The sequence below is a fragment of the Streptomyces sp. NPDC048411 genome, from assembly GCF_040704695.1.
Taxonomy (GTDB): Bacteria; Actinomycetota; Actinomycetes; order Streptomycetales; family Streptomycetaceae; genus Streptomyces.
The window spans coordinates 1-51,160 of sequence record NZ_JBEZKL010000051.1 but is presented as its reverse complement, the minus strand read 5'-3'; the positions used below and the strand labels follow the sequence as shown (position 1 = coordinate 51,160).

The 51,160-nt window shown below is 70.3% G+C and carries 44 protein-coding genes and 2 pseudogenes; 26 read left to right on the top strand and 20 right to left on the bottom strand.

Going from position 1 to position 51,160, the window contains the following annotated elements; genetic code table 11:
- Window positions 1-204 precede the first annotated feature (204 nt).
- Both AB0915_RS19700 and AB0915_RS19695 read right to left on the bottom strand, forming a co-directional pair.
- Window positions 205-1,014 (bottom strand): DNA-formamidopyrimidine glycosylase family protein, encoded by an 810-nt coding sequence (locus AB0915_RS19700; protein WP_366692299.1) that lies wholly within the window; start codon window positions 1,012-1,014, stop codon window positions 205-207.
- Between the two features lie 77 nt (window positions 1,015-1,091).
- Complete coding sequence (locus AB0915_RS19695) at window positions 1,092-1,580, bottom strand: ribose-5-phosphate isomerase (protein ID WP_366692298.1); 489 nt, start codon at window positions 1,578-1,580, stop codon at window positions 1,092-1,094.
- A 250-nt stretch (window positions 1,581-1,830) separates the two neighbouring features.
- Here AB0915_RS19695 and AB0915_RS19690 point away from each other — a divergent pair, with 250 nt between their 5' ends.
- Both AB0915_RS19690 and AB0915_RS19685 read left to right on the top strand, forming a co-directional pair.
- On the top strand, window positions 1,831-3,294 hold the full coding sequence (locus tag AB0915_RS19690; protein WP_366692297.1) for an amino acid permease: 1,464 nt from the start codon (window positions 1,831-1,833) through the stop codon (window positions 3,292-3,294).
- A 142-nt stretch (window positions 3,295-3,436) separates the two neighbouring features.
- Window positions 3,437-3,815: pseudogene (locus tag AB0915_RS19685) on the top strand (FAD-binding protein); the annotation flags it as partial.
- A 122-nt stretch (window positions 3,816-3,937) separates the two neighbouring features.
- Here AB0915_RS19685 and AB0915_RS19680 read toward each other — a convergent pair.
- Window positions 3,938-4,534 carry a biotin transporter BioY gene (locus AB0915_RS19680; RefSeq protein ID WP_366132476.1) on the bottom strand — a complete coding sequence of 199 codons (597 nt, stop codon included), beginning with the start codon at window positions 4,532-4,534 and terminating at the stop codon, window positions 3,938-3,940.
- Window positions 4,535-4,826: 292 nt separating this feature from the next.
- Between AB0915_RS19680 and AB0915_RS19675 the strand changes: the two genes are divergently transcribed.
- Window positions 4,827-6,230, top strand: a complete 1,404-nt coding sequence (locus AB0915_RS19675) for an amino acid permease (protein WP_366692301.1) — start codon at window positions 4,827-4,829, stop codon at window positions 6,228-6,230.
- Between the two features lie 148 nt (window positions 6,231-6,378).
- A complete protein-coding gene (locus AB0915_RS19670) occupies window positions 6,379-7,794 on the top strand; it encodes an amino acid permease (RefSeq protein ID WP_366692296.1) in 1,416 nt (471 codons plus the stop codon).
- Here the strand turns inward: AB0915_RS19670 and AB0915_RS19665 are convergent.
- Together AB0915_RS19665 and AB0915_RS19660 are read right to left on the bottom strand one after the other, a co-directional pair.
- Window positions 7,784-8,416, bottom strand: a complete 633-nt coding sequence (locus AB0915_RS19665; protein ID WP_366692295.1) for a histidine phosphatase family protein — start codon at window positions 8,414-8,416, stop codon at window positions 7,784-7,786. The genes AB0915_RS19670 and AB0915_RS19665 overlap by 11 nt on opposite strands.
- Complete coding sequence (locus AB0915_RS19660) at window positions 8,413-8,583, bottom strand: hypothetical protein (RefSeq protein WP_366692294.1); 171 nt, start codon at window positions 8,581-8,583, stop codon at window positions 8,413-8,415. The genes AB0915_RS19665 and AB0915_RS19660 overlap by 4 nt, the downstream gene beginning before the upstream one ends.
- Window positions 8,584-8,672: 89 nt before the next feature.
- Here AB0915_RS19660 and AB0915_RS19655 point away from each other — a divergent pair, with 89 nt between their 5' ends.
- The gene (locus tag AB0915_RS19655) at window positions 8,673-9,314 is read left to right on the top strand and encodes a superoxide dismutase (protein WP_366692293.1); all 642 of its coding nucleotides are present in this window, start codon (window positions 8,673-8,675) and stop codon (window positions 9,312-9,314) included.
- A gap of 136 nt (window positions 9,315-9,450) precedes the next feature.
- On the opposite strand, the gene AB0915_RS19650 is transcribed toward AB0915_RS19655, so the two are convergent.
- Window positions 9,451-10,122, bottom strand: coding sequence for a hypothetical protein (locus AB0915_RS19650; protein WP_366692292.1), 672 nt, complete (start codon window positions 10,120-10,122; stop codon window positions 9,451-9,453).
- Between the two features lie 235 nt (window positions 10,123-10,357).
- A complete protein-coding gene (locus tag AB0915_RS19645) occupies window positions 10,358-11,026 on the bottom strand; it encodes an O-methyltransferase (RefSeq protein WP_366692291.1) in 669 nt (222 codons plus the stop codon).
- 117 nt (window positions 11,027-11,143) lie between these two features.
- Between AB0915_RS19645 and AB0915_RS19640 the strand changes: the two are divergent.
- Window positions 11,144-11,401, top strand: a pseudogene (locus AB0915_RS19640) (antibiotic acetyltransferase); the annotation flags it as partial.
- Window positions 11,398-12,237 carry an MOSC N-terminal beta barrel domain-containing protein gene (locus AB0915_RS19635; RefSeq protein ID WP_366692290.1) on the top strand — a complete coding sequence of 280 codons (840 nt, stop codon included), beginning with the start codon at window positions 11,398-11,400 and terminating at the stop codon, window positions 12,235-12,237. The pseudogene AB0915_RS19640 and the gene AB0915_RS19635, both read left to right, overlap by 4 nt.
- Here AB0915_RS19635 and AB0915_RS19630 read toward each other — a convergent pair.
- Both AB0915_RS19630 and AB0915_RS19625 read right to left on the bottom strand, forming a co-directional pair.
- Complete coding sequence (locus tag AB0915_RS19630) at window positions 12,227-12,433, bottom strand: DUF397 domain-containing protein (RefSeq protein ID WP_366692289.1); 207 nt, start codon at window positions 12,431-12,433, stop codon at window positions 12,227-12,229. The two genes, AB0915_RS19635 and AB0915_RS19630, sit on opposite strands and share 11 nt — an antisense overlap.
- Window positions 12,433-13,284 carry a helix-turn-helix transcriptional regulator gene (locus AB0915_RS19625; RefSeq protein WP_366692288.1) on the bottom strand — a complete coding sequence of 284 codons (852 nt, stop codon included), beginning with the start codon at window positions 13,282-13,284 and terminating at the stop codon, window positions 12,433-12,435. The genes AB0915_RS19630 and AB0915_RS19625 overlap by 1 nt, the downstream gene beginning before the upstream one ends.
- A gap of 234 nt (window positions 13,285-13,518) precedes the next feature.
- On the opposite strand from AB0915_RS19625, the gene AB0915_RS19620 reads away from it, so the two are divergent.
- Window positions 13,519-13,923 carry an ATP-binding protein gene (locus AB0915_RS19620; RefSeq protein WP_366692287.1) on the top strand — a complete coding sequence of 135 codons (405 nt, stop codon included), beginning with the start codon at window positions 13,519-13,521 and terminating at the stop codon, window positions 13,921-13,923.
- Between the two features lie 72 nt (window positions 13,924-13,995).
- On the opposite strand, the gene AB0915_RS19615 is transcribed toward AB0915_RS19620, so the two are convergent.
- Window positions 13,996-15,012, bottom strand: a complete 1,017-nt coding sequence (locus AB0915_RS19615; RefSeq protein WP_366692286.1) for a winged helix-turn-helix domain-containing protein — start codon at window positions 15,010-15,012, stop codon at window positions 13,996-13,998.
- A gap of 62 nt (window positions 15,013-15,074) precedes the next feature.
- On the opposite strand from AB0915_RS19615, the gene AB0915_RS19610 reads away from it, so the two are divergent.
- A complete protein-coding gene (locus tag AB0915_RS19610) occupies window positions 15,075-16,283 on the top strand; it encodes an MFS transporter (protein WP_366692285.1) in 1,209 nt (402 codons plus the stop codon).
- On the opposite strand, the gene AB0915_RS19605 is transcribed toward AB0915_RS19610, so the two are convergent.
- On the bottom strand, window positions 16,270-16,728 hold the full coding sequence (locus AB0915_RS19605) for a GNAT family N-acetyltransferase (RefSeq protein ID WP_366692284.1): 459 nt from the start codon (window positions 16,726-16,728) through the stop codon (window positions 16,270-16,272). The two genes, AB0915_RS19610 and AB0915_RS19605, sit on opposite strands and share 14 nt — an antisense overlap.
- The gene (locus tag AB0915_RS19600; protein ID WP_366692283.1) at window positions 16,725-17,324 is read right to left on the bottom strand and encodes a hypothetical protein; all 600 of its coding nucleotides are present in this window, start codon (window positions 17,322-17,324) and stop codon (window positions 16,725-16,727) included. The genes AB0915_RS19605 and AB0915_RS19600 overlap by 4 nt, the downstream gene beginning before the upstream one ends.
- A gap of 142 nt (window positions 17,325-17,466) precedes the next feature.
- Between AB0915_RS19600 and AB0915_RS19595 the strand changes: the two genes are divergently transcribed.
- Complete coding sequence (locus AB0915_RS19595; RefSeq protein WP_366692282.1) at window positions 17,467-18,000, top strand: DUF4240 domain-containing protein; 534 nt, start codon at window positions 17,467-17,469, stop codon at window positions 17,998-18,000.
- Between the two features lie 39 nt (window positions 18,001-18,039).
- On the opposite strand, the gene AB0915_RS19590 is transcribed toward AB0915_RS19595, so the two are convergent.
- Window positions 18,040-18,687 (bottom strand): DsbA family protein, encoded by a 648-nt coding sequence (locus AB0915_RS19590; RefSeq protein WP_366692281.1) that lies wholly within the window; start codon window positions 18,685-18,687, stop codon window positions 18,040-18,042.
- A 132-nt stretch (window positions 18,688-18,819) separates the two neighbouring features.
- Here AB0915_RS19590 and pepN (AB0915_RS19585) point away from each other — a divergent pair, with 132 nt between their 5' ends.
- The 4 genes from pepN (AB0915_RS19585) (at window position 18,820) to AB0915_RS19570 (ending at window position 27,340) form a co-directional block, all read left to right on the top strand.
- On the top strand, window positions 18,820-21,429 hold the full coding sequence (gene pepN, locus AB0915_RS19585; protein ID WP_366692280.1) for an aminopeptidase N: 2,610 nt from the start codon (window positions 18,820-18,822) through the stop codon (window positions 21,427-21,429).
- Between the two features lie 162 nt (window positions 21,430-21,591).
- A complete protein-coding gene (locus tag AB0915_RS19580; protein ID WP_366692279.1) occupies window positions 21,592-22,626 on the top strand; it encodes a hypothetical protein in 1,035 nt (344 codons plus the stop codon).
- 168 nt (window positions 22,627-22,794) lie between these two features.
- Window positions 22,795-26,094: a S8 family serine peptidase gene (locus AB0915_RS19575; protein ID WP_366692278.1), complete on the top strand. Its 3,300-nt coding sequence runs from the start codon at window positions 22,795-22,797 to the stop codon at window positions 26,092-26,094.
- A 217-nt stretch (window positions 26,095-26,311) separates the two neighbouring features.
- Entirely contained in the window at window positions 26,312-27,340 is a 1,029-nt protein-coding gene (locus AB0915_RS19570; protein WP_366692277.1) for an aspartate-semialdehyde dehydrogenase, read from the top strand.
- Window positions 27,341-27,423: 83 nt separating this feature from the next.
- On the opposite strand, the gene AB0915_RS19565 is transcribed toward AB0915_RS19570, so the two are convergent.
- Window positions 27,424-27,930, bottom strand: a complete 507-nt coding sequence (locus AB0915_RS19565) for a DUF1203 domain-containing protein (RefSeq protein WP_366692276.1) — start codon at window positions 27,928-27,930, stop codon at window positions 27,424-27,426.
- A 114-nt stretch (window positions 27,931-28,044) separates the two neighbouring features.
- On the opposite strand from AB0915_RS19565, the gene pepN (AB0915_RS19560) reads away from it, so the two are divergent.
- Complete coding sequence (pepN, locus tag AB0915_RS19560; RefSeq protein ID WP_366692275.1) at window positions 28,045-30,621, top strand: aminopeptidase N; 2,577 nt, start codon at window positions 28,045-28,047, stop codon at window positions 30,619-30,621.
- A gap of 140 nt (window positions 30,622-30,761) precedes the next feature.
- Here pepN (AB0915_RS19560) and alc read toward each other — a convergent pair whose 3' ends face one another.
- The 5 genes from alc to AB0915_RS19535 all read right to left on the bottom strand — a co-directional run bounded on the left by alc (window position 30,762) and on the right by AB0915_RS19535 (window position 35,745).
- Window positions 30,762-31,907: an allantoicase gene (gene alc, locus AB0915_RS19555; protein WP_366692274.1), complete on the bottom strand. Its 1,146-nt coding sequence runs from the start codon at window positions 31,905-31,907 to the stop codon at window positions 30,762-30,764.
- Between the two features lie 65 nt (window positions 31,908-31,972).
- Window positions 31,973-32,893 (bottom strand): LysR substrate-binding domain-containing protein, encoded by a 921-nt coding sequence (locus AB0915_RS19550; RefSeq protein WP_366692273.1) that lies wholly within the window; start codon window positions 32,891-32,893, stop codon window positions 31,973-31,975.
- Between the two features lie 177 nt (window positions 32,894-33,070).
- Window positions 33,071-33,301 carry a hypothetical protein gene (locus AB0915_RS19545; protein WP_366692272.1) on the bottom strand — a complete coding sequence of 77 codons (231 nt, stop codon included), beginning with the start codon at window positions 33,299-33,301 and terminating at the stop codon, window positions 33,071-33,073.
- Window positions 33,302-33,321: 20 nt separating this feature from the next.
- Window positions 33,322-35,478, bottom strand: coding sequence for a 4-alpha-glucanotransferase (gene malQ / locus AB0915_RS19540; RefSeq protein WP_366692271.1), 2,157 nt, complete (start codon window positions 35,476-35,478; stop codon window positions 33,322-33,324).
- On the bottom strand, window positions 35,479-35,745 hold the full coding sequence (locus tag AB0915_RS19535; protein WP_366692270.1) for a hypothetical protein: 267 nt from the start codon (window positions 35,743-35,745) through the stop codon (window positions 35,479-35,481).
- A gap of 309 nt (window positions 35,746-36,054) precedes the next feature.
- On the opposite strand from AB0915_RS19535, the gene AB0915_RS19530 reads away from it, so the two are divergent.
- The 4 genes from AB0915_RS19530 to AB0915_RS19515 all read left to right on the top strand — a co-directional run bounded on the left by AB0915_RS19530 (window position 36,055) and on the right by AB0915_RS19515 (window position 41,816).
- Window positions 36,055-39,042: a beta-N-acetylglucosaminidase domain-containing protein gene (locus AB0915_RS19530; RefSeq protein WP_366692269.1), complete on the top strand. Its 2,988-nt coding sequence runs from the start codon at window positions 36,055-36,057 to the stop codon at window positions 39,040-39,042.
- A gap of 152 nt (window positions 39,043-39,194) precedes the next feature.
- Window positions 39,195-39,752 carry a PadR family transcriptional regulator gene (locus AB0915_RS19525; RefSeq protein ID WP_366692268.1) on the top strand — a complete coding sequence of 186 codons (558 nt, stop codon included), beginning with the start codon at window positions 39,195-39,197 and terminating at the stop codon, window positions 39,750-39,752.
- Window positions 39,749-40,483 (top strand): ABC transporter ATP-binding protein, encoded by a 735-nt coding sequence (locus tag AB0915_RS19520; RefSeq protein WP_366692267.1) that lies wholly within the window; start codon window positions 39,749-39,751, stop codon window positions 40,481-40,483. The genes AB0915_RS19525 and AB0915_RS19520 overlap by 4 nt, the downstream gene beginning before the upstream one ends.
- Window positions 40,473-41,816 carry an FtsX-like permease family protein gene (locus AB0915_RS19515; RefSeq protein ID WP_366692266.1) on the top strand — a complete coding sequence of 448 codons (1,344 nt, stop codon included), beginning with the start codon at window positions 40,473-40,475 and terminating at the stop codon, window positions 41,814-41,816. The genes AB0915_RS19520 and AB0915_RS19515 overlap by 11 nt, the downstream gene beginning before the upstream one ends.
- Window positions 41,817-41,869: 53 nt before the next feature.
- Here the strand turns inward: AB0915_RS19515 and AB0915_RS19510 are convergent, their stop codons facing one another.
- Window positions 41,870-42,406, bottom strand: a complete 537-nt coding sequence (locus AB0915_RS19510; protein WP_037698282.1) for an HNH endonuclease — start codon at window positions 42,404-42,406, stop codon at window positions 41,870-41,872.
- A gap of 362 nt (window positions 42,407-42,768) precedes the next feature.
- On the opposite strand from AB0915_RS19510, the gene AB0915_RS19505 reads away from it, so the two are divergent.
- The 7 genes from AB0915_RS19505 to AB0915_RS19475 all read left to right on the top strand — a co-directional run bounded on the left by AB0915_RS19505 (window position 42,769) and on the right by AB0915_RS19475 (window position 51,051).
- Window positions 42,769-43,833, top strand: coding sequence for a mechanosensitive ion channel family protein (locus AB0915_RS19505; RefSeq protein ID WP_366692265.1), 1,065 nt, complete (start codon window positions 42,769-42,771; stop codon window positions 43,831-43,833).
- A gap of 466 nt (window positions 43,834-44,299) precedes the next feature.
- Window positions 44,300-45,523: an ROK family transcriptional regulator gene (locus AB0915_RS19500; RefSeq protein ID WP_366692264.1), complete on the top strand. Its 1,224-nt coding sequence runs from the start codon at window positions 44,300-44,302 to the stop codon at window positions 45,521-45,523.
- A gap of 58 nt (window positions 45,524-45,581) precedes the next feature.
- Window positions 45,582-46,919 carry an ABC transporter substrate-binding protein gene (locus tag AB0915_RS19495; protein WP_366692263.1) on the top strand — a complete coding sequence of 446 codons (1,338 nt, stop codon included), beginning with the start codon at window positions 45,582-45,584 and terminating at the stop codon, window positions 46,917-46,919.
- 79 nt (window positions 46,920-46,998) lie between these two features.
- Window positions 46,999-47,880 carry a sugar ABC transporter permease gene (locus AB0915_RS19490; RefSeq protein ID WP_366692300.1) on the top strand — a complete coding sequence of 294 codons (882 nt, stop codon included), beginning with the start codon at window positions 46,999-47,001 and terminating at the stop codon, window positions 47,878-47,880.
- A gap of 1 nt (window position 47,881) precedes the next feature.
- Window positions 47,882-48,784 carry a carbohydrate ABC transporter permease gene (locus tag AB0915_RS19485; protein WP_366692262.1) on the top strand — a complete coding sequence of 301 codons (903 nt, stop codon included), beginning with the start codon at window positions 47,882-47,884 and terminating at the stop codon, window positions 48,782-48,784.
- Between the two features lie 3 nt (window positions 48,785-48,787).
- Window positions 48,788-50,077 (top strand): 6-phospho-beta-glucosidase, encoded by a 1,290-nt coding sequence (locus AB0915_RS19480; RefSeq protein WP_366692261.1) that lies wholly within the window; start codon window positions 48,788-48,790, stop codon window positions 50,075-50,077.
- Entirely contained in the window at window positions 50,068-51,051 is a 984-nt protein-coding gene (locus tag AB0915_RS19475; protein WP_366692260.1) for a BadF/BadG/BcrA/BcrD ATPase family protein, read from the top strand. Before AB0915_RS19480 ends, AB0915_RS19475 begins: the two co-directional genes overlap by 10 nt.
- The last annotated feature ends 109 nt before the right edge of the window (window positions 51,052-51,160 follow it).

Genomic DNA, 51,160 nt, shown 5'->3' with positions numbered 1-51,160 from the left:
CCCCGATACTGGGTGTATCGGGGCGAGCCCGACAACGCAGCGAGCGTGCGTGCCAGGCGTCGTCTGGCAGGCGGGACTTTCGAAACACGCCCTAGCAGGGTGTGCTGCCGGGCGGGGTCGACCAATGCCGTGACCGGCAACGCTTGCCCCATGAGGAGCGTCGTCCAGTGCGGGCGCGCTGGGCGGCGCGACGGGACAGAACAACTAGTGCGGCTGGCAGGCGGGGCACCAGAAGAGGTTGCGGGCTGCCAGGTCCGCCGTGCGGACCTCCGTGCCGCAGATGTGGCACGGCTGGTGCGTCCGGCGGTACACGTACACCTCGCCCCCGTGGTCGTCCACCCGCGGCGCGCGGCCCATCGCCTCAGGAAGGTGCTCGGGGCGGACCGTGTCGATGCGGTTGTTCCGCACACCCTCGCGCATCAGCATCACCAGGTCGTCCCACATCGCGTCCCACTCCGCACGGGTGAGGTCCTTGCCCAGTCGGTACGGGTCGATGCCGTGGCGGAAGAGGACCTCGGCGCGGTAGACGTTGCCGACGCCGGCGATGACCTTCTGGTCCATCAGCAGGGCGGCGACGGTGATGCGGCTGCGCGAGATCCGCTGCCAGGCGCGTTCGCCGTCCTCGTCGGTCCGTAGCGGGTCCGGGCCCAGCCGGTCGTGTATCGCGCGCTTCTCGGGTTCCGTGATCAGGGCGCAGGTGGTCGGACCGCGCAGATCCGCGTGGTGTTCGTCGTTGGCCAGGCGCAGGCGGACCGTGTCGGTGGGCGGCGGTACCGGTGCCGTACCGAAGTGGAGCTTGCCGAACAGTCCCAGGTGGATGTGGACCCAGCCGAAGTCCTCGAAACCGAGGAACAGGTGCTTGCCGTGCGCGTCGACGCCGGTGAACGCACGGCCGTCGAGGAGCGCCGCGCTGTCCGCGAACCTGCCCTGCGGGCTGCTCACCCGCACCGGCCCGCCCACGAACCGGTCGCGATGGTCCGCGGCCAGGCGGTGGATCGTGTGTCCCTCGGGCACGGCGGTGGCTCTCCTCGGTCGGGTCGGGACATGGCTGTGCCGCCGGGCGGGCCGGCGGCACAGGGGATGTGGGGCGGTCAGCCCTGCTGCGGGTGGTGGGCGGGGATCGGGGGAAGCTCGCCCGTCGTCTCGTACGCCGTCAGCATCTCAATACGACGGGTGTGACGCTCCTCACCGGAGTACGGCGTGGCGAGGAAGATCTCGACGAACTTCGTCGACTCCTCCACCGTGTGCATCCGGCCACCGATGGCCACCACGTTGGCGTTGTTGTGCTCGCGGCCGAGCGCGGCGGTCTGCTCGCTCCAGGCGAGTGCGGCGCGTACGCCCTTCACCTTGTTGGCGGCGATCTGCTCACCGTTGCCGGAGCCGCCGATCACGATGCCGAGGCTGCCCGCGTCCGCGGCCGTCCTCTCGGCGGCGCGGAGGCAGAACGGCGGGTAGTCGTCCTGGGCGTCGTAGATGTGGGGGCCACAGTCGACGGCTTCGTGGCCCTGGGCCGTGAGCCACTCGACGAGGTGGTTCTTGAGTTCGAAGCCGGCATGGTCGGAGCCGAGGTACACGCGCATGTTCCGAGTGTGGCATGGGCGGCGCCGGGTAGCCGTCATCGGGGTCGGGACCCTCCGGGCCGGCCGGAGCCGCGGAGCCCTTGTGCGGGGTACGTGGGCAATCTCACTCAACAATCCGACAACCAATCCGGAAGAGGGGGTTCCGCTTCCGGGGTTCCACAGGCTTCAATGCTGAGACTCCCCATCCAGACCACCGTGCAGCGGCACAGCCACGGAACTGAGTGATATCCAAAACGTAAGGATTCGATCCATGACCCAGACGACTCTGGCAGGGCCGGGCCACCAGCCCGGCGAGCCGGACCGGGCGGACAAGCCGGGCTCCTCCGACGGGCTCCAGGCCGGTCTCAAGAATCGGCACCTCTCGATGATCGCCATCGGCGGGGTGATCGGCGCCGGCCTCTTCGTGGGCTCCGGCGCAGGTATCGCCGCCGCGGGACCCGCCATTCTGCTGTCGTACGCGCTGGTCGGCCTCATGGTCGTCTTCGTGATGCGGATGCTGGGCGAAATGGCCGCGGCCCGTCCGAGCTCGGGCTCCTTCTCTGCATACGCCGACCAGGCCCTCGGCCGCTGGGCCGGCTTCTCGATCGGCTGGCTGTACTGGTTCTTCTGGGTCGTGGTGCTCGCCGTCGAAGCCACGGCGGGTGCCAAGATCCTGGAGGGCTGGGTGCCGGGCGTCCCGCAGTGGGCGTGGGCACTGATCGTGATGGTGGTGCTCACCGCGACGAACCTGGTCTCGGTCTCTTCGTACGGAGAGTTCGAGTTCTGGTTCGCCGGGATCAAGGTCGTGGCGATCGGCGCGTTCGTCGTCGTCGGACTGCTCGCCGTCTTCGGGGTGCTGCCCGGTTCGGACAACCCCGGCGCGGGGCTCGCGCATCTCACGGACACCGGCGGGTTCTTCCCCAAGGGGCCGGGCGCCATCCTCACCGGTGTGCTGATGGTCGTCTTCTCGTTCATGGGCAGCGAGATCGTGACGCTGGCGGCCGGCGAGTCGGAGAACCCGCAGCGCGCCGTCCAGAAGGCCACCAACAGCGTGATCTGGCGGATCGCCGTCTTCTACCTGGGCTCGATCTTCGTCGTGCTGACGCTGCTTCCGTGGAACGACGCGTCGATCCTCAAGGACGGCAGCTATGTCGCCGCACTGAACTCGATCGGTATCCCGCACGCCGGCCAGGTGATGGACGTCATCGTGCTGACGGCCGTGCTGTCCTGCCTCAACTCCGGCCTCTACACGGCCTCGCGGATGGCGTTCTCGCTCGGCGGCCGCGGTGACGCGCCGAAGGCGTTCGCCCGGACGAACAAGCGGGGCGTGCCGCAGGCGGCCATCCTGTCCTCCGTCGTCTTCGGCTTCGTCGCCGTGTTCTTCAACTACCAGTGGCCGGACACCGTCTTCCAGTTCCTGCTGAACTCGTCCGGTGCGGTCGCCCTGTTCGTCTGGCTGGTCATCTGCTTCACCCAGCTGCGCATGCGGGGCATCATCCTGCGCGAGTCGCCGGAGAAGCTGGTCGTACGGATGTGGCTCTTCCCATATCTGACCTGGGCGACCATCGCGATGATCTCGTTCGTGCTGGTCTACATGCTGACCGACGACAGCGGCCGTCAGCAGGTGCTGCTCTCGCTGCTTGTCGCGGCGATCGTGGTGGGGATCGCGCTGGTACGTGAGGTCCGGCAGCGCAGGAGCGGAGCCATCACGGCGGACGCGACCGCCGACGCCTGACCGAGCCCGTCCCTGCCTGACGGCCGATGTCAGGTAATACCGGGGAGGCTCTCCCGCCGGATGTCACTGGGCGAACGGAGAGCCTCCCCAGAACGACCAGGTGCCCGCCCAGTTCAACTTCCGCCCCGGCAACCCCGGATACATGGAGGAACTGGCCGGCTTCCCGACCGGTTTCACGCCCCGGCCCGGACCTCGTCGGCACCACCGGTGCCGACGAGGTCCGGGCCGCCGTCGTGTACGCCGCCGCCCGCGGACTGCCTGTCGCCGGCCAGGCCACCGGGCACGGTCTGGCCGGCGCCGCCGACGGCGGGGTGCTGATCAGTACGCACCGGATGGACGACGTACGCGTCGACGCCGCCGGGACCGCCCGGATCGGGGCGGGGGTGCGCTGGGGCCGGGTCGTCGAGGCCGCCGCCGCGCACGGCCTCGCCCCGCCGAACGGCTCCGTGCCCAGCGTCGGCGCCGCCTCGTACCCGCTGGGCGGCGGACTCGGAGTGCTGGGCCGCACGTTCGGGTACGCCGGCGGCGGGGACCGTACCGGGGGATTCCACGACGAGCGGACGCGGAAGAGGCCCGCCGGTGTGGTGTCGCAGTACGACCCGGCGAGCCTCTTCGGAGGGGTTTACGAGGGCTGGTGCCCCGGTCAGCCGCGGCGGCCGACGAGCTTCCAGGCGGCGGGCAGCGCGCCCATCGCCAGGGCCGCCTTCAGCGCGTCACCGAGCAGGAACGGCACCAGGCCCGCCGCGATCGCGGCGCTCGCCGACATCCCCGTGGAAAGCGCCAGGTACGGGACACCGACCGCGTAGATGATCGCGGAGCCGAGCACCATCGTGCCCGCCGTGCGCAGCACCGAGCGGTCGCCGCCGCGACGGGCGAGGCCGCCGACCACGGTGGCGGCGAGCAGCATGCCGAGGACGTAACCGAACGAGGCACCGCCCGCGCCGGAGCTGCCGCCCGCGAACCACGGCATGCCCGCCATGCCGACGAGCGCGTACACGGCCAGGGAGAGGAAGCCGCGGCGGGCACCGAGGGCGGTGCCGACGAGGAGCGCGGCGAAGGTCTGGCCGGTGACGGGGACCGGGGAGCCGGGGACCGGGACGGCTATCTGGGCCGCGATGCCGGTGAGCGCGGCGCCGCCGACCACCAGGGCCGTGTCGACGGCGTAGCGGTGCCGGGCTGCGGGCAGCAGGTCGGCGAGGACCGCTCCGGTACGGACGGGGGCGGCGGCAGCAGTGCTCATCGGGACTCCGCGGTGGTGAGGGCAGGTGGGGACAGACTGAGGGTGACGTTAGCCCACGGGTTAACGCTCGATCACCATCAGCCGCCCACAAAGCGTCGCTTGACGGCTTGGTGGGGTTCACACAAAGGCCGGTGAGCAATCACACGACGGCGTGATGCTTGTCACTGAGGTGAGGGCAGGCAGGGGGCTGTCCGCCGGGCGGGGTCCTGCAACGTGAGACTGTAGATTCCCCATAAGAGGGTCCCCCCAGCTACCGGACCCGTTGAATGATCCGAGAGTGATCCGCACCCCCATGCACGACGCCCCTCCCCCCACGGAGCCCAGGCAGCCGGAACCGCTGGCGCACGGGCTGAAACAGCGCCATCTGACGATGCTCGGACTGGGCGGGGTGATCGGCGCCGGGCTCTTCGTGGGTTCGGGCGCCGGGATCGCCGTCGCGGGCCCGGCCATCGTCGTGTCGTATCTGATCGCGGGCGGCCTCGCGATGCTGGTGATGCGGATGCTCGGCGAGATGTCCGCCGCGATGCCCGCCTCCGGTTCGTTCTCCGTCCATGCGGAGCGGGCGCTCGGCCGGTGGGCCGGGTTCAGTGTGGGCTGGCTCTACTGGTTCCTGCTGGTGATCGTCCTCGCCGTGGAGGCGACCGCTGCCGCGACGATCGCCCATGGCTGGGTGCCGGCCGTGGCCCAATGGGCCTGGGTGCTGGTGTTCATGGTGGTGTTCACCGTCGCCAATCTGACCGCGGTGAAGAACTTCGGCGAGTTCGAGTTCTGGTTCGCCGCGCTCAAGGTCGCCGCGATCGTGCTCTTCCTCGTGCTCGGGCTGCTGGCCATTTTCGGTCTGCTCCCGGACACGGAGCCGGTAGGACTGACCAACCTGACCGGCCAGGGCGGTTTCCTGCCGAACGGCTGGGCCGGGGTCGTGTCCGGTGTCCTGACTGTCGCCTTCGCGTTCGGCGGACTGGAGGTCGTGACGATCGCGGCGGCCGAGACCGACGATCCGGCGCGCGCGGTGGGACGCGCCGTGCGCAGCGCGGTCGTGCGCATCCTCTTCTTCTACGTCGGGTCGATGCTGGTGATCGTGACGGTCCTGCCGTGGACCGCGCAGCAGGCCGGTCTGAGCCCGTACGTCAAGGTCCTGGACGCGATCGGGGTGCCGTCGGCCGGGCAGATCATGAACATCGTGGTGTTCGTGGCGCTGCTCTCCGCACTGAACGCCAATCTCTACGGCGCGTCCCGGATGATCTTCTCGCTGGCCGAGCGCGGCGAGGGGCCGCGCGGGCTGCTCAAGGTGTCGGGCGGCCGAGGCGGCGAGGGCGGAGTGCCACGGCGCGCGGTGCTCGCCTCGGTCGCCTTCGGCTTCGTCTCCGTACTCCTCAATCTGAAGTGGCCCGACTCCGTCTTCCTCTATCTGCTCAACTCGGTGGGCGCGGTGCTGCTGTTCGTATGGGGGCTGATCGCCGCGTCCCAACTGCGGCTGCGCCGCCGTATCGAACGGGAAGCACCCGAGGCCCTGACACTGCGGATGTGGTTCTTCCCCTGGCTGACCTGGCTGACCCTGGTCGCCCTGGTGGCCGTGCTCGTGCTGATGCTGACGGATGACGTGGCGCGGCCGCAGGTGCTGTGGTCGGCGGGGGCGACCGGCCTGATGCTGCTCGTGGCGCTGGCGCGGGAGGTGCGGGACCGGCGTCGGGGCTGACGGGGCGGAGCCGTCGCGGGTGCGTACGCGCGTGTGCACCATGTGTGAGCCCGGTGCCCGTATAGCGGACAGCTGTTCCCTGCGAGCGGGGGGCGCGGACAGACTGTTGGCCTCGTCCACCGTCTCACCTACCGAACAGAGCACGTCCATGTCTCGGACCTCCGCGTCTCCCCCCACCACCGGCTCCGACGTCTCCGCAACCCCGGTCGACTCCGCCCTCACCCATGGACTCAAGCAGCGCCATCTGTCGATGATCGCCCTCGGCGGCGTCATCGGTGCCGGGCTGTTCGTCGGTTCCGGCGCCGGTATCGCCTCCGCCGGGCCCTCGATCGTCCTCGCCTACGCCATCTCCGGACTGCTGGTCATGTGCGTGATGCGCATGCTCGGCGAGATGTCCGCCGCCAATCCGGCATCCGGCTCGTTCTCCGTCCATGCGGAACGGGCGATCGGACCGTGGGCGGGATTCACCGCCGGGTGGGCGTTCTGGGTGCTGCTCTGTGTCGCCGTCGGTCTTGAGGGGATCGGCGCCGCGAAGATCGTCACCGGCTGGCTGCCCGGCACCCCGGAGTGGGCCTGGGTCGCACTGTTCATGGCGGTCTTCCTCGGCACGAACCTGGCCGCCGTGAAGAACTTCGGCGAGTTCGAGTTCTGGTTCGCCGCGCTCAAGGTCGCCGCGATCACGCTCTTCCTGGGGTTGGGTGTGCTGGCGATCCTCGGCGTGCTGCCCGGCACGGACGCCCCCGGCCTTGCCAATCTCACCGGCGACGGCGGGTTCCTGCCGAACGGCTCCAACGGCTTCATCATCGGGCTGCTGGCCTCGGTCTTCGCGTACGGCGGTCTGGAGACGGTCACCATCGCCGCGGCCGAGTCCGAGAACCCGGTACGGGGTGTCGCGAAGGCGGTGCGGACGGCGATGTGGCGGATCGCGCTGTTCTACGTCGGTTCGATGGCGGTCATCGTCACGCTCGTGCCGTGGGACGACCCGAAGGTCGCCACGGTCGGCCCGTTCTACGCGACCCTCGACCACCTCGGCATCAGCGGCGCCGCGGAGATCATGAATGTGGTCATTCTGGTCGCGCTGCTCTCCGCGATGAACGCGAACATCTACGGCGCCTCGCGCATGGCCTGCTCACTGGTCGCCCGCGGCCAGGGCCCGCAGCGGCTCGGCAGGGTCACCTCCGGGGTGCCCCGCAACGCGGTTCTCGTCTCGTCCGTCTTCGGTTTCCTCTGCGTGCTGCTCAGCTACTGGCGGCCGGACGATGTCTTCCCCTGGCTGCTCAACATGATCGGCGCGGTGATCCTGGTCGTCTGGATCTTCATCGCGGCCTCGCAGCTGGTGCTGCGTACCCGGCTGGAGCGCGAGGCGCCCGAGAAGCTGGTGGTACGGATGTGGCTGTTCCCGGTGGGGACGGTGCTGGCGCTGCTGGCCATGGCCGGCATCTTCCTGCTGATGCTGGGCCGGCCCGAAACGCGTGACCAGCTGCTGGCGACCGGTCTGCTGACCGCCGTCCTCATCGTGACCGGTGTCGTACGACAGCGGCGGGCCGCGGCCGTCACGGGCTGACGTCCGGTGCGCACGGCACATTGAGGGAGAGCAGCGCGCCGCCCTCTTCCCCCAGCCGCAGCTCGCTCACCGCCGCGTTCCGCAGCTGCGGAAAGACGCGGCGGTAGGCGCCGAGCGGGATCGACAGCAGTTCGCACAGCACCAGCCGCAGCAGCGTGTTGTGCGCGACGACGAGGACCCGCTGCCCCGGATGGCCGGCCGCGATCCGGCGCAGCGCCATCGTTCCCCGGGCCGCCGCCACGCGCGGGTCCTCGGCCCCGGGGAAGGCGTTGATCACCGGGTCGGCCCGGAACGCCTCCGCCCGTTCCGGGTCCTCGGCGGCGAACTCGGCGAGGGTGCGCCCCTCCACCGTCCCGAAGTCGCACTCCCGCAGATCGGGTTCGCGTCCGGCTACGAGGTCGAGTGCCCAGCAGGCGGGTTGGGCGGTCTCGATGGCGCGGGTGGCGGTCGACGTCCAGATCGCGTCGACCCGGTGGCGCAACGCCCACTGCGCCAACTGTTCGGCCTGGCGGCGCCCCTCGTCGGTGAGGGCTACGTCACTGACCCCGGCGTAGCGGTTCTCGGCCTGCCACACGGTCTGTCCATGCCGGGCGAGGAACAAGGTGGTCGGGCTGGTGGTCATCGACTCTCCGTTCGCGACCGGGCGTGGGTGGCGAGCGCTCCGGACAGCCGGCCCCGCCGTTCCGGTTCGTCCACCAGCTTGAGGTACGGCTCCGTGTGGCGGGCGGTGCGCGCCAGGTCGGGGCGCAGGATCTGCCGGATTCCGACCATGTGGCCCGCGGGTCGCATCCCCGCACCGCACCCCCCCTTCCTCCTGCTAGCCTTCATTTGCACATAGGTTGCAATAACAACAGGAAAGCAGCTGGAGGGTCCGCCCCATGGCCACGTACACGCTCCCGGAACTCCCGTACGACTACGCGGCGCTCGAACCGGTCATCAACCCGCAGATCATCGAGCTCCACCACGACAAGCACCACGCCGCCTACGTCAAGGGCGCCAACGACACCCTGGAGCAGCTGGAGGAGGCGCGCGCCAAGGAGGCCTGGGGAGCGGTCAACGGCCTGCAGAAGAACCTGGCGTTCCACCTCTCCGGCCACATCCTGCATTCGATCTACTGGCACAACATGAGCGGTGACGGCGGCGGCGAGCCCCTCACGGCGGACGGTGTCGGTGACCTCGCGGATGCGATCACGGAGTCGTTCGGGTCGTTCGCCGGCTTCAAGTCCCAGCTGACGAAGGCTTCGGCCACCACGCAGGGCTCCGGCTGGGGCGTCCTCGCGTACGAGCCGCTGAGCGGCAAGCTGATCGTCGAGCAGATCTACGACCACCAGGGCAATGTCGGCCAGGGTTCCGTCCCGATCCTGGTCTTCGACGCCTGGGAGCACGCCTTCTACCTCCAGTACAAGAACCAGAAGGTCGACTTCATCGAGGCCATGTGGCGCGTCGTCAACTGGCAGGACGTGGCGAAGCGTTACGCGGCCGCCAAGGAGCGCGCCGACGTGCTGCTGCTCGCCCCCTGACGGGGAGGCGCATGAACGTCCTGCTTCGTGATCGTCTTCTCAACCTTCACCGGGCAGGCGGATGAAGGGGGGACCCTCGCCTGGACGTGACAGGTGAGGGTCCTTCTGCCACGCTCCGCGCCAGGGGTGGGGCGGATCAGCCGGGCAGCGGGCCCCCGAGGGACGGCATGGGGACGACCTTGCCGGGATCCGGAGCAGTCACCCGCACCAACTTCCCGTGGTCCGTCAGATTCATCGTCGCCTTGACGCCCGCCGCCCCCATGGGCCAGTCGAGCCGGGTACGCACAACCCGGCCGCTGCGGTCGACCCAGGCATCCGCGTACACGGCAAGCGCACCAACCCGCTCCCGCACGGTGTCGACCTTGGCCCTCATGTCCTTCGCCATCCTCAGCGTGACCGTCTCTTGGGTGAGCAGGCCGCGGTAATGGACCGTGGGCATGCCGTTCACCGTCTCCTCACCGACCTTCGATGTCCGGCGCATCTGCGCCACCTGGCGCAAGACGTGTTCGGGGTCGTTCATCGGTGCCCGTAGCGCGTAATGGGCCTCAGCCTTCTCCCGGCGGATCGATCCCCAGGAACCTTCCATCTCGGCGAATCCGCCGAAGTAGACGGTGTCACCGTCGAAGATCTCCTCCATGCGGGGCGACGTCTTCTGAGGAGCCGCCGCATTGTGGAGCGCGACCCCGAGGCGCCCCTTGGCACCCGCCCAGTCGAAGTCGCCCTTGATCGAGATCATGAAGGAAGTGGTGCTGTCCCCGATCTCGATCTCCTCATCGATCCGGGCGCTGCTCTTCTTCGTCGCGGCCACCGCGGCTCGTACCGCCGCCCCATGATCCGCCTCCGAGCCGGCCCCTGAGGCCTTCGCGGCCTTCGCCGGCTCTTGCGCCGGTCCTGGGTCTCCGGAGCACCCGGCGCACAACAGCACCGCGGTAAGAGCAAGAGGGATGAGGGGACGATGCACGGTCTCTCCGCAAGGAGGTAGCAGATCTACCGACATGCCACCGACGCCGGACGGGTGATCACATTAACGCATCCCCCGGCGTCTACGCGGTGACGAGCGCCATCAGTAGCCCGTCGTACCCCTTCGCGCCGACGATCTGCAGCGCGGTGGCGCTCAACATCGGCTCGGCCGCGACGAGTTCGGTGAACCGGCGCATACCCTGAACCTTCGGGTCGGTGCTGTCCGCATCGACGACCTCGCCATCCCGCACGACGTTGTCGGCGACGATCAGACTGCCGGGCCGGGTCAGCTTGAGGGACCAGGCCAGGTAGTCGGGGTTGCTGGGCTTATCCGCGTCGATGAACACCACGTCGAACGGCCCGTACCCCTCTTCCGCGAGCTCCGGCAGCGTTTCGAGGGCGCGGCCGACCCGGATCTCGACGACATCCGCCAGGCCGGCGCGCTCGATGTTCCCACGCGCGACCTCGGCACACTCCGGGTCGAATTCGAGCGTCACGACCCTGCCGCCCTCGGGCAGCGCCCGCGCCAGCCAGATGGTGCTGTAACCGCCCAGGGTGCCGATCTCCAGCACGGCGCGCGCCCCTTGGAGCCGGGCCAGCAGGTTCAGCAACTTGCCCTGGTTGGCGGCGGCCTGGATTGCCGGAAGCCCCGCTTTGTTACTGACCTCGACAGCCGCGTCCAGGGCTTCGTCCGGACCCACCAGCAGGCCGTTGAAGTAGTCGTCGACCTCGGTCCACTGCGCCAACGTCACGGCAGGTTCCCCTCTCGACATCGCATGAGTTCCTAAAAGGAACTTAACTCATGTGAGGTGAATGCGATGATGGGCGCCATGAGTCTCGCCCCGGCCGACCCCACCGTCCTGCATCCGATGCCGGGCGTACAGATCGGGCACGGCGCGATCATCGGCGCCGGCGCGGTCGTCACCGGTGACGTACCCGACTACGGCATCGTCGGCGGCAATCCGGCCAACCTGATCCGTACCCGGTACGACGACGAGACCATCGCCCGGCTCCTGGCCGTCGCCTGGTGGGACTGGCCCACCGAGCACCTCACCCGACACATCCGCACCGTCATGTCCGGCAGCGTCGACGACCTCGAAACGGCTGCCCCGGAGGGGACTTCGTGACGATCACCGTTCGAGAACTCACCTACTACCCGGTCAAGGGCTGCGCCGGCACCACGGTCGACTCCGCGCAGGTCCTCGGAACCGGCCTCAAACACGACCGGACATTCATGGTGGTGGACGCGGCGGACGGCGCGTTCCGCAGCCAGCGTACGCACCCGCCGATGGCCGCTATCAGGGTCGAAGTCATCGACGACGGAGCGGCGTTGGTCCTGTTTGCCGAGGGCGTCGAGCCGCTGCGTCTGGACGTCGACCGGGACGGCCCGCGCCGCGAGGTCAGCATGTTCGACCGCCCGCTCGGCGCGGCCGCCGACCAGGGGGACGAGGTCGCGGAATGGTTCTCCGACGCGCTCGGAGCCAAGTCCCGCCTGGTACGGGTGGCCCCCGGCTTCGACCGGGACGGCTGGGGCGAGACCCCTGGCAAGGTCAACTTCGCGGACGCGCACGCGGTGCTGGTCGCCTCGACGGCCTCCCTGGACGGCCTCAACGCCCGCATCGCCACCCGGGGCGACGCCGCGCCCGTCCCGATGGACCGCTTCCGCGCCAACATCGTCCTGACCGGCAACGACGAACCGCACTTCGAGGACCGGGTACGCCGGATGATCCTCGGTTCCGTGGAACTCGCCTATTCGGTACGGGCGATGCGGTGCAACGTCCCGCTCGTCGACCAGCGCACCGGCCGCCGCGCGGGTCCGGAACCGGTCCGGACCCTTGCGACGTACCGGCGCGAGCCGGAGTACAAGAACAAGGTGAGCTTCGGCGCGAAGAACGCGGTGGTCTGCGAGGGCGTGGTGACCGTCGGGGACACGGTCGAGGTCGCGGAGTGGCTCAGCCCGTGAAGGCCCCGGCCTTCACCCCGTCGATGAACGCGGCCCACCCCGCGGGAGCGTAGAACTGGAGCCCGCCGCCCCGGTTCTTGCTGTCCCGGACGACCCGGCCGCCGTCGGCGGTGTGGGCGACCTCGATGCAGTCCTGCTGCCCTCCCTGCGAGGCGCTGGACTTCTTGAACTCGGTGACGATCTGCTGGTTCCTCATTACTGTTCTTTCTCGCTCTCAGGGATGCTTGCAATGTGCTCGCGCAAGAAAGTGAGCGACTGCGCGGGCGTCAGCGCCGCCGATCTGAGGGCTTCGAAGATCTGCGCGTGTGCGGCCATCTCTTCAAGGTCCTCGATGATGACGGTGCTCGTCGTGCTGTCGAAAGCGACCGCTTCCGGAGCGGGTTCGGGACCGAAGTTGAACATGACGAAGTGCGATGCCATGTGTGCGGCCTCCCACTCCGTGGCCGGGAGCACCTGAACACTGATGTTCTGACGCTGGGCCACGTTCAAGATGTGCAAGAGCTGGTCGCGATGCGCTTTCACGGAGGGCATCGGCGCCGTGAGCGCAGGCTCCCATATGACTGCCGCAAACCGGGCGCCATGCTCCTCGATGACCTTCCTGCGCACCTGTCGAATGGCCACCATTTCGTCGATCGCCTCAGGCGTATGAACCTTCAGGCCTGCACCGAGCAACGCCCTGAGGTAGTCGTCCGTCTGCAAAAGCCCGGGCAGGAACAACGGTTGCCAGGTACGGATGTACGTCGCGTCGGATTCGAGCGTAAGGAAGTCGGCATACTCCGGCTTGGCCGCCCATTCATAGTTGAGCCACCATCCACGCTTGTTGGAAGCCCGCGCCAACTCTTCCAGCTGCGCGTACACGGCGCGGTCTTCCACCCCGTACAGCTCCAGAAGCAGGCGAACATCACCGGGACGTGCCGAGACCTGGCCGGCCTCGACGCGGCTGATTTTGGCCTTCGACCCCACGATGTGATCGGCAGCGTGCTGCTGATCGAGCTTCGCCGCTTCCCGGTATCTCCGGAGCGCCGCGCCGAGCCGCCTGCTGCGCACAGTAGGGCGTCCACCTGCGGGCATATCCCCTCCTCTTACCGCGTGTGACCAGTTTGCATGGCAACGGACGCTACACGCCAGGCGCTTGAGACCGTGAGCGATATGCAAATTCTCGATGCCGTTCGATTGCATAAAGATAGATTCTCGCTCTAGCGTGGGATGTGTCACAAAAAGCGACCTGTCAGGCGCACTGAGTGACCGCGATTCCGCCTGCCCACCGACCTCGGGAGACCCATGTCCGGGCGCACACGCACCAAGAGATTCCGGGTCCGCAAGGACTCCGTCCCCGCCGCTCGACGCCACGTCGAAAGCATCCTGACCGAGTGGAGACTCGGCGGACTCATCGACGAAACCACCCTCGTCGCCAGCGAGTTGAGCACCAACGTCATCGACCACGCCAAGGGCACCGGCAACTACTTCGAGCTCGGCTTACGCCGTCGCAACGGCACGCTCGTCCTGGAGGTGTCCGACTCGTACCAGTGGCGGATGCCCGAGCTCCGTACCCCCACGCTCGACGACCTCTCCGGCCGGGGCCTGGTCATCGTGGACGCGATTGCCGAGAAGTGGGGCGTACGGCCGCGCGACCCCGGCAAGACGGTCTGGGTCCATCTCGCCATCAGCCGGGAGGAGTTGTCATGAGGCAGCCCTTCAAGACCACCTGACGGTGCGAGGTCACCCTCGCGGGAGGCGTCGTGCAGGCCGAGAACGCCGTCACCCCGACGCAGGCGCTGGCCTGGATGCGGGTCTCCGTACGGCCTCCCGCTGGGCCTCCACCAACACGTCTCCCACCTCCGTACGGAAGTACAGCACCGACCGACCGGACCGGCGGCGACCGGCCAGGCCACCGTCCAGCAGGACCTTGAGGTGGCGGCCCACCGACCCCAGCCCCTGGCCGGTCAGGGCCACCAGCTGGGTGGTGCTCTTCGGGCTGGAGAGGAGGACGAGGACCGCCGCCCGTGCCGGGCCGAGCAGGCGGCCCAGGCTGTCGGGCACCCGCGCCCGCCCCGTATCCGCCAGGGCGCCCGAGCACGGGTAGACGACCGCGTACCGCTGGGCGTCGTCGTCCCAGGAGACCCAGCCGGTGCGTTGGGTGACCGGAATGAAGAACAGGCGCACTCCGGACAGTTGCTTCGGCGGGTAGTCCTGCGCGTTGATCTGGAGCCGGCTCCCGCCGAGCCACCGCATTCCCGGGCGCAGCCCGCTCAGGGCGGCGGCCCAGCCGCCCTGGCTCAGCTGGCCGGTCCGCGCGACGATGTCCGCCTCGATGATCCGGCGACGACGCGGCCAGTCCGGCAGTACGGTCCGGTGCCAGACCCAGTGCAGTAGGTCGGCGGCGCGTTGCGCCAGGTCGTCGCGGTCCAGGAGGGCCGGCAGCGGAGCGCCGCCGAGGGACACCTCCAGATCCGCTCGGGCGCGCTCGGGCGAGGTCGCCCGGACGGGCGCCAGCTCCTCCTCGAAGGATGATGCGTCCTCGCCCGTCGGTGTGGGGGTGATGAAGTCCGCGTTCCAGTTGCTGCCGAGCGCCGCGGGTACGAGGCGGGCGGCGACCGGATCAGCGGCCTGCCGCGCCCGGTAGGCGGGCAGATGAGCGTCGAGCCAGGCCCGTTCGCCAGGATGCTCGGGCCGTCCCCTTTCCAGGGCGTTCAGGGCGGAGATGGCCTCCGCGAGCGGCGAGACGACGAACCGGCTCCCCGCGAGCGTGTCCGTGTTGATCTGCCACCAGCCCATGACGTTTCGCCTCCGCGCGAAACAGTAACGGTCGTCGTGGGCGGCCACTGAGACTCCCCCGCATGCGCACCTACCGGGAACTCTTCCGAGCGCCGCAGTTCGGACCGCTCTTCGCGACCAGTGCCGTGCAGGTCGCGGGGTCGACGATGAGCGGGCTGGCCCTCGGCACCCTCGTCTATGCCGCGACCGACTCGCCGCTGCTCGCCGCCCTGTCCATGTTCGGCTCCTCGCTCGCCCAGGTGATCGGGGCGACCGTGCTGATGTCGGCGGCGGACCGGCTGCCGCCACGGGCCGCGATGACCGGCATGGCGCTCGCTTTCGGGCTGGCCACCGCCGTACTCGCCGTCCCCGGGCTTCCGCTGCCGGCCGTCTTCGCGATCATCCTGATCGAGGGTGTGATCGCCGCGGTGGGCGGCGGTGTGCGGTACGGACTGCTCAATGAGGTCCTGCCCAAGGACGGGTACCTGCTGGGGCGTTCCGTACTCAACATGTGCGTCGGCCTGATGCAGATCGGCGGGTTCGCGCTCGGCGGCCTTCTGGTGACGGCTCTGTCCGCGCGTGGCACGCTGCTGGTGGCCGCCGCCCTGTATCTCATTGGTGCGGCCGTCGCCCGGTTCGGGCTGGCGCGCCGTCCGCCGCGCGCCGCCGGACGTCCCTCGGCCGCCGAGACCTGGCGGACCAACGCTGTCCTGTGGTCCTCCGGCCCGCGCCGCCTCGTCTATCTCGCGCTCTGGGTGCCGAACGGACTGATCGTCGGCTGCGAGTCGCTGTTCGTCCCGTACGCGCCCGAGCACGCGGGGCTCCTCTTCGCCTTCGCCGCGCTGGGGATGCTCGTGGGTGACACTGTGGCGGGCCGGTTCGTCGCGCAGCACTGGCGGGGACGGCTGGCCATGCCGATGTTGCTGCTCCTGGCCGCTCCGTATCTGCTCTTCGCCGCGCGTCCGACGCTCCCCCTGGCGTTCGCTCTGGCCGCGCTCGCGTCGGTCGGGTTCTCGGCGAGTCTGCTGTTGCAGGAGCGGCTGATGGCCCTGACTCCGAGCGAGATCACCGGTCAGGCCCTCGGTCTGCACTCCTCCGGCATGCTCACCATGCAGGGCGTCGCGGCCTCGCTCGCGGGCGCCGTCGCCCAGTGGACGTCACCGGCGACGGCCATGACCGTGATGGCGGCGGCCTCCCTCGCGGTCACCCTGGCCCTGACCGCGGCGGGACGCCGGGCCCCCGAGCCGGTCGAAGGAGGCCCCGTCCCCCGGCAAGGAGTCAGCTCGACGTGAGGACGTACTCCAGCAGCGGCAGCTCACGGCCGGGGATCGATCCGGACGGGGTGGCCCCGATCCGTACCGCGCCCATCGCGAGGTAGAAGAGTTCCGCGTTCGGATCGGCGTCGATGGTGAGGCGTACGAAGCCGAGGCGGCGCGCCTCCGTCACGGTGTGTTCGAACAGCAGCCGGCCGATGCCCCGGCCCAGCGCGTCCGGGGCGACGAACATCATGCCCAGGGCGCCCTCGGGCGGGGCGCCGTCCAGGGTGGTGAAGCCCAGGACTCGGCCGTTCTCCTCGGCGACCGTCGTGCGGCGGCGGCCGATGTCGGCCGGGTGCATGGTGAGTTCGTCCCGACAGGAGGCGAGGAACGCCTCGTCGTAGCCCCAGTGGGCCTTCGATGCCAGGGCCAACTCGGTCAGCCCCCCGGCCTCGGACCGCTGCGCCGGTCGTACCTTCATGTCCGCCGGACTCCCTTCCCTCGGTGTACGGTTCGCCGCTCGCGCAGCTCCCAGCCACTGAAGCACAGCGCGAGGACGAGCAGGGTGCCCCAACGGAGGCTGGCGGCGCCCCCGTTCGAAGCGCCCGGTGCGGGGAGCAGGGCGGACCGGTCCGGCAGAAGGAGCGCCGTCGCGAGCAGCAGGATCAGTACCGGGGCCGCCAGCACGCTGCCCGATCCGGCCGCCGAGTGCCGCAGCCCCAGCAGGGCCAGGGACAGGGCGAGCGAGGCAAGCGCAGCGCCCTCCATCGCCAGGGCGCCTACGGGGAAAGCCTCCCGCGCCCCGGCGGCCACCCCGAGCCGGGCAAGGACTGCCGAGGCACCCCAGAAGAGACCGAAGGCCAGCAGTCCCAGGGCCATCCGCAGTCCCCTGCGCAGCGCCTGCGTCACCGGGAGGGCCACGGTGGTACGGGCGGCGGGGTCGTCGAGCAGCGCTTCGTCGGCACAGCGATGGCGCAGCCTGGCGGTGAGCCAGGGGGCGTAGTGACGGTAGAGCAGCTCGAAGGCGGCGCGGTCCCCGTCGGCGACCGCCGCCACGAGGTCCGCTTCGGTGTCCACGTCCAGCGGCTCTTTGTTCACACCCCTTCGTCGTCGGGGGCGGGGCGACCGGTTCACCATCGAGACGTGACGCGCGCCACACGATTCAGGGGGCGCCTTCACGCCCGCCCGACTGTCAGACCCGTCCGGCATGCTGCACCGCATGGACACGACGGACTTCTGGAATCTGATCGATGACGCCCGCGCCCAGGTCGCCGACCCAGAGGATGCGGAGGCCGTCGTCGAGCGGGCCTCCGCGCTGCTGGCCGCCCGGCCCCCGGACGAGATCGTCGCCGCGCAGCAACGGCTTTGGGACCTGATGGCCGCCTCCTACCGGGCGCCGCTCTGGGCTGCGGCGTACACGATCAACGGCGGCTGTTCCGACGACGGTTTCGACTACTTCCGGGGATGGCTGATAGCGCAGGGGCGTGAGGTGTTCGAGCGGGTCGTCGCGGATCCGGACACGCTGGCCGAGCTGCCGGTGATCAGGGCCGCGGCGCCCGAGGGCCTGGAGATGGAGTGCGAGCGGACGCTCGGGATCGCCTGGGACGCGCATCGGGCGGCGACGGGTGCGGACCTGCCCGGCGGCTCGTTCACGATCGAGTACCCCGACCTGGACCCGGAGTGGAATTTCAGCTTCGACGACGCGGAGCGGGTGGCGATGCGGCTGCCGAAGCTGGACGCGCTGTACGCGTGAGGTGGAGCGGTGCGGGGTCCGGACCCCGCACCGCGTGGATCAGTCGAAGATCGGGCCCTGTGTCCGGGTCCGCTTGATCTCGTAGAAGCCGGGGATCGACGCCACCATCAGCGTGCCGTCCCACAGCTTCGCCGCCTCCTCGCCCTTCGGGGCAGGGGTGACGACCGGGCCGAAGAAGGCGATCTGCTCGCCGTCGGAGCCGGGCACGGCGATGACCGGGGTGCCGACGTCCTGGCCGACCTTGTCGATGCCCTCCTTGTGGGAGGCGCGCAGCTCGGCGTCGTACACGTCCGAGTCCGCGAAGTCCGCCAGCTCGACCGGCAGGCCGACGTCCTTGAGGGCTCCCACGATCGCCTCAGGGGTGGGGCCCTCGCCCTGGTTGTGGAAGCGGGTGCCGAGCGCGGTGTACAGCGGGCCGACGATGTCGTCACCGTGCTTCTGCTGGGCGGCGATGACGACGCGGACCGGGCCCCACGCCTTCTCCAGCAGGTCGCGGTACTCCTCCGGCAGCTCGTCGAGCTTGTCCTCGTTGAGAACGGCAAGGCTCATCACGTGCCAGCGGACCTCGACGTCGCGGACCTTCTCCACCTCCAGCATCCAGCGGGAGGTCATCCAGGCCCAGGGGCAGAGCGGGTCGAACCAGAAATCGGCGGGGGTCCTGCCGTTCACCGGGCTGTTCTCAGACATGTCTCTCCTCAAGAGGGCAATCGCACCTGTGCCCGAGAACACCGCAGAACGTCCCCGTCATTCCCGGCCACCAGGGCCGGAACGCGCGTGGGAGGATCAAAGCATTCGAACGTGACACAAAGGAGTGCACCTGTGCCCGGTCAGAACCTGTCCCGCGACGAGGCCCACGAGCGGGCCGAACTGCTGACCGTCGACGGATACGACGTCGTGCTCGACGTGCGTTCCGCGATCGACGAGCCCGGCGACAACGCCGGGGAGCAGCCGACCGATCCGCGGACCTTCCGCTCGGTGACCACGATCCGGTTCCGCACCGCGCGGGCGGGGGCGTCGACCTTCGCCGACCTGCTGGCGCCGAGCGTGACGTCGGTGACCCTGAACGGGCAGGCGCTCGACCCCGCCGTCGTCTTCGACGGCACGCGGGTGGCGCTGAACGATCTGCCGGAGGGCGAGAACGTCCTGGTGGTCGACGCGCAGTGCGCGTACAGCCGGACCGGCGAAGGCATGCACCGGTTCGTCGACCCGGAGGACGGCGAGGTCTACCTCTACACGCAGTACGAGCCGGCCGACGCGCGGCGCGTCTTCGCGAACTTCGAGCAGCCCGACCTGAAGGCACCGTTCCGCTTCGAGGTGACGGCGCCCGAGGCCTGGACGGTCTGGAGCAACGGGTCGGAGGAGTCCCGGGACGGCGGGGTCTGGCGGTTCGCCGAGACGAAGCCGATCTCCACGTACATCACGGCGGTCGTCGCCGGCCCGTACCACTATGTGACGGACTCCTACAGCCGTACGTTCGACGACGGCACGACGCTGGACATCCCGCTCGGCGCCCTCTGCCGCAAGGGGCTCGCCCGGCACTTCGACGCGGACGACATCTTCCTCGTCACCAAGCAGGGCCTGGACTTCTTCCACGACAACTTCGACTACCCGTACCCGTTCGGCAAGTACGACCAGGCGTTCGTGCCCGAGTACAACCTCGGCGCGATGGAGAACCCGGGCTGTGTCACGTTCCGCGAGGAGTACATCTTCCGCGGCAAGGTGACGCAGGCGTCGTACGAGAGCCGGGCCAACGTCATCCTGCACGAGATGGCGCACATGTGGTTCGGCGACCTCGTCACCATGCAGTGGTGGGACGACCTGTGGCTGAAGGAGTCGTTCGCCGACTTCATGGGCGTCTTCGCCATGGTCGAGTCGACCCGCTTCGAGGACGGCTGGATCACCTTCGCCAACAACCGCAAGTCCTGGGCGTACCGGGCCGACCAGCTGCCGTCCACGCACCCGATCACGGCGGACATCCGTGACCTGGAGGACGCCAAGCTGAACTTCGACGGCATCACGTACGCCAAGGGCGCCTCCGTGCTGAAGCAGTTGGTGGCGTACGCCGGGCGGGACGCGTTCCTGGAGGGCGCCCGGCGCTACTTCAAGAAGCACGCGTACGGGAACACGCAGCTGGGCGACCTGCTGTCGGTGCTGGCCGAGACGTCCGGGCGGGACATGGTCACCTGGTCGCGGTCGTGGCTACAGACGGCGGGCGTGAACTCGCTGACGCCGGTGGTGACGTACGACGCGGCGGACCGGATCACGGAGCTGGCCGTGCTCCAGGAGGCGGTCGAGTCGCACCCGGAGCTGCGGCCGCACCGGGTCGCGGTCGGCCTGTACCGGCGCAGGTCGAACGGCGACCTGGTGCGGTACGCGCGCGCCGAGGTGGACGTGGCGGGGGCGCGCACGGTGGTCGGGGCGCTGGCCGGGGCCGAGCGGCCCGAGCTGATCCTCGTCAACGACGACGACCTCACGTACTGCAAGGTCCGCTTCGACGAGGCGTCCCTCGACACGCTGCGCACGCACCTCGGTGCCATCACCGACCCGCTGGCGCGGGCGCTGTGCTGGTCCGCGCTGTGGAACCTGACGCGGGACGGGCTGATGCCGGCCCGCGACTTCATCTCGCTCGTGCTGGACTTCTCCGGCCAGGAGTCCGACATCGGCGTCCTGCAGATGCTGCACGCCTGGACCCAGACCGCGCTCGTCCACTATGCCGCCCCCGCGTGGCGCGAGGAGGGCAGCCGGGCGCTGGCCGAAGGCGCGCTGCGGGAGCTGCGGATCGCCGCGGCGGGGAGCGAGCACCAGCTGGCGTGGGCGCGGTTCTTCGCGGCGGTCGCGGACTCGGACGCGGACTTCCAGCTGCTGTCCTCGCTGCTGGGGGCGTCCGCGCGGATCGACGGGCTTGAGGTCGACCAGGAGCTGCGGTGGGCGTTCCTGTCCCCGCTGGCTGCGCACGGGGTCGCCGACGAGTCGGTGATCAATGCCGAACTGGCCCGGGACGACACGGCGTCCGGCAAGCGGCACCACGTGCGGTGCCTGGCCTCCCGACCGTCGGCGGCGGTCAAGGCACAGGCGTGGGCGGCGGTGGTGGAGTCCGACACGCTGTCCAACGCGCTGGTGGAGGCGACGATCACAGGGTTCGAGCAGTCGTCGCAGCGGGAGTTGCTGGCGCCCTACACGGCTCGGTACTTCGAGGCGATCGAGCGGGTGTGGGCCGAGCGGTCGATCCAGATCGGGATGGCTGTGGTGAAGGGGCTGTTCCCGGCACTGCAGGACGACGAGCCGACGCTGGCGGCCACGGATGCGTGGCTGGAGGCGCATGCGGACGCGGCGCCCGCGCTGCGGCGGCTGGTGCTGGAGGCCCGGGACGATCTGGCTCGGGCGTTGCGGGCGCAGGCGTGTGACGCGGGGGCCGGCGGCCGGTTCTGAGCGTGCGCGGGGGCGGACGGAGGCGGGGACGGGGACGTCAGGGGCGGGATCGTGCCTTTTCGGTTGTCGAACTCCCGTCCTTCGGGGCGGGCTTGTCCTGAATCGTCGACGGGCGTGTAACAGGGGGTATGCCGCACGACGGCGTGCGGCATACCCCGGAACATGACCCAGAACGCCCCGCTCTCCGCCCGCCCCATCCGCCTCTCCGCCCACGTGGAGCAACGCGTGCTTTCCGTGGAGGAGTTGAAGGCTCTCGGGGTATCCCCCGCCCGCGCCGCCGCGCAGTGCCGGGACGGTGGCCCGTGGCAGCAGCCGCTGCCCGGTGTGTATGTGCTGCACCCGGGGCCGCCCACCGGTGAGGAGCGGCTGCGGTCCGCCCTGCTGTACGCCGGACGGCGGCGCGGCGCGACGGAGACCGGGTACGGCGAAGGCGTGGTCACCGGGCTGGCCGCGCTCGCCCTGTACGGGTTCTCCGCCGCGCCGCCGCTGGGCTCGCTCGACCGGATCGACGTTCTGGTGCCCCGTACCCGGCGGCTGCGGTCCGCCCGGTACGCGCACGTGGTGCGGACGGCCGAGCTGCCCAGCCCGGTCCGGCTCGCCGGGCTGCCGGTGGCCCCCGTGGCGCGGGCGCTCGCGGACGCGGTCGCCGGGATCGGGGACGCCTCCGCCGCACACCGGCTGCTCACCGAGGCGGTCCGCGGCGGGCTGTGCGAGCCGGACGCGGTGGTACGGGAGTTGAGCCGCGCCAAGCTTCTGGGCCGGGCCTATGTCGTGCACGCCGTGGACTCGTTGACCGCCGAGGGGCGGGCGCTGGCGGAGTGCCGGTTGTACGAGATGGTGCGGACGTACGACTTGCCGGAGCCTCTGTGGAATGTGGACCTGCGGCTGCCGGGCGGGCCGCATCTGGGCGGCGTGGACGCCTACTGGCCGGACGAGGCGGTCGCCGTCGAACTCGACACCGGGGCGCCCCGGCACAGCGCGCCGGCCGGCGACCGGCGTCTGGCCGGGCACGACGCCGAGTGGTCCGCGTACGCCGCCGAGCGGGAACATCTGGAAGGGCTCGGCGTCACCGTCGTCCACCTCACGCCGAAGAGGCTCCAGGAAGCGCCGGAGCAGCTGGCGACGGTGGTGCGTACCGCGCTGATGGCGGCCGCCGACCGCGACCCCGCGGCGTATGTGGTCATCCTGCCTCGGTGACACGGGAGTTATCACCGGGTTCGTCCCTCGTGGCGCATCAGCCCCATTGGCGGAAGTACGCCACAGCAGCAATTCGGACACGCCAACCCTCCACAAACCCCTGCCATTTGCGAAAGGCTGAGCGGTCATCCGGTACCGAATTCCGGACTTTCTCTTTCACATACAGGGATGCTGATGACCTCCGAATCCCCCAGTTCCATATCCGGGGCGAGACGCGTGGCCCGAGTCGCGGCCGCTGCCGGTCTGGTGGCCGCGCTGGCCGCCTCCGGTGCCGCCCCGGTCTTCGCCGCCGACGACCCGGCCACCGCCCCCGTCAAGGCAGCCGCCGACACCGACAAGCTCGGTGCGACCGATGCCGATCTTCTGACCAAGGCGCAGGCCACGGGCGAGAAGAACATCACCATGATGGTCGCCACCGCGCCCGGTGCGACCGAGCAGGTCACCGAGCAGTTGGACGCCGTCAAGGGGTCCGTGGTGGAGCGTACGTACGACAAGCTCGGCTACGTCCGCGCGACCGTACCGACCGCGACCGCCGAGGCGACCATCAAGGCTGCCTCGAAGCTGACGTCCGTCCAGGGCATCGATCTCAAGCAGGAGATCATGCTCGACGACCCGACGCCCTCGGGCGACCGGGCCGCCGGGGCGAGGACGGCGTCCACGGGCACCTACCCGGCGCCCAGCAGCGAAACGCCGGCGAAGAACCCGTACAACCCGTCCTTCGAGACGGGTGCGGTCGACTTCGTGAAGCAGCACCCGAAGGCCGACGGCCGCGGCGTGACCATCGGCATCCTGGACTCGGGTGTCGACCTCGGTCACCCGGCGCTCCAGAAGACCAGCACCGGCGAGCGCAAGATCGTCGACTGGGTGACGGCCACCGACCCGGTCAGGGACAAAGACGGCACCTGGCTGCAGATGACGGACGCCGTGTCCGGCCCGACGTTCACCTACAAGGACCGTACGTACTCGGCGCCCGAGGGCTCGTACAAGATCAAGGTGTTCGCCGAGTCCGCCACCCTCGGTGGCGACATGAAGGGCGACCTCAACCGCGACGGTGACACCACCGACACCTGGGCCGTGCTCTACGACCCGGTCACCGGCAGCACCCGCGTCGACCTGAACGACGACGCCGACTTCACGAACGACGCCGTCCTCATGCCGTACAAGGAGAAGCACCAGGTCTCCTACTTCGGCACGGACGACCCGCGGACCGATGTCGTCGAGCGCATCCCGTTCGTCGTCGAGACCCGCAAGAACGTGGTCTACAACGCGGCCGGCGACACGTCCGACTACGTCAACATCGGTGTCATCGAGAGCGAGCACGGCACCCACGTCGCCGGCATCACCGCCGCCAACGGGCTGTTCGGCGGCAAGATGAACGGCGCCGCGCCCGGTGCGAAGATCGTCTCCTCGCGCGCCTGCACCTGGTCCGGCGGCTGCACCAACATCGCGCTCATGGAGGGCATGACCGACCTCGTCGTGAACCGTGGTGTCGATGTCGTCAACATGTCGATCGGCGGCCTGCCGCCGCTCAACGACGGCAACAACGCCCGCGCGGTGCTGTACAAGCGGCTCATCGACACCTACGGCGTCCAGCTGGTCATCTCGGCCGGCAACGACGGCCCGGGTGTGAACACCATCGGTGACCCCGGCCTCGCCGACCACGTCATCTCCGTCGGCGCGTCCATCTCCAAGGAGACCTGGGCCGCCAACTACGGCTCCAGTGTCACCAAGAAGTACGACATGCTGCCGTTCTCGTCCCGTGGTCCGCGTGAGGACGGCGGCTTCGCGCCGATCCTGACCGCGCCCGGCGCTTCCATCAACTCCACCCAGACCTGGCTGCCCGGTGGCCCGGTCAAGGAGTCGGGCTACTCGCTCCCGGCCGGATACTCCATGCTGCAGGGCACGTCGATGGCCTCGCCGCAGGCCGCCGGTGCGACCGCGCTACTGCTGTCCGCCGCGAAGCAGAAGCACATCGAGCTGCCCCCGGCCGACCTGCGCACCGCACTGACCAGCAGCGCCACGCACATCGAGGGAGTGCCCGCGCACGCCCAGGGTGCCGGTCTGATCAACATCGTCGACGCCTGGAAGCTGATCGAGAAGCAGGGTGCCCCGGCGCACGAGTACTCCGTGAAGGCCCCGGTCGACACGGCGATCGACTTCGCGCTGAAGACCCCCGGCTTCGGTACCGGCCTGTACGACCGCGAAGGCGGCCTGAAGGCCGGCCAGCAGAAGTCGTACGACGTCACGATCACCCGCACCACGGGCCCGGACAAGGACGTCGCGCACAAGCTGTCCTGGAAGAACAACGACGGCACGTTCACGCTCACCGGCAGCAGCACCGTCTCGCTGCCGCTGGGCAAGCCGGTGACCGTCAAGGTCCAGGCGAAGCCGGGCAGCGCGGGCGTGCACAGCGCGATCCTGCAGGTGGATGACGCGAAGACCTCCGGTGTGGACCAGCAGATCCTCGCCACGGTCATTGTCGCCAAGGACCTGGTGAAGCCCGCCTACGCGTTCACGGCGTCCGGCTCGGTGCAGCGCAACAGCACCACGTCGTACTTCGTGAACGTGCCGGAGGGTGCCAAGACCCTTGAGGTCGCGATGAGCGCCCTGCGCTCGGGCAGCCAGACCCGGTTCATCTCCATCCACCCTTACGGGGTGCAGATGGAGAACAGCGGAACGCCGTTCTGCTACCCGAACTACGACAACCCGAACAACACCTGCCGCCCCGACGTTCGCTCGTACGCCGACCCGCAGGCCGGTGTCTGGGAGATCGAGGTCGAGGCACGGCGTACGTCGCCGCTGCTGGACAACCCGTTCAAGCTCGACGTCTCCCTGCTCGGCGCGTCCTTCGACCCGGCCGTGCAGACGCTGCCCGAGGCGAAGATCGGCACGCCGACCGCGGTGAACTGGACCGTCACCAACGGTGCCGGCGACCTGGAGGGCAAGCTCAAGGGCGGCTCGCTGGGCTCGGCCAAGGTCGCCACCCCGTCGATCAAGACGCATGACCAGCAGGTCACCAAGGTCACCATCGGTGCGGGCGTCGAGAAGCTGGACGTCGCCATCGGCGGCACCTCGGACGCCAACGCCGACCTGGACCTGTACGTCGTCGACGCGTCCGGCAAGCAGGTCGGCGCCTCCACGACCGCGGGCTCGGAAGAGGCGGTCAGCCTGGCGAAGCCCGCCGCGGGTACGTACACGATCCTCGTCGACGGCTACTCGGTCCCGGCCGGGACCACCACGTACAACTACCGCGACGTGTACTACACGCCGTCGCTCGGCACGCTCAAGGTCGACGAGTCGAAGGCCGTCAACCTGGCCAACGGCGCTTCGGCGACGGTCGGCGCCGACGTCGTGGTCGCCGGTGCGGCTCCCGAGGGACGCCAGTTCTTCGGCGAGGTCCAGCTGGTGAACAGCCGCGGCACCGCGGCGGGCACCGGCAGCGTCGTGATCGAGAAGGTCACGCCGTAGCGGTTGCTGTGCAGTGACACCGAGAGGGGCGGGCGCCCGCAGGGGCGCCCGCCCTTTCCCGTTCCCGGCCCTGATTCCCCGCTGCCGCCGGGGCGCCGCGAAACGTTCGATCCGCGCCCGCTGTCCGTCTGCCGGACAATGGATTGGACAAGAAAGCCGTGGACACACGCATCATGGAACGGCAACCGCGCCAGCTCGTACGTTTGAAGGAGTCCCTGTGAAGGTCGGAATCGTCGGCGCCACCGGTCAGGTCGGCACAGTCATGCGCAGGATCCTGGCCGAGCGGAAGTTCCCGACCGACGAGCTGCGGCTCTTCGCCTCCGCGCGCTCCGCAGGTTCCACGATCGAGTGGGAAGGCCAGGAGATCACGGTCGAGGACGCCTCCACCGCGGACTACACGGGTCTGGACATCGTGCTGTTCTCCGCCGGTGGCACGACGTCCAAGGCGCTCGCCGAGAAGGTCGCCTCCCAGGGCGCCGTCGTGATCGACAACTCCTCCGCGTGGCGCAAGGACCCCGAGGTTCCGCTCGTCGTCTCCGAGGTCAACCCGCACGCGATCAAGAACCGCCCCAAGGGCATCATCGCGAACCCGAACTGCACCACGATGGCCGCGATGCCCGTGCTGCGCCCGCTGCACGACGAGGCCGGCCTCGACGCACTGGTCGTCACCAGCTACCAGGCGGTCTCCGGCTCCGGTCTGGCCGGCGTCGCCGAGCTGCACGGGCAGGCGTCCAAGGTGATCGCCGACGCCGACAAGCTCACCCACGACGGCGGAGCCGTCGAGTTCCCCGAGCCGGCCGTCTACAAGCGGCCCATCGCCTTCAACGTGCTGCCGCTGGCCGGCGCGATCGTCGACGACGGCTCGTTCGAGACCGACGAGGAGCAGAAGCTCCGCAACGAGTCCCGCAAGATCCTGGAGATCCCGGAGCTCAAGGTGTCCGGCACCTGCGTCCGGGTCCCGGTCTTCTCCGGCCACTCCCTCCAGATCAACGCCCGCTTCGCCCGCCCGATCGGCGTCGAGCGCGCCTACGAGCTGCTGAACGACGCCGAGGGCGTCGAGCTCTCGGAGATCCCGACCCCGCTCCAGGCGGCCGGCCAGGACGTGTCGTACGTGGGCCGTATCCGGGTCGACGAGACCGTGGAGAACGGGCTGGCGCTCTTCGTCTCCGGTGACAACCTGCGCAAGGGCGCGGCGCTGAACGCGGTGCAGATCGCGGAGCTCGTCGCGGCGGAGCTGAACGGCTGACGCGTCGCACGGACAAAGGTTTCGGCGGGCACCCGGCAGGGTGTCCGCCGAAACCTTTGTCCGTCTCCTCTCCCCCTCCGCCGTCAGCCCTGCGGCCTGCGGACCTCGAAGTGGAAGCAGCCGTACTCGACGGCCCTGACATGTACCAGCGCCACCTCCGGGTCGGCGAACGCCTCCGCGAACGCCTCGTCGAAGCCGCGCGAGGGGTCGGCGGGGATCTCCAGCAGACGGCCGCCGACGATGTGGCCGTCCGCGTTGTAGCGGCGGACCGTGCGCAGCGCGCCGACCCGGGCGAACGGATAGCCCTCCCCGTCCGCCGCCGGGCCCTCGCACTCCTCGGCGTGGATGTAGACGGGGCCCTGCTCGTCGTACGCCCCGGGCCTGGCCCAGGTCGCGGCCGCCCAGCGGCGCAGCGGCGCGTACGAGACGAGGGCGATCCGCTCCCCCGGCTCGACGCCCCGCAGACAGCAGCGCAGCGGACTTCCGCCTTCCCGCTCGATGTACGGGACGCAGGGACGGCCCGCGTCGTCGGTGTCGCGGAGCTCTTTGAGGACAGCAGGTTCAATGGGACGTGCCTCGTAACCGGTCATGGTTCGAGCGTCCCGCGTGGCACCGCCGGGGTCCGGCGGAAAACGGACATAGCGTTGCGTGCGTTCCGCGTGGAAGGATGGCCGGGAAACATCACATATCAAGGAGATGACCGGGTGCCTGGCACGAATCTGACCCGCGAAGAGGCACAGGAGCGGGCGCGCCTGCTGACCGTGGACGCGTACGAGATCGATCTCGACCTCTCCGGCGCACAGGAGGGCGGCACCTACCGGTCCGTCACCACCGTGCGCTTCGACTCCGCCGAAGCCGGTGCGGAGACCTTCATCGACCTGGTCGCCCCGGCCGTGCACGAGGTCGAGCTGAACGGCAAGGCCCTGGACGTGGCCGCCGTCTTCCGCGACTCGCGGATCGCACTGCCGCACCTGCAGGCGGGCTCCAACGAGCTGCGGGTCGTCGCGGACTGCGCGTACACCAACACCGGCGAGGGCCTGCACCGCTTCGTCGACCCGGTCGACCAGCAGGCGTACCTGTACACGCAGTTCGAGGTGCCGGACGCCCGCCGGGTGTTCGCGAGCTTCGAGCAGCCCGACCTGAAGGCGACCTTCCAGTTCACCGTGAAGGCGCCGACGGGCTGGAAGGTCATCTCGAACTCCGCCACCCCGGAGCCCAAGGACGACGTCTGGGTCTTCGAGCCGACGCCGCGCATCTCGACGTACATCACGGCCCTGATCGTCGGTCCGTACCACGCGGTGCACAGCAGCTACGAGAAGGACGGCCAGTCCGTTCCGCTCGGCATCTACTGCCGTCCCTCGCTCGCCGAGTTCCTCGACGCGGACGCGATCTTCGACGTCACGCGGCAGGGCTTCGACTGGTTCCAGGAGAAGTTCGACTACGACTACCCGTTCGCCAAGTACGACCAGCTGTTCGTCCCGGAGTTCAACGCGGGCGCGATGGAGAACGCGGGCGCGGTCACCATCCGCGACCAGTACGTGTTCCGCTCGAAGGTGACGGACGCGGCGTACGAGCGGCGCGCGGAGACCATCCTGCACGAGCTGGCGCACATGTGGTTCGGCGACCTCGTCACCATGGAGTGGTGGAACGACCTGTGGCTGAACGAGTCGTTCGCCACGTACACCTCGGTCGCCTGCCAGGCGTACGCGGAGGGCTCGAAGTGGCCGAACGCCTGGACCACGTTCGCCAACAGCGAGAAGACCTGGGCCTACCGCCAGGACCAGCTGCCGTCCACGCACCCGATCATGGCGGACATCCGTGACCTGGACGACGTGCTGGTCAACTTCGACGGGATCACGTACGCCAAGGGCGCCTCGGTCCTGAAGCAGCTGGTGGCGTACGTCGGCATGGACGAGTTCTTCAAGGGCGTCCAGGCGTACTTCAAGGCGCACGCGTTCGGCAACACCCGCCTGTCCGACCTGCTGGGCGCGCTGGAGAAGACCTCCGGCCGCGACCTGAAGACCTGGTCGAAGGCGTGGCTGGAGACCGCGGGCATCAACATCCTGCGCCCGGAGGTCACCACCGACGGGAACGGTCACGTCACGTCGTTCACCGTCCTTCAGGAGGCCCCGGCGCTGCCCGCCGGCGCCAAGGGCGAGTCGACGCTGCGCCCGCACCGGATCGCGATCGGCTGCTACGACCTCGACGACTCCGGCAAGCTGGTCCGTACGAACCGGATCGAGCTGGACGTCGACGGCGAGCGCACCACCGTCCCGTTCCCGGCGAACACCGCCCGTCCGGCGGTCATCCTCCTCAACGACGACGACCTGTCGTACGCGAAGGTCCGCCTCGACGAGGAGTCCCTGCGGGTCGTCACCGAGCACCTCGGCGACTTCACCGAGTCGCTGCCGCGCGCCCTGTGCTGGGCCTCGGCCTGGGACATGACCCGTGACGGGGAGCTGGCCACGCGCGACTACCTTTCGCTCGTCCTGTCCGGCATCGGCAAGGAGTCGGACATCGGCGTCGTCCAGTCGCTGCACCGCCAGGTGAAGCTGGCCCTGGACCTGTACGCGGCGCCGGAGTCACGCGAGGCGGCACTGGCGCACTGGACCGAGGCGACCCTCGCGCACCTGCGCGCCGCGGAGCCCGGCAGCGACCACCAGCTCGCCTGGGCCCACGCACTCGCGGCAACGGCCCGCAACCCGCAGCAGCTCGACCTGCTCCAGGCGCTGCTCAACGGCACGGAGACGGTCGAGGGCCTCGTCGTCGACACCGAGCTGCGCTGGGCGTTCGTCGAGCGACTTGCCGCGGTCGGCCTGCTGGACGAGGACGAGATCGCCGCCGAGTACGAGCGCGACAAGACGGCCGCCGGCGAACGCCACGCGGCGACCGCCCGCGCGGCACGCCCCACGGCCGAGGCGAAGGCGGAGGCATGGGCCTCCGTCGTCGAGTCGGACAAGCTTCCGAACGCCGTCCAGGAGGCGGTCATCGGCGGCTTCGTCCAGACCGACCAGCGCGACCTGCTGGCCCCGTACGCCGAGAAGTTCTTCGCAGCGGTGAAGAACGTCTGGGACTCGCGCAGCTACGAGATGGCCCAGCAGATCGCCGTCGGCCTCTACCCGTCCCTCCAGGTCTCGCAGGAGACCCTGGACGCGACGGACGCCTGGCTGGGCTCGGCGGAGCCGAACGCGGCACTGCACCGGCTGATCTCCGAGTCGCGGGCAGGTGTGGAGCGCGCGCTGAAGGCCCAGGCGGCGGACGCGGCGGCGGCTACCGCGTAGCAGTAACAGCAGCAGCTGAGCAGTGGGGGCGCTTCCTTCGGGGAGCGCCCCCCTTTGCGTGCCTCTTTCGCGCCCCCAGGGGGACAGTCGTGTGGCGCAGCCGTTCGCCGGGCGGGAGCGGCAGGGGGTGGGGGGCGGCGCTACGCGCCCGACTCCTCGTAGCGGGTGGCCAGTTCGGCCGCTCCCGATTCCGTGAGCGTGCCGTGCAGGCGCATGCGGGCCACGCCGCCGTCCGGGAACGCGTCGAGGCGGACGTGAGTGACCACGGCCTGCGCGCGCAGGGGGAAGCGGTGGAGGGTGTCGGGCTGGAGCTCGGTGCGGGGGATGATGTCGAACCATTCACCCGTCTCGCCGTTGCGGCCCTGGAGGGCGATCCAGCCGGCCGCGTTGCCCTTGAGGCAGGCCGTGTCGATCTCGACCGCGCGGACCGCGCCCTGGGCGACCAGGCGGAAGCGGACCCAGTCGTTCGTGTCGCGTACGCGGCGGCGGCGGTTCTCCCAGCCGTCGTCCATCTTGCGGGAGGTGCCGGGCAGGATGATCTGGGTCGGTGAGGAGTAGAAGCGGTCCGAGGCGTCCTCGTAGGCGCCGCCGTTGACCACCGCGATCAGGTCGATCGTGCCGAGGGTCGCCAGCCACGTGGGGTCGGGGAGGACCTCGCCATGGACGCGGAGGCGGGCTATGCCCCCGTCGGGGTGCTGGCAGAGGCGGATGTGGGTGTAGCGGCGGCCGCCGGTGATCTCGAACCCGTTGGCGGCGTGGCCGCGTACGGGGGTCGGCGGGACGATCTCCTCCCATTTCACGTCGTCGGCGAGGAGTTCGGAGGGACTGGGTGAGCCCTCGACCGACGTCGCCTGGATCGAGACGCGCTGCGGGTAGTTGCCACGGAAGTGGGCGGTGTCGACGACGATGCCGCGGATGATGCCGGGGGCGCCGAGGCGGACGAGGGCCCAGTCGTGGTCCTCGGGCGCCGGGAAGGGGTGTGCGGCGTCGGTGCCGCGGCGGCGGCGGGTCTCCCAGCCGTCCATGATCTTGCCCTTGTGTCCGAAGCGCTCGGGGTCGAACACGGCGCGCTCGCGGATCAGCAGGTTCTCGCGCTCGGCGAAGAACTCGTCGTTCGCGGCGATCACGCCCGCACCGAGGCGGCGGTCGGCGAGGTCCACCAGTTCGGTGAAGGGGAAGTCGCCGGTGCGGTAGTCGGCGTAGGGGTCGCCTCCGCCGTAGGGGGCCGCGTCGTTGGCGTGGGGGTCGTTGTCCGAGGCAGTGGTCTCGTTCGCGTCAAAGGTCATATGGGTAACTGTCGCCCCGAATGAACCATCAGGTCCATCGAAAGTTTTCGCACAATTCCTTCAGCTCAGCTGAATGTATTGGCGCGGGCCGCGCTGACCTGTTCGAGTGCGGCCAGGACCCGGGCCACTGCCGGGCCCTCCTCCGCACCCTGCCGTACCGCCGCCACCACATGGCGCCTGGGCAGGTCCGCCTCCAGAACGCGCATCACCACACCCTTGCGGCGTTCCGCCGATGCCATCCGCGGGATCAGGGCGACACCCATGCCCGCCTCGACCATGGCGAGGATCGCGGTCCACCCGGCGGCGCTGTGCGCCTGCTCCGGCATGAACCCGGCCGCCTCGCACGCGGCCGTGGTGATCTCCGACCAAGGGCCCGAGCCGCCGAAGATCCACGGTTCGGCGGCGAGGTCGGCCAGCCGGAGCCCTGGGGCGTCCGCGAGCCGGTGACCGGCGGGGAGGGCGACGTCGAGCGGGTCGGTCAGCAGGGGGAGGAGGGTGAAGCGGGGGTCGTGGGCGGTCGGCGCGTGCGCGGCGAGGGAGAGCGCGAGGTCGACGTCGCCGGCCGACAGGAGTTCGTACGCCTCCGCGGCCTCCGCCTCCCGTACCCGTACCGACGGTCCCGGCCGGTCGTCGGCGCGCAGGAGCCGGACCGCCGGTACGACGAGGCCGGGCACCGCCGTCGAGAAGGCGCCGACCCGCACCTCCCCCGCCTCGCCCCGCAGATAGCCGGTCAACTCGGCGTCGGCGCGTTCCAGTTGGGCGAAAACTGCTTCGGCGTGGCGGAGTACGAGGTGTGCGGCATCGGTGAGCCGGACGCGTCGGCCCTGTGCTTCCAGCAGAGGTACGCCCAGTTGCCTGGCCAGGTTGGAGAGCTGCTGGGACACCGCGGAGGGGGTCATCAGCAGCGCCTCGGCCGTCGCCGTGACGGTCCCGCGCTCGCTCAGCGTGCGCAGAATCCGGAGCTTCTTGATGTCCCACTCGGTCATGTCCGCACATTATCCGCCGCCGCGGACCCGGCCCGTTCATGCGGCAGAACTCAATGATGAGGAAGGGTGCTCGGCCGGAACGCACAACAGGGCGGCTCGACGTGCCTTACGCACGTCGAGGCGCCCTGGGACAGCACAGGTGGGGCTACGCAGTTCTGGCGCTGCGCAACCGGTGGGTCAGACCTGCTTCTTGGACTTGTCCAGGAGCATGACCAGGCCCGTGATGATCACGAACAGAGCAATGGGGGCCACGACGTACAGGCCGATCGTGTCGATCGCGCTCAGGCCGGGGCCCGGGTCGTCACCGTCGTCACGCGTCAGCGCAAGCGCGGGGGACGACATGAGCAGCATCATCAGCGTCGTACCGGCCGCCACGGCGCCGGTGCGCATTGCGTTCTTCTTGTCCACGCTACAAACGTAGCGAACGCCTAGGAGCGGCGCGCGCCCGGGGGTGCCGTACGGGGACGTGCGCGACTGTTCTCCGGGTCGAGGACCTCCATCAGGCGGTGCAGGCGAGGGGATGCGGCGAGCTCCTCCAGGGTGACCGGGTGGCCCTCCGCGTCGGCGATGGGCAGCCGCCAGTTGGGGTACTGGTCCCAGGTGCCCGGCAGGTTCTGCGGGCGCCGGTCGCCGACCGTGTCCGGGAGCCAGATGCCGGCCATGCGGGCGGGGGTGCGCAGCAGGAAGCGGTGGACGGCCCGGATCGCGCCCTCCTCGTCGCCCTCGCCCTCCGGGAACAGTCCGAGTCGGGCGAGCAGGGCGAGCCACTCGGCGGTGGCGGTGGCGTCCTCGGTCTGTTCCTGCTCCAGGGTGCGGGTGAGCAGGCCGAGGCGGTGGCGGAGGGTCACGTGGTCACCGGTCAGCCGGGCGGCGGTGGACGGCAGGTCGTGGGTGGTGGCGGTGGCCAGGCATCCCTCGCGCCAGTCCTGAGGGGGCAGCGGGCGGCCGTTACCCGCCCAGTCGCGCTCGAACCAGAGCACGGACGTGCCGAGCACTCCGCGCCGGGCGAGTGCTTCGCGTACGCCGGGTTCGACCGTGCCGAGATCCTCCCCTATGACGACCGCGCCGACCAGGTGCGCCTCCAGGGCGAGGACGGCGAGCATCGCCTCGGCGTCATGACTGACGTATGTGCCCTCGGTCGGCGGCTTTCCCTCGGGAACCCACCAGAGCCGGAAGAGGCCCATGACGTGGTCGATGCGGAGGGCGCCCGCGCGGGCGAGGAGACCGCGGAGCAGTCCGCGGTACGGGGCGTAGCCGGACGCGGCGAGGACGTCGGGGCGCCACGGCGGCAGCCCCCAGTCCTGGCCGCGCGCGTTGAACGCGTCCGGGGGTGCGCCGACCGACATGCCGTGCGCGAAGGCGTCCTGCTGGGCCCAGGCGTCGGCGCCGCCGGGGTGCACGCCGACGGCGAGGTCGTGGACGATGCCGACCGCCATCCCGGCGTCCCGCGCGGCGCTCTGGGCGGCGCCGAGCTGGGTGTCGGTCAGCCAGGCGAGCCGGCAGTGGAAGTCGACCCGGTCGAGGAGCTCGCCGCGGGCGCGGGCGGTCTGCGGGGAGCGGGGGTCGCGCAGCCCGGGCGGCCAGGCGTGCCAGTCGGAGCCGTGCACCTCGGCGAGGGCGCACCACAGGGCGTGGTCCTCCAGGGCCTGCCCCTGCTCGGCGAGGAAGTCGCAGTAGGCGGCGCGGCGGCCGGGGGTCAGCGGGACCTCCGATACGAGTTCGAGAGCCTGGCGCTTGATTTCCCAGACGGCGTCCCGGTCGATCAGGGCGCCCTTGTTCAGGACCGCCTCGCTGAGGGCTTCGGCACTGTGCCGCAGGTCGTCGAGGGCGGCCCGGTCCCGCACGTGCCCGTACTCCGGGATCGACTCGATGTGCAGATGGACGGGGTCCGGGAAGCGGCGCGAGGAGGGGCGGTACGGGGACGGGTCGGTGGGTCTGCCCGGTACAGCGGCGTGCAACGGATTGACCTGGACGAACCCGGCGCCGAGGGTTCGGCCCGACCAGGCGGCGAGGTCGGCGAGGTCGCCGAGGTCGCCCATGCCCCAGGAGCGCCCGGAGAGCAGGGAGTAGAGCTGGACGAGGAAGCCATGGGTGCGCCGGGGCGGCTGGGGCACTCGGGCGGGGGCGACGATCAGAGTGGTGGTGGCGGACCGGCCGTGCTGGGTGCGCACGGTCAACCGGTGCACACCGAGCGGGGGTTCGGCCCACCAGGCGGGGATGGCGGCGCTCACCGCGGAAACGGCCGGATCCTGCTGTCCGCCCGGCACCCTCATCCGTGGCGGCCGGGGCGATCCGGCCGCTCCCTCGGGCTCGATGTCCAGTGTGGTGCCGGGGCTCAGTGCGGTCAGGGCGGGCGGCAGGGACTCCCCGGTCCACACCACGAGCGTCGGCGGGAGCAGCCGGGAGGCGGCCGCCGACTCGGCGGCGGCGAGTGATTCCCGTACCGCTTCGGGTGTGGCGGCGTCCACGCCCAGCGCGGCGAGCACGGTGATCACCGTGTCGTCGGGGACGGTCACCGTGACATCCGCGGACGGGGAGTAGGAGGTGGCGACGCCGTGCAGTGCGGCGAGCCGGGACAGGCCCATTCAGACTCCTGGGGACTCCGTGCCCCCCGCGGTGCCGGGGGCGGTCGGCTCGCTGGTCAGTGGGGCGACGCCGACGAGCGGCGGCTCGCTCGTCAAAGGGGTGGCTGCGGCGTGCGGCGGCTCGCTCGTGAGAGGAACGGCTGCGGCGTGCGGCGGCTCGCTGGTGAGGGGTATGGCGTCGGCGTACGCGGGTTCGCCGACGAGCGGGCCGGGACCCGGTACCTGTTCGGTCAGGGCGGAGAGCAGAAGCTGCGCGGCAGCGGGCATGGCGGCCTCCTGGCCGTGGACAAGTGGACACAGCAGGCCTACCCAGCGGACGGGGCCGCAGACATAGGCGCTCCAACAACGACCCCAACGTGCCCTGGGTCACATTCCGTTCCTCAGGGGCCGGTTACCCGTAAACCATCCGCCGTTTTCGGCCATCCGGCGCCATCTCTGCTGTGGCCCACCGATCACTGACCACACCTCACCCCATCCACCACATCGGGCATATGAGGCACAACGGTCACACACATTGACACCCTCGCGCCCGGGTGGTGGGCTCGGAGCCCATCGATGGGAGCGAGGGAGTACGGCATGCAGCTCAGGCGCAGAAAGCAGGCGGCGGCCGTCGCGGCCGCCGTGCTCGGCGGACTGCTCTCCACAGGCACCCCGGCCGCCTTCGCCGCACCCTCGGCCCCCGGCTCACCCGCTGTTTCGACATCCGACCGTACGGACGACGGCGCGCTGCCCACCGTGTGGCCGCGCCCGCAGACCATCAAGGCGTCCGGGGCCGCCGTACCGCTCACCACCGAGGTGACCCTCCTCGCCGGCGCGCGCACCGATCCGTACGCCCTCGACGCGGCCCGGCAGGTGCTGCTCGACGCGGGCGTACGGACCGTCCACGAGGCGCTGCCGGGCCGCGGGCCGGTCATCCGGCTCGGCGGCGACGACGCCCAGGACGCCCTGCGGGCCCTGCGCGCCCCGGAACGCGCCGATCTGCCGTCCGGCGGCTACCGGATCGCGGTCGGTACGGTCGCGGGCCGCCCCACCGTCGCCCTGGACGGCCTCGGCGACGACGGCCTCTTCCACGCCGTGCAGACGCTGCGTCAGCTGATCCGGAACGGAAGTGTCGCCGGGGTCACCGTGCGGGACTGGCCGGCCACCGCCGTACGCGGCATGACCGAGGGCTTCTACGGGCATCCGTGGACGCGCGCGGAACGGCTCGCGCAGATCGACTTCATGGGGCGGACGAAGCAGAACCGGTACCTCTACGCGGCGGGCGACGACCCGTACCGGCAGGCCCGCTGGCGCGATCCGTACCCCGCCGAACGGCGCGCCGACTTCCGGGCACTGGCCGAACGGGCCCGCGCCCAGCATGTGACGCTCGGCTGGGCGGTCTCCCCCGGCCAGGCCATGTGCATGTCCTCGGACGGCGATGTGAAGGCGCTGACGCGGAAGATCGACGCCATGTGGGCGCTCGGCGTGCGCGTCTTCCAGCTGCAGTTCCAGGACGTCAGCTACAGCGAATGGCACTGCGACGACGACCGGGACACCTTCGGCAGCGGACCCGAGGCAGCGGCCAGGGCCCAGGCACGGGTCGCGAGCAAGGTGGCGCAGCATCTCGCGGACAGGTACCCGGATGCGGAGCCGCTGTCGGTGATGCCGACGGAGTTCTACCAGGACGGGGTCACCGACTACCGCGCGGCTCTCGCCAAGGAGCTGGACGACCGCGTGCAGATCGCCTGGACCGGCGTCGGCGTCGTGCCGAGGACCATCACCGGTGGGGAACTGGCCGGTGCGCGCGCCACGTTCCGGCATCCGCTCGTCACGATGGACAACTACCCGGTCAACGACTACGCACAGGACCGCATCTTCCTCGGCCCGTACACAGGCCGGGACCCGGCGGTCGCGATCGGCTCGGCGGCGCTGCTCGCCAACGCGATGGAGCAGCCGTCCGCGTCCCGCATCCCGCTGTTCACCGCCGCCGACTTCGCCTGGAACCCGAAGGGCTACCGGGCGCAGGAGTCCTGGCAGGCGGCCATCGACGATCTGGCGGGCGGCGACGCCCGCACCCGGGACGCGCTGCGGGCGCTGGCCGGGAACAGCGCGACGTCCGTGCTGGGCGGCGACGAGTCGGCGTATCTGCGGCCGTTGCTCGCCGCGTTCTGGAACTCCCGTACGACGGCAAACGCCACGGCGCGGGCCGACGCGGCACGCGAGCTGCGGGCCGCTTTCACCGTGATGCGGGGGGCACCGCAGCGGCTGAAGGGCCCGGCAGACGGGCGGCTCGACGACGAAGTGCGGCCCTGGACCGAGCAGTTGGCCCGGTACGGGCGGGCGGGCGAGCTCGCCGTCGATCTGCTGCAGGCCCAGGCACGCGGCGACGGCGCGGCAGCGTGGAAGGCGTCGCTGGCCCTGGAGCCGCTGCGCACGGCGATCAAGGCGAGCGGGGCGACGGTCGGCAAGGGGGTGCTTGACCCCTTCCTGGACCGGGCGCGCAGCGAGGCCGACTCCTGGACCGGCGCGGACCGGGACACCGGGACGGTGGCCGAGACCCCGGGCAGCTACACGGTCCGGCTGAACCGGGCCCGCCCGGTGGAGGCGGTGACCGCGATGACGGTGCCCGGCGCCGAGGCGGACGCGACGCTGCAGGCGCATGTGCCGGGCGAGGGCTGGCGCAGTCTCGGCCCGGTCTCGGGAACCGGCTGGACCCAGAGATCGGCCAAGGGGCTGCGAGCCGACGCGATCCGGGTCATCTGGCCCACTGCTTCCCTGGCGACGGGCGCGAACGCGGGCATGCTGCCGCCGATCGTCTCCGGAACCGTCCCCACCGCCGAACCCCTCCAGGTGCACGCCCTCGTGCCGTGGTTCGGTGACGAACCCCCCGCCCGGCTCGATCTCGTACGCGGTGAGACCGACGCCGAGATCGGCGGCGATCCGCAGCGGGTGCAGGCACGGCTCGCCGCCCGCCGCCCCGCCGAGGTGCGGGGCGCGCTCACCGCGAAGGCGCCCAAGGGCATCAAGGTGTCCGTCCCCGAGCAGACGACGGTGCCGCGCGGGTCCCGTACCGACGTCCCTGTGGAGATCACCGTCCCGGCGGACACCCCGGCGGGCGAGTACGAGGTGCCGCTCCACTTCGCCGGCGAGGAGAGCACCCTCACCGTCCGGGCCTACCCGCGCACCGCCGGCCCGGATCTGGCCCGTACGGCCACCGCCTCCTCGTCCGGCGACGAGACCCCGGACTTCCCGGCGGACGCCGCGTCGGACGGCGATCCCACCACCCGCTGGTCGTCCCCGGCCGAGGACGGCGCCTGGTGGCAGGCGGAACTGGCGGAGCCCGCCAGGATCGGGCAGGTGGTGCTGCGCTGGCAGGACGCGTACGCCGCCCGCTACCGCATCCAGGTCTCCGCGGACGGCCGCAACTGGCGCACGGCGGCGACCGTCCGGGACGGCAAGGGCGGGCGCGAGTCCGTCCGGATGGACGCGAAGGACACCCGCTTCTTGAGGATTCAGGGCGACGGCCGCGGCACCGAGTTCGGCTACTCGCTCTGGTCGGTGGAGGCGTACGCCGTCGCCCCGTAGCCGCACGCGGGCACGCCGCCGTGCGAACCAGGGGTGATTCACCACCCGACCGGCAATCGCTGCTTCACCGGTTACTCCCTCGGCAGGTGATCCCCGGTCACCACCCGCCCAACTATTCACTCAGTACATGTACCGAGTATATAGTCGGCCGCATGAGCATCCGCCATGTCCTTCTGGGACTGCTCGCCGGAGGTCCAAGCCACGGCTACGACCTCAAACGGCGGTACGACGAACGCTTCCCGCAAGCCCGGCCACTGGCCTACGGGCAGGTCTACACGACCCTGCAACGCCTGGTGCGTGACGGCCTCGCCGCCGTCGAAGGCACCGATTCCGACAGCGGACCCGAACGCACCCTGTACCGCTCCACCGACGAAGGATCACGCGAACTGGCCGGGTGGGCCGACGAGATCGCCCCGCCCGCCCCCTTCGTGGCGAACGAGATCTTCGCCAAGGTCGTGGTCTCGATCCTCGTCGCGGCCGTCGCCGACGACGACCGCACCACCGGCGCGGCCGCCTATCTGCAAGCCCAACGTGCCGCCCACATGGAGCGCATGCGTGAACTCACCGCACTCAAGACCACCCCGGGCGCCGATCTCAGCACGGTGCTCTCCGCCGACTACGCCCTCGCCCATCTGGACGCCGACGTCCGGTGGATGACCACGACAGCGAGCCGACTCGCCACCCTGACCGCGGAGGTCAACGCAGCATGAGCACACATACCGAGCAGCACCGCCCGGGAGCAGCGCCCCTGCTGACCGCCACGGGACTGCGGAAGTCCTACGGCAAGTCGGAGGCGTTGCGCGGCGCTTCGATCGAACTCCACGCGGGTGAGATTCTCGCCGTCACCGGTGCCAGCGGCAGCGGGAAATCCACGCTGCTGCACTGCCTGGCGGGGATCGTCCGCCCCGACGAGGGTTCGGTCTCGTACGGACAGGAGCGGCTCGACCGGCTTTCCGAGGCCCGGCTCGGCGAACTGCGGCGCACCGACTTCGGCGTGGTGTTCCAGTTCGGGCAGCTGATCCCCGAACTCACCGTGCTCGACAACGTGGCACTGCCACTGTTGCTCGCAGGGACGTCCCGCACCGCGGCACAGGCACGGGCGGGCGAATGGCTGGAACGCTTCGGGGTGCGCGGCCACGCCGGTCTGCGGCCCGGCGAGCTGAGTGGCGGCCAGAGCCAACGCGTGGCAATGGCACGCGCGTTGGTGACCGGTCCGAAGGCGGTCTTCGCGGACGAGCCGACCGGGGCGCTCGACTCGCTCGCCGGGGAGCAGGTGATGATGGCCCTGGTGCACGCCACCCGCGAGACCGGCACCGCGGTGCTGCTGATCACCCACGACGCGCAGGTCGCCGCGTACGCGGACCGCGAAGTGTGGCTGCGGGACGGGGCCGTCCACGCTGCGCCGGTCACCGTCCGGGAGGCCGCCCGCCATGAAGGCTGACGCCCGCATCGCATGGATCCTGACGCGCGGCTCGAACCGCCGCGAGTGGTGGCGGATCTCGCTCACCGCGGTGGGCGCGCTGGTCGCCACGGGCTTCGCCCTCGCGGCGGTCACGGTCGCCGCCGTCGCCGGGCAGGTGTCGATCCCCTACGCGCACGGCCTCCTGAACCAGCCGGGCGAGCGCGCCGGTGTGGTGGTCACGCTGCTGCTCCTGCTCGTCCCCGTGCTCGGCTTCCTCGGTCAGTGCGCCCGCATCGGCGCCGTGCACCGCGACCGGCGACTGGCCGGGCTGCGGCTCGCGGGGGCGTCGCCCGCGCAGGTACGGCGCATCTCGGCGCTGGAGTCCGCGTTCGCGTGCCTGGCGGGATCGGCCGGCGCGCTGGCCGTCTTCGCCGCGGTCCTCGCCGCCGCCGGTCACATGCCGCCGCCGGTGGCATGGGTGGCCTTCGTGCTGGTTGTCCTCGCCGTGCCGGTCGTGGCCGCGCTGGTGAGCGCACTCGCCCTGCGGCGGGTGGTCGCCTCGCCGCTCGGCTGGGTGCGCCGTGTCCGGCCGGGCAGCGGACACCGGACGCTGCTCGCGCTCCTGGTCCCGACCGCGCTGATCGCCGTGGCGCTCTTCCTCCTTGCCGACCGCAACGGCCGTCCCGGCGACGTGACTGTCCCGTTCACGGTGCTCGCCGTGGTGCTTGTCACCGGAGCGGGCGCGGTCTGGCTGGCCGGAGCGACGGCTTCCTTCATGGGCCGGTGGCTGACCCTCCGCGCGAAGAGCCCCGCAGTGCTGATCGCCGCGGGGCGGCTCAAGGACGACCCGTGGGCCGCCGCGCGCACCCATGCCGCTCTGCTGCTGGTGACCGTCGTCGGGGTGGGTTTCGTCGGCGTACGACAGGTGCTGCTCGACGAGTTGCACCGGCGGAGCGGTTACGCGGCGGAGGACCTCGGCTTCTACACCACGGGGATCGACCTCGCCGGGACCGCCGTCCTGGTGGCTCTCGTCATCAGCCTCTTCGGCCTCGCGGTGGGCACAGCCGAATCCGTCGCCACCCGCCGCAGGGGACTCGCCGCCCAGACCGCGGCCGGAGTACCGCGGACGGTTCTGGCCCGGACCCTCCTCCTGGAAACGGCGCTCCCGCTGGCCCCCGCGGTCCTGCTCGCCGGCATCGGAGGCATGGCGGTGCACCTCTCGTACGCCCTGCTGGTGGTTCCCGAGGCCGTCCCGTCGATGCTTCCACTGGTCGTACCCGTGGTGGTGTACGCCGCCTGTCTGCTGGCCGCGTCGGCCTCGCTGCCGCTGCTGCGGCGGGCGGTGCACCCCACGGAGCTGCGGTTCACGTAGCACGCGGCACTGCGCGAAGCCACATCTCCCCGGATACGCGAAAGCCCGGATCGTCAGGCTGAAATGCCGTCGATCCGGGCCATGGCGTCGTCCGCGCCGAAGGGTTGCAGGTACGGCAGCCAGCGCGGGTCCCGGTGCCCCGTCCCGATGATCCGCCAGGCCAGGCCGGTCGGCGGGGCGGGTTGTTGGTGCAGCCGCCAGCCGAGCTCCGGCAGATGCCGGTCCGCCTTGACGTGGTTGCAGCGGCGGCAGGCCGCCACCACGTTGTCCCAGGCGTGCTGTCCGCCTCGGCTGCGGGGGATGACATGGTCGACGCTGGTCGCGGCGGCACCGCAGTACATGCAGCGCCCGCCGTCCCTGGCGAAGAGTGCCCGGCGGGTCAGTGGAACGGGCCCCCGGTAGGGAACCCGTACGAACCGTTTCAGACGGACGACGCTCGGGGCTGGGATGGCGCGGGTGGCGCTGTGCATGAGGGCGCCTGACTCCTCAAGGCAGATGGCCTTGTTCTCCAGGACGAGGACGAGCGCGCGGCGGAGCGGTACGACGCCGAGCGGCTCGTACGACGCGTTGAGAACCAGGACATGCGGCACGGTGGATGCCTCCTTGTACGCCGGCGGCGCGTGGCTCGCGCCGGGACGATCCGATCTCAGTCTCTCCTCATGCCTGGTCAATCCGCCACCACGTGCGGGTAACGGGCCGGAAGGATTTTCCCGGGTCCCTGCCGTCCGCACGGCCCGGAATCGCCGGAACAGGTGCTCAGGAGGCCGTTGCCGGAGCGGTCCCGGGATCGATGTGCGATCGGCCACACCCGGCCTCGAAACCCGTTCCGGAACCGGCTACCCCTTCCATATCCCCGGGTGAGACGTGCCTCTCCCCTCCGTCACCGCAACGGAGCACTCCCGATGCCCCGTTAGTGTGGTTGGGCAGCCCACGTCCATCTGGAGGTTCCGTCGTGTCCCTGTCCGCCCTGTTGGCCGCAGCACCGTCACCCGAGCCCGGCGGCTCGCTGGACGAAGCCGCCAAGCAGGCCGGCCACGCCGCGGGCTGGGTGGAGGAGAACTGGTCCACCTGGCTGAACACCGGTCTGCGCATCGTCCTCATCGCGGTCATCGCGGTCTTGTTGCGCATCGCGATCCGCCGTGCTCTCACCAAGCTCATCGAGCGGATGAACCGCAGCGCCCAGGCCGTCGAGGGCACCGCTCTCGGCGGCCTGCTGGTCAATACGGAACGCCGCCGTCAGCGCTCCGAGGCGATCGGGTCCGTACTCCGGTCGGTCGCTTCGTTCCTGATCCTCGGTACGGCCGCCCTGATGATCCTGGGCGCCTTCCAGATCGATCTGGCGCCGCTGCTCGCCTCCGCCGGTGTCGCCGGTGTGGCACTCGGTTTCGGTGCGCGCAACCTCGTCACCGACTTCCTCTCCGGTGTCTTCATGATCCTTGAGGACCAGTACGGCGTCGGGGACACCATCGACGCGGGCGTCGCCTCCGGTGAGGTCATCGAGGTCGGTCTGCGGGTCACCAAGCTGCGCGGTGACCACGGTGAGATCTGGTACGTCCGCAACGGCGAGGTGAAGCGGATCGGCAACCTCAGCCAGGGGTGGTCGACCGCCGGCGTGGATGTGCAGGTACGCCCCACGGAGGACCTCGGCCGGGTACGTACGGTGATCACCGAGGCCGCCGGGCTGATGGCCAAGGAGGACCCCTGGAACGAGCGCCTGTGGGGCCCGGTGGAGATCCTCGGGCTGGACTCCGTGCTCCTGGACTCGATGACGGTCCGTGTGACGGCGAAGACGATGCCGGGCAAGGCGCTGGGTGTGGAGCGCGAGCTGCGCTGGCGGATCAAGCTGGCCTTCGACGAGGCGGGCATCCGGATGGTCGGCGGCGTGCCGGCCCAGCCGGACGAGCCGTCGGCGGCGGACCCGACCGCCGGCATGGCCGCCCCGTCCGCCTACGCGTCGACGACATCCCCGCAGTCGCTGGCCGCGACACCCATCCCACCGTCGAACCTGGCCAAGTAGCACCGCGGAACCACGGGCGCCCCGCCCGGCCGTAAGGGCCTGCGGGGCGCCCTTCGGCGTGAAAACGGGTCGAGCAGCAGTGACGGGCGGCGGTTGACACCGGGACGGGACCCGGGCGGCAGCACAGGAGGCCGGGGCTCGGAAGCAGCCTTTCCTGGCCCGCCCGAGGGGTGCCGGGTGGCCGGCCCCGGGCAGCGCTCGCGCCCACCCGCCCCACGGACGGCACGACCGGACTCGGCGCCACGGGCCGTACCGCTCCGCCCAACCCCGCGGAAGCGGGCCCGCTTCGGCCTGAATGCGCCTGAGGACTGTCCCGTAACCGCCGGCAAGACAGCCCTCGGTCCGGCTCCCCGGATAACGCTTTGGTTGCCACCGGCGCTCTGCCCATTGACGCGTCGGTGACGTGCGCCCTACCGTCCTCTCATCGAATAGGAAACTTTCCTAACAGAGGGCAGGTGCCGCACGCATGGCCGGAACGACACCGGGAACCCCCCGCGTCCTGCGGGCCATGAACGACCGGGCCGCCCTCGATCTGCTGCTGGAGCACGGACCTCTCTCGCGTACGAAGATCGGGAAGCTGACCGGGCTCTCCAAGCCCACCGCCTCGCAGCTGCTGGCCCGTCTGGAGGCGGCCGGGCTGGTCGTCGCCACCGGGACCGTCGCGGGACGACCCGGCCCCAATGCCCAGCTGTACGCGGTGAACGCCCGTGCCGCCCATGTCGCCGGTCTCGATGTGAACGCTCACCGGATCGTCGCCGCCGTTGCCGATGTGACCGGCGAGACGGTCGGCGAGTTCGAGCTGCGCACCCCCGGGCGGCGCGCCGACAGTGTGGTGCGGCAGGTGGCGGACGCACTGGACGGGGCCATCAAGGACGCCGGGCTCACCCGCTCCGATGTGCACCGGGTCGTCATCGGTACCCCGGGTGCCTTCGACCCCGGTACCGGGCGGCTGCGGTACGCCTCCCACCTGCCCGGCTGGCACTCCCCCACCCTGCTCGACGAGCTGGCCGCCTTCCTGCCGATGCCGGTCGAGTACGAGAACGACGTGAACCTCGTCGCGGTGGCCGAGCAGCGGCTCGGCGCGGCCCGCGGCCACGACGACTTCGTCCTGCTGTGGAACGAGGAGGGGCTCGGCGCCGCCCTCGTCATCGGCGGACGGTTGCACCGCGGCTTCACCGGCGGCGCCGGTGAGGTCGGTTTCCTGCCAGTGCCCGGTGTCCCGCTGGTCCGTCAGGTCACCAAGGCGAACTCGGGCGGCTTCCAGGAGCTGGCGGGCGCCCAGGTGCTGCCCCGACTGGCCCGGAAGCTCGGCATCGACGACGAGCTGACCCGCGCCACCGGTACCCATCACGAGGTCGCGGCCGGCCTGATCACCCGGGCTGCCGCGGCCGCGGAGCAGGGCGAGGACGGCCCGTATGCCCGGCTCCTCGATCTGTTCGCCACCGGCCTCGCGACCGGCCTGGCCTCCATGGTCGCCGTACTCGACCCCGAACTCGTGGTTCTCTCCGGCGAGTTGATCGCCTCCGGCAGAGAACCGCTGCGCGCCCGGGTGCAAGGGGAGCTCGCCGAACTGGCGGCCTCCCGGCCCCGGCTGATCATCGGTGGCGTCACGCATCGGCCCGTACTGCGCGGGGCGCTGGAGAGCGCCCTCGCCACCACCCGCGACGAAGTCTTCGACACGTCGCGCTGACCCGCCCGCCGCACGTCCGTCCCTTCCCTGCCCCAACCCTTCATCGGGAGACACCGCCATGTCCGGAAACCGCCGGAAGACGGCCGCCGCGCTCACCGCGACCGCCGCGATATCCCTTCTCGCCTCCGCCTGTACCGGTCAGAGCGGCTCCGGTGCCCACGATGACGCGTCCAAGGAGACGACCATCACCTTCTGGCACGGCTGGAGCGCCCCGAACGAGGTCCAGGGAATTCAGGCCAACGTCGACGCCTTCGAGAAGGCGCACCCCAACATCCATGTGAAGGTCGTCGGCAACATGACCGACGACAAGATCAACCAGGCGCTGCGAGCGGGCGGTTCGAAGGCTCCGGACGTCGTCTCCTCGTTCACCACGAACAATGTGGGCAAGTTCTGCTCGTCCAAGGCGTTCGTCGACCTGAATTCCTTCCTGAAGAAGGACGGGATCGACGCCGACAAGACGTTCCCCAAGGCGATGAACGAGTACACGCAGTTCAACGGCGTGCGCTGCACCGTTCCGCTGCTCGGGGACGCGTACGGCCTCTACTACAACAAGGACGCGTTCAAGGCCGCAGGCATCACCAGCCCGCCGAAGACCTGGTCCGAACTTGCCGCGGACGCAAAGAAGCTGACGAAGACCAAGGGCGACTCGTACGAGCAGCTCGGCTTCATGCCGAACTACCACGGTTACGAGACGACGACCGACCACTACCTCGGCGGTTGGAACCCGACGTACTTCGACGCCGACGGCACGTCGAACATCGCCAAGGACCCGGCGTTCGCGTCGATGCTGACCACGCAGAAGAAGCTGGTCGACGACCTGGGCGGCTACGCGAAGCTGGAGAAGTTCCGCACCACGTTCGGTGACGAGTGGGGCGCCAAGCACCCGTTCCACACCGGCCAGGTGGCCATGCAGCTGGACGGCGAGTGGCGGCTCGGCATGGCCGAGGACACCAAGCCGAAGTTCGAGATCGGCGTGGCCCCGATGCCCGTCGCCGACAACGAGGCCGACACCTACGGCAAGGGCTATCTGACCGGCACCATCGCCGGTATCGCCGCCACTTCGCAGAAGCAGAACGCGGCGTGGGAGCTGGTGAAGTTCATGACCACCGACACCGACGCGGTGGTCGACTTCGCCAACGCCATTCACAACGTTCCGTCCACGCTGGCGGCGCTGAAGTCGCCGAAGCTGAAGTACGACCCGCGGTTCAAGACCTTCCTGGACATCGCCGCGAACCCGAAGAGCACCACCACCCCGCCCTCGGTGAACGGCGGCGCGTACCTGGTGTCCCTGCAGAACCTCGGATTCGACATCGAGAAGGGAAAGCAGACGGACATCAAGGCGGGTCTGGAGAAGACCGCCGAGGAAATCGACGCGGCGATCGCGCAGGCGAAGTAGAACCGCGATGAGCACACGTACGGGCACCTACGCACTGCGCTCGAAGCGCCGCCGCACGGCGCTGCGAACGGCGGCCTTCATGTCGCCGTGGCTGACCGGGTTCTGCGTCTTCTTCGCCTATCCGCTGGTCTCCACGGTCTATTTCTCCTTCACCCAGTACGACGGCTTCGCGCCCCCGAAGTTCGACGGGCTGAAGAACTGGTCGTACGTCTTCGACGAGTACCCGTTGTTCTGGCCCGCCCTCCGGAACACGCTGTGGCTGGTCGTGGTCATGGTCAGCTGCCGGGTCGTCTTCGGTCTCGGCGTCGGTCTGCTGATCACCAAAATCAAGACCGGTACGGGCGTCTTCCGGACCCTGTTCTACCTGCCGTACCTGGCGCCGCCGGTCGCGGCGACCCTGGGCTTCGTCTTCCTGCTCAACCCGGGTACGGGGCCGGTCAATTCGCTCCTCGGCGATCTGGGGCTGCCCGCGCCGGGCTGGTTCACCGACGCCGCCTGGTCCAAACCGGCCCTGACCGCGCTCGCGGTCTGGGGGGTGGGCGACCTGATGGTGATCTTCATGGCCGCGCTGCTCGACGTACCCAAGGAGCAGTACGAAGCGGCGGAGCTGGACGGGGCGACCGCGTACCAGCGGTTCCGGTTCGTCACGCTGCCGAACATCTCGCCGATCGTGATGTTCGCCGTGGTCACCGGGATCATCCAGACGATGCAGTACTACACCCAGCCGCTCGTGGCCGGGAAGGTCGCCTCGGGGGTGATGGGCGGCTCCGGGCAGCAGTTCGAACCGGGCTATCCCGACAAGTCGACACTGACGCTTCCGCAGCTCGTCTACAACCTCGGCTTCCAGCGTTTCGACTACGGCTCCGCCTGTGTGGTCGCGCTCGTTCTCTTCGTACTCGCCATGGCGTTCACCGCACTGCTGATGCGGCGCCGCAGCGGGCTGATCCAGGCAGGTGAATGACGTGGCGCAGGCTCTCGACACCCTCAAGGCCACCGGCCCGTCGGCCGGACCGGTCACCCCGGCCGAGCGCGTCGCACGCCGCAAGGCGCTGCTGAACTGGATCGCCGTGCACGCGCTCGGTGTCGCGGCCGCACTCTTCTTCGTGCTGCCGTTCGTCTTCCTGTTCCTCACCTCTCTGATGAGCGACCAGCAGGCGCTGACCCGGGATCTGTGGCCGCACCCCTTCGAGTGGAGCAACTACCGCAAGGTGTTCGACACCCCGGGCTTCCTGACCTGGTGGAAGAACACCCTGCTGTACGCGGGACTCGGCACCGTCCTCACCGTCGTGTCGTCGCTGCCCGTGGCGTACGCGCTCGCCAAGTTCCGTTTCCGCGGCCGCCAGCTGTCGCTGATGCTCGTCATCTCGATGATGATGCTGCCGCCGCAGGTCGTCGTCATCCCGATGTATCTGTTCTGGGCGAAGCAGCTGGACATGTCCGGCACGCTCTGGCCGCTGATCATCCCGATGGCCTTCGGTGACGCGTTCTCCATCTTCCTGCTGCGACAGTTCCTGCTGACCATCCCGAACGAGTACCTCGACGCGGCGAAGGTCGACGGCTGCGGCGAACTGCGCACCCTGCTCAAGGTGGTGCTGCCGATGGCCAGACCGGGCATCGCGGCCGTCGCGCTGTTCCAGTTCTTCTACGCCTGGAACGACTACTTCGGGCCGCAGATCTACGCCTCCGAGAACCCGGCCGCCTGGACTCTCAGTTACGGCCTGGAATCCTTCAAAGGCGCACACCACACCGACTGGAACCTGACCATGGCCGCGACCGTACTGGTCATGGCCCCCGTGATCCTCGTGTTCTTCTTCGCTCAAAAGGCATTTGTCGAAGGCGTCACACTGACCGGAGTAAAGGGCTGACCCATGAAGCTCGCAGTAGTTGGTGGCGGGTCCACCTACACCCCTGAACTGATCGACGGCTTCGCCCGGCTGCGGGACACGCTGCCCATCGAGGAGCTCGTGCTCGTCGATCCGGCGGCCGACCGTCTCGACCTCGTCGGCGGTCTCGCCCGGCGGATCTTCGCCAAGCAGGGCCACCCGGGGCGGATCGTCACCACCTCGGACATCGACGCGGGCGTCGCCGACGCCGACGCGGTCCTGCTACAGCTGCGCGTGGGCGGCCAGGCCGCCCGCAACCAGGACGAGACATGGCCGCTGGAGTGCGGCTGCATCGGCCAGGAGACCACCGGGGCCGGCGGTCTCGCCAAGGCATTGCGCACCGTCCCGGTCGTCCTCGACATCGCCGAGCGGGTCCGTCGCACCAACCCCGACGCGTGGATCATCGACTTCACCAATCCGGTCGGGATCGTGACCCGGGCGCTGCTCCAGGCCGGTCACAAGGCCGTCGGTCTGTGCAACGTGGCCATCGGCTTCCAGCGGAAATTCGCCAGGCTGCTCGATGTCACCCCCGGTGAGGTGCACCTCGACCATGTCGGGCTCAACCACCTGACGTGGGAGCTCGGAGTGCGGCTCGGCGGCCCTGACGGCGAGAACGTCCTGCCGAAACTGCTCGCCGAGCACGGCGCCGCGATCGCCGGCGATCTGCGCATGCCCCGGGCGGTCGTCGACCGGCTCGGCGTCGTCCCCTCGTACTATCTGCGGTACTTCTACGCCCACGACGAGGTCGTGCGGGAGCTAGGCACCAAGCCGTCCCGGGCGGCGGAGGTCGCCGCGATGGAGAAGGAACTCCTCGCCATGTACGGCGACCCGGCGCTGGACGAGAAGCCCGCGCTGCTCGCCAAGCGCGGCGGCGCGTTCTACTCGGAGGCGGCCGTGGACCTGGCGTCCTCGCTGCTGGGCTCGGGCGGCTCGGCGGTGCAGGTCGTCAATACGTACAACAACGGGACGCTGCCGTTCCTGCCGGACGACGCGGTGATCGAGGTGCAGGCCCGGGTCGACGGCACAGGGGCGACGCCGCTCGCCATTCCGGAGCTGGACCCGCTGTACGCGGGGCTGATCGCCAATGTGACGGCGTACGAGGACCTCGCCCTGGAAGCGGCGCTGCTCGGCGGCCGAGCCACCGGGCGGGCGGGCGGGAGAGACGCAGTGTTCAAGGCGCTGCTCGCCCACCCCCTGATCGGCCAGTTCGAGTACGCCGAGGCGCTCACCGACAAGCTGATCGCGCACAACCGGGAGCACCTCGCGTGGGCGTGAACGCTGCGGTCCTCGCCATCGACGCGGGGAACAGCAAGACCGATGTGGCCCTGATCGGACCGGACGGAACGCTGCTGAGCTCGGTGCGCGGAGGCGGCTTCCAGCCGCCGACCGTCGGCATCGATGTGGCCGTGGACGTCCTGGCCTCGGCGATCGGAGAGGCGCTGGCGAAAGCGCGGGCGTACGGCGAGCCGGTGGAATCCGTCGCGCATGTGTCGGCGTGTCTGGCCAATGCCGATCTCCCGGTCGAGGAGCAGGCGCTCGCCGCGGCGCTGCGGGCCCGTGACTGGGGTCGCACGGTGGAGGTCCGCAACGACACGTTCGCGATACTGCGGGCCGGGGTCGACGAGCCCCGGGGCGTGGCCGTCGTCTGCGGTGCGGGGATCAACTGTGTCGGCATGGTGCCGGACGGGCGGACCGCGCGCTTCCCCGCCATCGGCCGGATCTCCGGTGACTGGGGCGGCGGTTCGGGGCTCGCCGAGGAGGCCATGTGGTTCGCCTCGCGGGCCGAGGACGGGCGCGGCGAACCGACCGAACTGGCGCGCACCCTGCCCGCGCACTTCGGGCTCGACTCGATGTACGCGCTGATCGAGGCACTGCATCTGGGGCACATCGAGTTCGAGCGGCGGCACGAGCTGACGCCGGTGCTGTTCGCGACCGGCGCGGCCGGGGACCCGGTGGCGCGCGGTCTCGTGCACCGGCTGGCGGACGAGGTCGTCGCGATGGCGTCGGTCGCGCTGACCCGCCTCGGGCTGCTGGACGAGGAGGCGCCGGTGGTCCTGGGCGGCAGCGTGCTGGCGGCGCGCCACCCGCAGCTGGACGACCGGATCGCCGAACTCCTCGCGGCACGGGCCCCGAAGGCGGTGGTCCGGGTGGTGCAGGAGCCGCCGGTGCTGGGGGCCGGGCTGCTGGGTCTTGACCACACGGGGGCTGCGCCGGAGGTGCACAGCAGGCTGCGTGCGCAGTACGGCTGACACCTCGGCAGACGGGCACTAGGGCGTGTTTCGAAAGTAGCGTCGTCCGCCCGTAGGGCGGGCCAGGCGGCGTCTGGTGCGTGCGATCGCAAGGCGGAGGGTCGCCCCG

Excerpts from the sequence above, each read along its gene's own strand:
- AB0915_RS19695 (WP_366692298.1), bottom strand. The coding sequence starts at position 1,580 with ATGCGCGTGTACCTCGGCTCCGACCATGCCGGCTTCGAACTCAAGAAC.
- AB0915_RS19690 (WP_366692297.1), top strand. The coding sequence starts at position 1,831 with ATGACCCAGACGACTCTGGCAGGGCCGGGCCACCAGCCCGGCGAGCCG.
- AB0915_RS19680 (WP_366132476.1), bottom strand. The coding sequence starts at position 4,534 with ATGAGCACTGCTGCCGCCGCCCCCGTCCGTACCGGAGCGGTCCTCGCC.
- AB0915_RS19675 (WP_366692301.1), top strand. The coding sequence starts at position 4,827 with ATGCACGACGCCCCTCCCCCCACGGAGCCCAGGCAGCCGGAACCGCTG.
- AB0915_RS19670 (WP_366692296.1), top strand. The coding sequence starts at position 6,379 with ATGTCTCGGACCTCCGCGTCTCCCCCCACCACCGGCTCCGACGTCTCC.
- AB0915_RS19665 (WP_366692295.1), bottom strand. The coding sequence starts at position 8,416 with ATGACCACCAGCCCGACCACCTTGTTCCTCGCCCGGCATGGACAGACC.
- AB0915_RS19660 (WP_366692294.1), bottom strand. The coding sequence starts at position 8,583 with ATGCGACCCGCGGGCCACATGGTCGGAATCCGGCAGATCCTGCGCCCC.
- AB0915_RS19655 (WP_366692293.1), top strand. The coding sequence starts at position 8,673 with ATGGCCACGTACACGCTCCCGGAACTCCCGTACGACTACGCGGCGCTC.
- AB0915_RS19630 (WP_366692289.1), bottom strand. The coding sequence starts at position 12,433 with ATGAGGAACCAGCAGATCGTCACCGAGTTCAAGAAGTCCAGCGCCTCG.
- AB0915_RS19620 (WP_366692287.1), top strand. The coding sequence starts at position 13,519 with ATGTCCGGGCGCACACGCACCAAGAGATTCCGGGTCCGCAAGGACTCC.
- AB0915_RS19615 (WP_366692286.1), bottom strand. The coding sequence starts at position 15,012 with ATGGGCTGGTGGCAGATCAACACGGACACGCTCGCGGGGAGCCGGTTC.
- AB0915_RS19610 (WP_366692285.1), top strand. The coding sequence starts at position 15,075 with ATGCGCACCTACCGGGAACTCTTCCGAGCGCCGCAGTTCGGACCGCTC.
- AB0915_RS19605 (WP_366692284.1), bottom strand. The coding sequence starts at position 16,728 with ATGAAGGTACGACCGGCGCAGCGGTCCGAGGCCGGGGGGCTGACCGAG.
- AB0915_RS19595 (WP_366692282.1), top strand. The coding sequence starts at position 17,467 with ATGGACACGACGGACTTCTGGAATCTGATCGATGACGCCCGCGCCCAG.
- AB0915_RS19590 (WP_366692281.1), bottom strand. The coding sequence starts at position 18,687 with ATGTCTGAGAACAGCCCGGTGAACGGCAGGACCCCCGCCGATTTCTGG.
- AB0915_RS19580 (WP_366692279.1), top strand. The coding sequence starts at position 21,592 with ATGACCCAGAACGCCCCGCTCTCCGCCCGCCCCATCCGCCTCTCCGCC.
- AB0915_RS19575 (WP_366692278.1), top strand. The coding sequence starts at position 22,795 with ATGCTGATGACCTCCGAATCCCCCAGTTCCATATCCGGGGCGAGACGC.
- AB0915_RS19565 (WP_366692276.1), bottom strand. The coding sequence starts at position 27,930 with ATGACCGGTTACGAGGCACGTCCCATTGAACCTGCTGTCCTCAAAGAG.
- alc (WP_366692274.1), bottom strand. The coding sequence starts at position 31,907 with ATGACCTTTGACGCGAACGAGACCACTGCCTCGGACAACGACCCCCAC.
- AB0915_RS19550 (WP_366692273.1), bottom strand. The coding sequence starts at position 32,893 with ATGACCGAGTGGGACATCAAGAAGCTCCGGATTCTGCGCACGCTGAGC.
- malQ (WP_366692271.1), bottom strand. The coding sequence starts at position 35,478 with ATGGGCCTGTCCCGGCTCGCCGCACTGCACGGCGTCGCCACCTCCTAC.
- AB0915_RS19535 (WP_366692270.1), bottom strand. The coding sequence starts at position 35,745 with ATGCCCGCTGCCGCGCAGCTTCTGCTCTCCGCCCTGACCGAACAGGTA.
- AB0915_RS19530 (WP_366692269.1), top strand. The coding sequence starts at position 36,055 with ATGCAGCTCAGGCGCAGAAAGCAGGCGGCGGCCGTCGCGGCCGCCGTG.
- AB0915_RS19525 (WP_366692268.1), top strand. The coding sequence starts at position 39,195 with ATGAGCATCCGCCATGTCCTTCTGGGACTGCTCGCCGGAGGTCCAAGC.
- AB0915_RS19520 (WP_366692267.1), top strand. The coding sequence starts at position 39,749 with ATGAGCACACATACCGAGCAGCACCGCCCGGGAGCAGCGCCCCTGCTG.
- AB0915_RS19515 (WP_366692266.1), top strand. The coding sequence starts at position 40,473 with ATGAAGGCTGACGCCCGCATCGCATGGATCCTGACGCGCGGCTCGAAC.
- AB0915_RS19500 (WP_366692264.1), top strand. The coding sequence starts at position 44,300 with ATGGCCGGAACGACACCGGGAACCCCCCGCGTCCTGCGGGCCATGAAC.
- AB0915_RS19495 (WP_366692263.1), top strand. The coding sequence starts at position 45,582 with ATGTCCGGAAACCGCCGGAAGACGGCCGCCGCGCTCACCGCGACCGCC.
- AB0915_RS19490 (WP_366692300.1), top strand. The coding sequence starts at position 46,999 with ATGTCGCCGTGGCTGACCGGGTTCTGCGTCTTCTTCGCCTATCCGCTG.
- AB0915_RS19480 (WP_366692261.1), top strand. The coding sequence starts at position 48,788 with ATGAAGCTCGCAGTAGTTGGTGGCGGGTCCACCTACACCCCTGAACTG.